The organism is Thermus sp. (assembly GCF_040290245.1).
Classification (GTDB): domain Bacteria; phylum Deinococcota; class Deinococci; order Deinococcales; family Thermaceae; genus Thermus_A.
This window is the reverse complement of the sequence record NZ_PSMQ01000007.1, coordinates 1-41,657: the sequence shown is the minus strand read 5'-3', so window position 1 is coordinate 41,657 and position 41,657 is coordinate 1. Positions and strand designations below refer to the sequence as shown.

The 41,657-nt window shown below is 64.5% G+C and carries 45 protein-coding genes and 1 pseudogene; 26 read left to right on the top strand and 20 right to left on the bottom strand.

Annotation, left to right across the window (positions count from 1 at the left end; genetic code table 11):
• Positions 1-70 precede the first annotated feature (70 nt).
• A pseudogene (locus C4301_RS02075) lies at positions 71-754 on the bottom strand (transposase); the annotation flags it as partial.
• 1,090 nt (positions 755-1,844) lie between these two features.
• Here C4301_RS02075 and C4301_RS02070 point away from each other — a divergent pair.
• Genes C4301_RS02070 through C4301_RS02045 form a run of 6 tightly spaced genes read left to right on the top strand, consistent with a single transcriptional unit; the run spans position 1,845 to position 6,641 of the window.
• A complete protein-coding gene (locus C4301_RS02070) occupies positions 1,845-2,318 on the top strand; it encodes a hypothetical protein (protein ID WP_352413459.1) in 474 nt (157 codons plus the stop codon).
• Between the two features lie 26 nt (positions 2,319-2,344).
• On the top strand, positions 2,345-3,259 hold the full coding sequence (locus C4301_RS02065; RefSeq protein ID WP_352413458.1) for an NHL repeat-containing protein: 915 nt from the start codon (positions 2,345-2,347) through the stop codon (positions 3,257-3,259).
• A 10-nt stretch (positions 3,260-3,269) separates the two neighbouring features.
• Positions 3,270-4,403 (top strand): polysaccharide deacetylase family protein, encoded by a 1,134-nt coding sequence (locus C4301_RS02060; protein WP_352413457.1) that lies wholly within the window; start codon positions 3,270-3,272, stop codon positions 4,401-4,403.
• Positions 4,400-5,437 carry a heparan-alpha-glucosaminide N-acetyltransferase domain-containing protein gene (locus C4301_RS02055; protein WP_352413456.1) on the top strand — a complete coding sequence of 346 codons (1,038 nt, stop codon included), beginning with the start codon at positions 4,400-4,402 and terminating at the stop codon, positions 5,435-5,437. Before C4301_RS02060 ends, C4301_RS02055 begins: the two co-directional genes overlap by 4 nt.
• Positions 5,438-5,465: 28 nt before the next feature.
• Entirely contained in the window at positions 5,466-6,428 is a 963-nt protein-coding gene (locus tag C4301_RS02050; protein ID WP_352413455.1) for a hypothetical protein, read from the top strand.
• Positions 6,429-6,437: 9 nt separating this feature from the next.
• On the top strand, positions 6,438-6,641 hold the full coding sequence (locus tag C4301_RS02045; protein WP_352413454.1) for a hypothetical protein: 204 nt from the start codon (positions 6,438-6,440) through the stop codon (positions 6,639-6,641).
• Between the two features lie 66 nt (positions 6,642-6,707).
• Here the strand turns inward: C4301_RS02045 and C4301_RS02040 are convergent, their stop codons facing one another.
• From C4301_RS02040 to C4301_RS02030, 3 genes are all read right to left on the bottom strand, one after another.
• Entirely contained in the window at positions 6,708-7,883 is a 1,176-nt protein-coding gene (locus C4301_RS02040; protein WP_352413462.1) for an Nramp family divalent metal transporter, read from the bottom strand.
• 127 nt (positions 7,884-8,010) lie between these two features.
• On the bottom strand, positions 8,011-9,267 hold the full coding sequence (locus tag C4301_RS02035) for an ABC transporter ATP-binding protein (protein WP_352413453.1): 1,257 nt from the start codon (positions 9,265-9,267) through the stop codon (positions 8,011-8,013).
• Between the two features lie 10 nt (positions 9,268-9,277).
• The gene (locus C4301_RS02030; protein ID WP_352413452.1) at positions 9,278-10,951 is read right to left on the bottom strand and encodes an ABC transporter permease; all 1,674 of its coding nucleotides are present in this window, start codon (positions 10,949-10,951) and stop codon (positions 9,278-9,280) included.
• Positions 10,952-11,121: 170 nt separating this feature from the next.
• Between C4301_RS02030 and C4301_RS02025 the strand changes: the two genes are divergently transcribed.
• The 4 genes from C4301_RS02025 (at position 11,122) to C4301_RS02010 (ending at position 13,970) form a co-directional block, all read left to right on the top strand.
• The gene (locus tag C4301_RS02025; protein ID WP_352413451.1) at positions 11,122-11,562 is read left to right on the top strand and encodes a c-type cytochrome; all 441 of its coding nucleotides are present in this window, start codon (positions 11,122-11,124) and stop codon (positions 11,560-11,562) included.
• Positions 11,563-11,571: 9 nt separating this feature from the next.
• A complete protein-coding gene (locus C4301_RS02020; RefSeq protein WP_352413450.1) occupies positions 11,572-12,249 on the top strand; it encodes a response regulator transcription factor in 678 nt (225 codons plus the stop codon).
• An 11-nt stretch (positions 12,250-12,260) separates the two neighbouring features.
• Positions 12,261-13,508, top strand: coding sequence for a histidine kinase dimerization/phospho-acceptor domain-containing protein (locus tag C4301_RS02015; RefSeq protein ID WP_352413449.1), 1,248 nt, complete (start codon positions 12,261-12,263; stop codon positions 13,506-13,508).
• 84 nt (positions 13,509-13,592) lie between these two features.
• The gene (locus C4301_RS02010) at positions 13,593-13,970 is read left to right on the top strand and encodes a hypothetical protein (protein ID WP_352413448.1); all 378 of its coding nucleotides are present in this window, start codon (positions 13,593-13,595) and stop codon (positions 13,968-13,970) included.
• 69 nt (positions 13,971-14,039) lie between these two features.
• Here C4301_RS02010 and C4301_RS02005 read toward each other — a convergent pair whose 3' ends face one another.
• Positions 14,040-14,282 (bottom strand): Sec-independent protein translocase subunit TatA/TatB, encoded by a 243-nt coding sequence (locus C4301_RS02005; RefSeq protein WP_352413447.1) that lies wholly within the window; start codon positions 14,280-14,282, stop codon positions 14,040-14,042.
• 77 nt (positions 14,283-14,359) lie between these two features.
• Here C4301_RS02005 and C4301_RS02000 point away from each other — a divergent pair, with 77 nt between their 5' ends.
• Positions 14,360-14,887, top strand: a complete 528-nt coding sequence (locus C4301_RS02000; RefSeq protein WP_352413446.1) for a DUF421 domain-containing protein — start codon at positions 14,360-14,362, stop codon at positions 14,885-14,887.
• Here C4301_RS02000 and C4301_RS01995 read toward each other — a convergent pair.
• Genes C4301_RS01995 through C4301_RS01970 form a run of 6 tightly spaced genes read right to left on the bottom strand, consistent with a single transcriptional unit; the run spans position 14,884 to position 19,369 of the window.
• The gene (locus C4301_RS01995; RefSeq protein ID WP_352413445.1) at positions 14,884-15,825 is read right to left on the bottom strand and encodes a PIG-L deacetylase family protein; all 942 of its coding nucleotides are present in this window, start codon (positions 15,823-15,825) and stop codon (positions 14,884-14,886) included. The genes C4301_RS02000 and C4301_RS01995 overlap by 4 nt on opposite strands.
• Positions 15,822-17,090, bottom strand: a complete 1,269-nt coding sequence (locus C4301_RS01990) for a sensor histidine kinase (RefSeq protein ID WP_352413444.1) — start codon at positions 17,088-17,090, stop codon at positions 15,822-15,824. The genes C4301_RS01995 and C4301_RS01990 overlap by 4 nt, the downstream gene beginning before the upstream one ends.
• A complete protein-coding gene (locus C4301_RS01985) occupies positions 17,087-17,734 on the bottom strand; it encodes a response regulator transcription factor (RefSeq protein ID WP_352413443.1) in 648 nt (215 codons plus the stop codon). Before C4301_RS01985 ends, C4301_RS01990 begins: the two co-directional genes overlap by 4 nt.
• The gene (locus C4301_RS01980) at positions 17,731-18,297 is read right to left on the bottom strand and encodes a DedA family protein (RefSeq protein WP_352413442.1); all 567 of its coding nucleotides are present in this window, start codon (positions 18,295-18,297) and stop codon (positions 17,731-17,733) included. The genes C4301_RS01985 and C4301_RS01980 overlap by 4 nt, the downstream gene beginning before the upstream one ends.
• The gene (locus tag C4301_RS01975) at positions 18,279-18,893 is read right to left on the bottom strand and encodes a phosphatase PAP2 family protein (RefSeq protein ID WP_352413441.1); all 615 of its coding nucleotides are present in this window, start codon (positions 18,891-18,893) and stop codon (positions 18,279-18,281) included. Before C4301_RS01975 ends, C4301_RS01980 begins: the two co-directional genes overlap by 19 nt.
• Positions 18,894-18,949: 56 nt before the next feature.
• Complete coding sequence (locus tag C4301_RS01970) at positions 18,950-19,369, bottom strand: PepSY domain-containing protein (RefSeq protein ID WP_352413440.1); 420 nt, start codon at positions 19,367-19,369, stop codon at positions 18,950-18,952.
• A 451-nt stretch (positions 19,370-19,820) separates the two neighbouring features.
• On the opposite strand from C4301_RS01970, the gene C4301_RS01965 reads away from it, so the two are divergent.
• Positions 19,821-21,362 (top strand): APC family permease, encoded by a 1,542-nt coding sequence (locus tag C4301_RS01965; RefSeq protein ID WP_352413439.1) that lies wholly within the window; start codon positions 19,821-19,823, stop codon positions 21,360-21,362.
• A 108-nt stretch (positions 21,363-21,470) separates the two neighbouring features.
• Complete coding sequence (locus tag C4301_RS01960) at positions 21,471-22,421, top strand: dipeptidase (RefSeq protein WP_352413438.1); 951 nt, start codon at positions 21,471-21,473, stop codon at positions 22,419-22,421.
• Here the strand turns inward: C4301_RS01960 and C4301_RS01955 are convergent.
• Positions 22,406-23,065 (bottom strand): gamma-glutamyl-gamma-aminobutyrate hydrolase family protein, encoded by a 660-nt coding sequence (locus C4301_RS01955; protein ID WP_352413437.1) that lies wholly within the window; start codon positions 23,063-23,065, stop codon positions 22,406-22,408. The two genes, C4301_RS01960 and C4301_RS01955, sit on opposite strands and share 16 nt — an antisense overlap.
• On the opposite strand from C4301_RS01955, the gene C4301_RS01950 reads away from it, so the two are divergent.
• Together C4301_RS01950 and C4301_RS01945 are read left to right on the top strand one after the other, a co-directional pair.
• Positions 23,058-24,188 (top strand): diaminopimelate decarboxylase family protein, encoded by a 1,131-nt coding sequence (locus C4301_RS01950; RefSeq protein ID WP_352413436.1) that lies wholly within the window; start codon positions 23,058-23,060, stop codon positions 24,186-24,188. The two genes, C4301_RS01955 and C4301_RS01950, sit on opposite strands and share 8 nt — an antisense overlap.
• A 105-nt stretch (positions 24,189-24,293) precedes the next feature.
• Entirely contained in the window at positions 24,294-25,220 is a 927-nt protein-coding gene (locus C4301_RS01945; protein WP_352413435.1) for a YbgA family protein, read from the top strand.
• A gap of 2 nt (positions 25,221-25,222) precedes the next feature.
• Here the strand turns inward: C4301_RS01945 and C4301_RS01940 are convergent, their stop codons facing one another.
• Genes C4301_RS01940 through C4301_RS01930 form a run of 3 tightly spaced genes read right to left on the bottom strand, consistent with a single transcriptional unit; the run spans position 25,223 to position 27,469 of the window.
• Positions 25,223-26,074, bottom strand: coding sequence for an NAD(P)H-binding protein (locus C4301_RS01940; RefSeq protein ID WP_352413434.1), 852 nt, complete (start codon positions 26,072-26,074; stop codon positions 25,223-25,225).
• Positions 26,071-26,655 (bottom strand): transcriptional regulator LdrP, encoded by a 585-nt coding sequence (gene ldrP / locus C4301_RS01935; protein WP_352413433.1) that lies wholly within the window; start codon positions 26,653-26,655, stop codon positions 26,071-26,073. The genes C4301_RS01940 and ldrP overlap by 4 nt, the downstream gene beginning before the upstream one ends.
• A complete protein-coding gene (locus tag C4301_RS01930) occupies positions 26,639-27,469 on the bottom strand; it encodes a MerR family transcriptional regulator (RefSeq protein ID WP_352413432.1) in 831 nt (276 codons plus the stop codon). The genes ldrP and C4301_RS01930 overlap by 17 nt, the downstream gene beginning before the upstream one ends.
• 115 nt (positions 27,470-27,584) lie before the next feature.
• Between C4301_RS01930 and C4301_RS01925 the strand changes: the two genes are divergently transcribed.
• The 9 genes from C4301_RS01925 to C4301_RS01885 are packed head-to-tail and all read left to right on the top strand — an operon-like array spanning position 27,585 to position 36,118.
• Positions 27,585-28,409 (top strand): phytoene/squalene synthase family protein, encoded by an 825-nt coding sequence (locus C4301_RS01925; RefSeq protein WP_352413461.1) that lies wholly within the window; start codon positions 27,585-27,587, stop codon positions 28,407-28,409.
• A gap of 4 nt (positions 28,410-28,413) precedes the next feature.
• A complete protein-coding gene (locus C4301_RS01920; protein ID WP_352413431.1) occupies positions 28,414-28,548 on the top strand; it encodes a hypothetical protein in 135 nt (44 codons plus the stop codon).
• Entirely contained in the window at positions 28,545-29,696 is a 1,152-nt protein-coding gene (locus C4301_RS01915; RefSeq protein WP_352413430.1) for a cytochrome P450, read from the top strand. The genes C4301_RS01920 and C4301_RS01915 overlap by 4 nt, the downstream gene beginning before the upstream one ends.
• Positions 29,693-30,409: a lycopene cyclase domain-containing protein gene (locus C4301_RS01910; protein ID WP_352413429.1), complete on the top strand. Its 717-nt coding sequence runs from the start codon at positions 29,693-29,695 to the stop codon at positions 30,407-30,409. Before C4301_RS01915 ends, C4301_RS01910 begins: the two co-directional genes overlap by 4 nt.
• A 12-nt stretch (positions 30,410-30,421) precedes the next feature.
• Entirely contained in the window at positions 30,422-31,078 is a 657-nt protein-coding gene (locus tag C4301_RS01905; RefSeq protein WP_352413428.1) for a lysophospholipid acyltransferase family protein, read from the top strand.
• Complete coding sequence (locus C4301_RS01900) at positions 31,065-32,087, top strand: glycosyltransferase family 2 protein (protein ID WP_352413427.1); 1,023 nt, start codon at positions 31,065-31,067, stop codon at positions 32,085-32,087. The genes C4301_RS01905 and C4301_RS01900 overlap by 14 nt, the downstream gene beginning before the upstream one ends.
• Before the next feature lie 55 nt (positions 32,088-32,142).
• Positions 32,143-33,714: a phytoene desaturase family protein gene (gene crtI, locus C4301_RS01895; RefSeq protein WP_352413426.1), complete on the top strand. Its 1,572-nt coding sequence runs from the start codon at positions 32,143-32,145 to the stop codon at positions 33,712-33,714.
• Positions 33,666-34,673 carry a type 2 isopentenyl-diphosphate Delta-isomerase gene (fni, locus tag C4301_RS01890; protein WP_352413425.1) on the top strand — a complete coding sequence of 336 codons (1,008 nt, stop codon included), beginning with the start codon at positions 33,666-33,668 and terminating at the stop codon, positions 34,671-34,673. The genes crtI and fni overlap by 49 nt, the downstream gene beginning before the upstream one ends.
• The gene (locus C4301_RS01885) at positions 34,670-36,118 is read left to right on the top strand and encodes an SDR family oxidoreductase (RefSeq protein WP_352413424.1); all 1,449 of its coding nucleotides are present in this window, start codon (positions 34,670-34,672) and stop codon (positions 36,116-36,118) included. The genes fni and C4301_RS01885 overlap by 4 nt, the downstream gene beginning before the upstream one ends.
• Positions 36,119-36,350: 232 nt before the next feature.
• On the opposite strand, the gene uvsE is transcribed toward C4301_RS01885, so the two are convergent.
• The 5 genes from uvsE to C4301_RS01860 are packed head-to-tail and all read right to left on the bottom strand — an operon-like array spanning position 36,351 to position 40,057.
• Positions 36,351-37,211 (bottom strand): UV DNA damage repair endonuclease UvsE, encoded by an 861-nt coding sequence (uvsE, locus tag C4301_RS01880; protein WP_352413423.1) that lies wholly within the window; start codon positions 37,209-37,211, stop codon positions 36,351-36,353.
• The gene (locus C4301_RS01875; protein WP_352413422.1) at positions 37,208-37,720 is read right to left on the bottom strand and encodes a YceI family protein; all 513 of its coding nucleotides are present in this window, start codon (positions 37,718-37,720) and stop codon (positions 37,208-37,210) included. Before C4301_RS01875 ends, uvsE begins: the two co-directional genes overlap by 4 nt.
• Positions 37,717-38,178, bottom strand: a complete 462-nt coding sequence (locus tag C4301_RS01870) for a flavin reductase family protein (protein ID WP_352413460.1) — start codon at positions 38,176-38,178, stop codon at positions 37,717-37,719. The genes C4301_RS01875 and C4301_RS01870 overlap by 4 nt, the downstream gene beginning before the upstream one ends.
• A 23-nt stretch (positions 38,179-38,201) precedes the next feature.
• Entirely contained in the window at positions 38,202-38,807 is a 606-nt protein-coding gene (locus tag C4301_RS01865; RefSeq protein ID WP_352413421.1) for an SDR family NAD(P)-dependent oxidoreductase, read from the bottom strand.
• Positions 38,804-40,057, bottom strand: coding sequence for a cryptochrome/photolyase family protein (locus C4301_RS01860; RefSeq protein ID WP_352413420.1), 1,254 nt, complete (start codon positions 40,055-40,057; stop codon positions 38,804-38,806). The genes C4301_RS01865 and C4301_RS01860 overlap by 4 nt, the downstream gene beginning before the upstream one ends.
• Positions 40,058-40,138: 81 nt before the next feature.
• Here C4301_RS01860 and C4301_RS01855 point away from each other — a divergent pair, with 81 nt between their 5' ends.
• Entirely contained in the window at positions 40,139-40,621 is a 483-nt protein-coding gene (locus C4301_RS01855) for a peroxiredoxin (RefSeq protein WP_352413419.1), read from the top strand.
• The coding region (locus tag C4301_RS01850; RefSeq protein WP_352413418.1) for a phytoene desaturase family protein at positions 40,618-41,657 on the top strand (1,040 nt) is incomplete at its 3' end. The genes C4301_RS01855 and C4301_RS01850, both read left to right, overlap by 4 nt.

Below are 41,657 nucleotides of genomic sequence, written 5' to 3'. Positions count from 1 at the left end.
ACGCGAAGCGTACCTTGGTCACGCGAAGCGTACCTTGGTCACGCGAAGCGTACCTTGGTCACGCGAAGCGTACCTTGAGGAGGACCCGGTGCACCCCCCTGGCGATCAGGTCTTGCAGGACCTGGACCCAGGAGGCCTTGTTCTCCCGCCCTTCCAGGGTCCAGAATCCCAGGACCTCCTTATGCCCTTCCAGATCAATCCCCACGGCCACGAACAGGGAAAGGTCCACGAGCTTGCCCTTTTCGGTCCCGAGCTTGGCCCAGTAGGCATCCACAAAGATGGCGAACCAGTCGGACCTGAGGGGCTGGGACTTGTAGAAGTCCAGCTGGTCTTGGATGAGGGCCTTGGCCGCCCGGTGTTTCGCTTCGCGAAAGCAACTCGGTGTTTCGCTTCGCGAAAGCAGCCTGCAGGGCCTGCTCTGAGAAGGGGAGGCCCAGGGACGCCGGAGCCCTTTGCATCTGGGCCTGGAGGTGTCCCTGACGGGAGCACAGGAGGTGTCCCTGACGGGAGCACGGGAGGTGTCTGAGGGGAGCACAGGGAGTAGCCGTCCGTTTCCACCTGGGTGGGAGGGGGGCGGGACGGAAGGACTTGGCGTGGCGGACCCTGGGGACCTTGAGGTTGAGCTTCCGGGGGTAGAAGCCGCCCGCCTGCTCCCCCTGGCCGTCCAGGGAGGCCAGGAAGCGGGCCCGTTCCCGTTCCATGGGTGCTCCCCTTTGGCCATGCGGCTGTAGAGTTCGTCCACCAGGCCGTCCAGCCGGTCGGTGGCCCGGGTCTAGCAAGGCTTGCCCTCTCCGCTTTCCCTTGCCCTTGGCATCTTCCTCACCCCCTATCCAATTCCAGAGCGCTTTACACAATTTTCCCCTTTACTCCCGGCACTCGCGTTCTGACCGTACCTATAAGGGTTTGAAACTTCTCCCGAAATCTCCGCTAAGTGGGATTGTGGGGGGTGCGAGGTGTTCGAATCCGGACACGTCATCGTTGACCGTGGAATCGACCCGGCGCCGGTGGTGTGTGGGAGGTGGGGAATTCCCCACTTGATGTGGCAGGTGTTGGAAATCCGACGCCAGCGCCGACAGCTATATTTGCGAACTACTTTCGCAAATATTTCCCCGACCGAATCCTGAAGAATCTCAGCACCAGGGCCTGCCCACACGAAGCTGAGGTACCCAGGACCTCCTGGTAGACCTTGGTCACTCGCCTGTGTCCTTCTCGGTCGGGTCAAGATAGCGGCTCAGTGTCTGTCGTGGTCTATCGTGTAGAGCACAACACCTTTTCCGCTCCCGTTCCCAGAACGGAGGACAAACTGCTTCCCCATACACCTGCTAGAGGGCCTCGGAGGTAGGGATTTCCCCTGGAAAGGTGAAGATCAGGAACAAACGCACCCGCAAGACCCGATCGCGGCTCCACGCAAGCTTGCATCCCGAAAGGCAGAGAAGTGGGACACCCGAAGCGTCCGCAGACTTCTCAAACGGCTTGGACGCAAGCAGCGCAACCGGACGAGAACGTTCGCGACAGACCGCCAAACGACTCGTTCAGTGGGCCCCGCCGGGAGCCGTACTGGTCTTCGAAGACCTGCACGTAGGCCAGCCCAGGAAGGGCAGGATCAAGCGGACGTCAACGCTGTGCGGAACATCCGCAACCGCTATGCCGTCCTTCGGGACGGTAGGGTGTATGCCATGGAAGGGCTCCAGCCGCGCTGGGGGCGTAGACCAGGCCCTCTGAAGCTGCGCGGCCCCTGGTTTAGGGAGGCCGGGGCCCCCGTTCCCGGCGGCAGAGGAATTTCATCTTGGGTTCAGCCGGCCCGGTATATTCCCGGTATATTCGAGGAAGGAGGAGGTGGTGCTATGTTGAGACGTGCGCTAGCCCTGTTCGCAACCCTTACGGCCCTGGCCCTGGCGGGTGGCTCCTTTCCCCAGGGCACCCGGTTTGCCCTGCTTGACCCTTCGGGAAAGGTCCTCTGGACCTACACGGAAGGACAGACGCCTTCCCAGACCGCCCCCGGCCCCCTGGCCCAGGCGGCCATCCTGCGCATCGTTCTTCCGGACGGAAAGGCGGTGAACCTGCCGGTCACGGTCAAAGGGGAAGGACGGGGCCTGGGCGAGGTCAAGCTCCTGGTGGACGGAAGGCTCGTCCCCCTTCCTGAGCTTCTCCACGCCCCGGGGTTTGCCCTGAAGGACGGCCAGCTGGTGCTCAGCCGGGGCAAAAGCGAGCAGGAGGAGCAGAAGGGCAAGCCGGAGGAGGCGGTTGCTTCCCGAAGGGAACACCTCGAGGACAGGACCCCATCCGCCAAGCACCAGGGGGCGCGCAAGGAGCGCTGAGACCGGTCCCCCGTGGCCCAATCGCAATGCCCTGGATCCTTCTTGTTTCCCTTCTGAGCCTGGCCTTGGGTCAAACCCCCACCCCGCCCCTTGGGCGGGGGTTGGTCATCGCGGACGCGGGAAACCACAGGCTGGTGGAGCTTGACGGCTGGGGCCGGTTCGTGCGGGCCCTTGTCCTGCCCCCGCCTTTCCGGTACACGGACGATGTCTTCTTCGCCCCCGGGGAAGCCGCGGTCTACGTCACCGACCCGGAGGCCGACCTCGTGGGCAAGGTCACCTATCCGGAAGGCCGTCCGCTTTGGACCTACGGCCGGCCCTTCAAACCGGGGCCTGAGGCCTTGGACAACCCGGACGATCTGGTTCCCCTCCCCTCCGGCCTTCTGGCCTTGGCCGATATCCGAAACTGCCGGGTCCTCCTCTTCTCTCCCCAAGGGCGGCTGGTCCGCACGCTGGGCAAGACCCGGGTCTGCCGGAATCGGGACGGCTTCTTCAACAAACCCAATGGGGCCTTCCCCCTGGGGAAGGATCGGCTGATCGTTACGGAAATTCAAGGGCATGACCTGGCCATCACCGACCTTTACGGCCGCCGGCTCAAGACCCTTCCCCTTCCCCTGCACTACCCCTCGGATGCCAACCTAACCCCCTGGGGGACGATTCTCGTCGTGGACTGGTGGAGGCCTGGAGCGGTGGTGGAGCTGGACCTCCAGGGCCGCATCCTTTGGCGCTACGCCCCAAAGGACCCCGCCCACCGGCTTGACCACCCCTCGGTGGCCCTGGGGCTTCCCAACGGCCTGGTGGCCCTCACCGACGACTGGAGGCACCGGGTTCTGGTCCTGGACCGAAAAACCAACCGCGTAGTGCTCCAGTACGGCCAGACCGACCGACCGGGCAGTGGTGTGGGGCAGCTCCGCTTCCCGGATGGGATGGACCGAGTCCCTTAGAATGGGAGGCGTGCTTCCCTTTCTGCTCACCCTGGCCCTGGCGCCCCTTCCTTCCATAGAGGCGGGGCCTGTACAAAAGGTTTTTCCGGCTTACCCCCTACCTTCGCTGAACCTTCCCCTTCCGGGAGTCCGGCGGGCGGTCTACCTAAGCAACGGCCACATCACGGTGGCCCACGTGGTCATGGAGGTCGCACCCGCCCCCGCTGAGCGGCTTCTGGAGACAGCCCGGAAGGGGGTCCGCCAGGCCTTTGAAGAAAAAAGGAACCTGACCGAGGTGGACATAAGCCTCTACCCGGCCCCTTACCAAGGGCCCGAAGGTCCTCTTCCCCTGCTCACCGCAAGCGTGCCCAAAGACCGCCTCGAGGACTTCCTTAAAGAAGGCCTCAAATACGAGCGCCTCTGGCTCAACCCGAGCCCAGGCCCCCCGAATCGCGAACCGGACCTCGAGCCCGAGGCGGGATTGGTCTTCCAAGGCTCCAAACCGCTTCTGGTCCGGGAACAGGTAGAGCAGACCCGGGCCAGCCGGGCTGGTCCGAGAGGCAGGGTCATCTACCACGGGGATCCGGCGACCAACCGGGTGGCCCTCACGTTTGACGATGCCCCTCACCCCCTTTTTACCCCCCTCCTCCTAGACACCCTAGCCCGGCTCCACCTGAAGGCCACCTTCTTCGTCATCGGACGGAACGCGGTGGCCTATCCGTACTTCGTGCGGGACCTGGTGCAGGCGGGGCACGAGCTGGGCAACCACACCTTCCACCATCTCCGCCTACCCAAGCTGCCCCCGGACGAGATCCGAGAGGAGATCTCGGCCTGCTCCGAGGTCCTCTATGCCCTGACCCAGGAACGCGTCCGCTACTTCCGCCCCCCGGGAGGCCGGTACTCGCGGGAGGTCCTACGCATCGGCCGGGAACTCGGCCTGACCACGGTGTTCTGGACGGACGACCCCGGCGACTACCAGAACCTCCCCGAGGATACGCTGAAAAAGCGCCTCTTCAGCCGCCTGCGGCCCGGGGGGATCGTCCTCCTACACGACAACGTAGTGGGGAGCCTCCACCTCCTTCCCAGCCTGGCCCACCTCGCCCAGGAGAAGGGGCTGGCCCTGGGCACGGTCACCCACCTGGTCAGCCTCCAGGCCCAACGATGAGCGCCCGCCTTCTCGCCTTGGATGTCTTCCGAGGGCTGACCGTCCTCCTCATGCTCTTTGTGAACAACCAAACCCTTTACAACCCCCCTTCCTGGCTTGGCCACGCCCCCTTCGCCAGCGGGGTCTACCTGGCGGACTGGGTCTTTCCCTGGTTCCTTTTGGCCATGGGGGTGGCGATCCCCTTCTCCCGAAGACGCTTCCTCGCCTCGGGGAGGCCGGAATGGCTCTATGAGGTGCGGATCCTCCGCCGGGTGGCCCTCCTCTTCCTTTTGGGCCTCGGCCTCAGCAGCCTTTCCGCAGGGCATCTCGTCTTTACCCTGGATGTTTTACAGCTCATCGCCCTCGCCTACTGGCTTGGGGCCTGGTTGTACGACCTTCCCCCCCTCAGGCGGGGGGTTCTGGCCCTCCTCCTCCTCCTTGTCTACGAGGCCGCCCTCCTCCTCGTGCCCGTCCCCGGGGTGGGCCAGGGGGTCTACAGGGAAGAGGCCAACCTGATGCGCCACCTGAACGCCACCTACCTCGCCCCCTTGGGCCTCAGGGGGGTTTTCTCCGCCATCCCCACGGGGGCTTTGGTCCTTTTTGGCACCCTGGTGGGGGAGGCCCTGGGGCGCGGGGGCCGGGGCGTCTACCCCTTGGCCTGGGCCGCCTTGGTCCTGGGGCTCGCCCTCCGCCTCGGCCTTCCCTACGACAAGACCTACTGGACCCCCCCGTACATCCTGGTCACCGCTGGGGTGGGGGCTTTGCTCCTAGGCCTTTTGCAGTTTTTAGACGCCAAGCCCCCGCGTGGCCTCGAGGCGGTCCGGGCCCTGGGGGCCAACCCCCTTCTGGCCTACGTCCTCCCGGTGGCCTTCAAGCTCGGGATCCTCATGCGCTTGAGGCTCGGAGAGGAGTCCCTCCAGGACAGGCTCCTCTCCCTCCTGGCCCAGACCATGGGGCCCCTTTGGGCGGGCTGGGCTTTCACTCTGGGGTATATTGGCCTCTGGTGGGGGGTGATGTACCTCTTTTACCGGAGGGGGATCTTCCTCAAGGTCTGAGGGGGGATCTGGGTGTAGGCTGACCTTCATGAAACGCGCCCTTTGGATTTTGGCCTTCCTCGGGAGCATAGAGGGTCTAGGGCAGAGCCTCGTCTGGGACGGGGAAGGCCTTAAGACGCTGATTAGGGACTCTTACCGGGAGGTCGCTGGTGCCCCGCCCTTCATCCCCTGGTTCCGGAGCGCCTTTCTCCGCGAGTCCCGCCTTGCCTTAGAGGCAGCCCTCCTCCGCTGGCAGAAGGAGGGGCCGGTCAAAGCGGCTTTGGAGGTCCACCGGATGGTCAAGCGCCTCCTGCCCCACTTCAGCCTGGAACGGGGGTACGAGTTCGCCTATGCCGCCTCCCGTGGGGAGAGGCAGTGCCTCCTCCAGTCCGTGCTTATCGCCGCCCTCCTGGAAAAGATGGGGTTTTCCACCGGGGTCTACATGGTCTACCAGAACCCTGAGGGGAAGGAAAGCAACCTGGGGCATGCGGTAGCGGTCTTAAAGCTGGGCAAGGAGGACCTTTTGGTGGACGCCTCCGATCCCACCCCGTTTGTAGAGCACCGGGGGGTTTTCGCCCAAGCGGGTGGGGTTTACCGTTTTCTGAAGCCAGTTTATAGCGAGGACCATGCCATCCTCCGCTACGTGGACGTGGGCAGGGGCCAGACCCTGAAGCCCGAGGAGGTCACACCCCTTCCCTTTTCCTTCGTGCGGAGCCAGTTCTACTACTACCGGGGCGAACAAACCCCCGGGGGCTTCCTCGGCCCGGCCACCCCCCAAGGCCTCGCCCGGTCCGAGGCTTTCCTACGGCGGGCTGTGGCCCTCGAGCCGAAAAACCCTCTGGCCACCTACCTCCTGGGTCTAGTGCTCAAAAAGGAGGGGCGGGAGGAGGAGGCCAAAGCGCTTCTGAGAAAAGCCCTGGACCTCTACGGGCAGGCGGGCTATATCCCTCCCGGGCCCCGGAACGCTTCAGCCTCGCTTCAGCTAGCCCCTCTACCCTTTTCTTGGAGGTGAAGGATGCGGATGAACAGGTTCCTCCTCGCGGCGCTTCTGGCTGGCAGTCTGGCCCTGGCCCATGGGCACGCCCAGGCCCCCGCCCCCGCCAAGCCCAAGGCCCAGGTGCACGCCACCGCCAAGTCCAAAGTGCATAAGTGGCACAAGAAGGCGCACAAAAAGGCGCACAAGGGGGTCCGGAACACCAAGGGGATGAGGAAGTCTAAGCCCTAACGCCCGGACCCCGCTTCAGGAGGGCACCCGGGGGCCACACCTTGGCCCCCGGGTGCCCTTTGGGTCCTACCCCTTCAAGCTGAAAAGCAGCCACAGGTTAAGCCCCACGAGGAGAAGGGCCACCCCCCAGGCGATGACCCTGAGCCAGGGGGGGTTGGCCATCTCCCCCATCACCCGCGGGTCGGAGGTGAGGCCCACCAGGGGCAAGACCGCAAAGGGGAGGGCTAGGGAGAGAAAGACCTGGCTGAAGACCAAAAGGTCCATGGGCTTGGCGGAAAGGGCGATGGCCACCACGGCTGGCAGCATGGTCAAAAGCCGGAGGCCAAGCCGGCCAAGAAACGGGTTCCACCGTCCCAGGAAGCCTTCGAAGACCACCTGGCCCGCGAGGGTGGCCGTGGTGGAGCTGGAAAGGCCGGAGGCCAGAAGGGCCAAGGCGAAGACCGTTCCCGCCAGGGGGCCGAGGAGGGGCGAAAGCGTCCGATAGGCCTCATTCAGGTCCTGGATGACCAGGCCCCGGTCGTGAAACAAGGTGCCGGCCACCACCAGGATGGCCGCGTTCACCATCCAGGCCGCCCCCAGGGCGATGAGGGTGTCCCAAAGGGCATACCGGTAAATCGCAGACGCGGCCTGACGGGGTCTCCCGCTTGGCGGCAAAGCCCCTTGATCCGGGAGCCGGGTCTTCACCTGGGCGGAGTGCAAAAAGAGGTTGTGGGGCATGACCGTGGCTCCGAGGATGCCTAGAGCCACGTAGAGGGCATGCCCGGAAAACGGCCCCGGCTCCGGAACGAACAGGCGGAGGGCCACCTCCGAAAGCCTAGGGTGGACCAGAAGGACCTCGTACGCGTAGGAAAGGCCCACCGCGGCCACGAAGAGGGTGATGATCCCCTCGATGGCGCGGTGGCCGAAGCGCTCAAGCCAGAGGATGAAAAGGACGTCCAAAACGGTTAGGAATGCGCTTAGAAGCAGGGGTATACCGAAAAGGAGGTTGAGCGCCACCGCCACCCCCATGAACTCCGCCAGATCGGTGGCGGCCATGGCCAAGGCGGCCACCAGGAAGAAGAGGGGCCAGGCGCGAAAGCCCCTGAGGTGTTGGGCCAGGTCCTTCCCCGTAACCACCCCAAGCTTGGCGGAAAGGGCCTGCATCAGGATGGCCACCCCGCTGGAAAAGGTGACCACAAAAAGCAAGGCGAGGCCGTACCGGCTACCCGCCTCGAGGTCCGTGGCCCAGTTGCCCGGGTCCATGTACCCCACACCGCCACAAGGAACGCGGGCCCGAGGTAGTACCAAAGGGGCTTGGGGTGGGGAAGGGCGGAATCGGGCATGGCGAGCCCTCCTCTCGCCTGGATTTTAGGATAGCCTAAATTCCTTGTCAAGGCCGGTAGAGCACCCCCGCCTGGTCATCGTAGGCGAAAAGCTCCGCGTACCGTCCCCACTCGATAAGGGTGTCCAGGACCTGACGGGCCTCCTCAGGGGTGAGGTGAAGGGTCAGGGCCTCTAAGAACCGTTCCTCGCCCAGCCGGTGGCCAGGGGCTAGGTCCAGGCTCCGGCGGATATGCTCGGCCAAAGGGATGTGCCTTAGCAGGTGTTCGGCGAAGATCTCCCTTTTGCGCCCAGCCTCCGCCCGGGCCAGGGCCCGGCCGTGCTCGGTCAGCTCGACGTCTCCCGCGGCGAGCCGCACGAAGTCCAAAAGCTCGAGGGCGTCCAGAAGGGGGAAAAGATCGTCCACCTCGAGGGCCAGCTCCTCGGCCAGCTCCGGCAGGTCCGCCCGGCCCCCCATCCGGTCCAAGGTCTCCAAAAGCCCCAGCATGGCGCTCACCGAGGCGGAGGGGAGCTTTTGGGCCAGGGTCCTTTCCGCCTTCGCCTCCTCCTCGGGGCGCTGGGTGAGGACCTCGTACACCGCCTCCACCAGGCTCCGGAAGCCCTCGCTCTCCGGGTCCCGGGGATGGGGAAGGGCCACCGGGTGCTCCGTCAGGATACGCCCCGGGCTGCCCAGGACCAGAAGCCGGTCCGCCAGGTAGACCGCCTCCTCGATGTTGTGGGTCACCAGCAAGATGGCCTTGGTGGGCATCGCCCCTTCCAGCCAGAGGTCCAGTAGGTCGTTCCGAAGGGTCTCCGCGGTGAGCACATCCAAAGCGGAGAAGGCTTCGTCCAAAAAAAGCGCATCCGGCTGGGTCACCAAGGCCCGGGCAAACCCCACCCGCTGCCGCATCCCTCCCGAAAGCTCCTTGGGATAGGCGGTCTCAAACCCCTCGAGGCCGATGAGGGCAATGGCCTCCTGAACGCGCCTTCTGCGTTCCGCCTTGGGAACGCCCCTGGCCTCGAGGCCGAGCTCCACGTTCTCAAACACCGTAAGCCAGGGAAAGAGGGCAAAGCTTTGGAAGACCATCCCCACCCCGGGGACCGGCCCCCTGACGGGATGCCCCCGGTAGCGGACCTCCCCCTCGTCAGGGGGGATGAGGCCGGCCAGGATGCGCAAAAGCGTGCTCTTCCCGCTTCCCGACCGGCCCAAAAGGGCCACGATCTCCCCTTCCCTCAAAACCAGGCTCACCCCGTTTAAAACGGGGTGAGCCTGGCCCTTGGGGCCTTTGAAGGCCTTCTTGAGGTTGGCCGCCTCCAGGATCCTCATCCTTCCCACCTTACCCAAGGCGGAACCGCTCCGCGGCCCAAAAGTAGAGGGGGCGCCAGACAAGCCGGTTCAACGCCACCACGTAAAGGCTCATCACCAGGATGCCCAAAAGCACATGCGAGGGACTTCCTTGGCCTGTCCACTCCGCGATGTAGGCCCCCAGGCCCGTGGCCTTGAAGGTGAGGCCGCCCCAGCTCACCATCTCGGCCACGATAGAGGCATTCCATGTTCCTCCGCTCGCGGTGATGAAGCCCGTGACCAGGTAGGGAAAAGCTCCGGGGATGAGAACCTTGCGCCAGAGGAGGGGTCCCTTGAGGCCCAAATTGGCCGCCGCTTCCCGAAGGTCCCCCGGGAGGGCCATGCCACCGGCCAGGGCGTTGAAAAGGATGTACCACTGGGTGCCCAAAACCATGAGGGGTGCGGTGAAGACCTCAGGGGAAAGGGTGTAGCGGGCCATAAGGTAAGCGAAAATGGGGTAGAGGAGGTTGGCGGGAAACGCGGCCAGGAACTGGGCCAGAGCCTGGAGGCGGCCTGCCAGGTCCGGCCTTAGGCCCAAGGCGATCCCCACGGGCACCCAGACCAGCCCCGCCAGGACGAGGAGGACGAGGACGCGCGCCAAGGTGATCAGGCCCAGGAGGAGGACCCGCCCCACTTCGAAAAACCCCAGCGGCCTCAAGAAGAGGTAAAAGGCGTGGGCACCGGCCAAGAAAACCAGGGCCAAGGTCCCGTAAAAGGCGTACGTCCAGGCGCGTCCAATCCGTATAGACCGGGCGTGAAACAGGGGCTCCAGGCGGGTCGCGGCCTCCCAGAGGGCCTCGGCCAGCCAGGCGGAAACCCTGCGCAAAAACCGGGTCCTCCGGAAGAGGTCCAAGACCCAGCTTTCCGCCTCCTCGGAGGGCCTATCCTCGTACTTGAACTTCTCGCTCCAGGCCACCAAAGGCCGGAAGACCAGCTGATCGTAAAGGAAGATGACCAGGAGCATGGTCAAAAGAGCGTACAAAACGGCTGGAAGATCGGCCTCCTGGATGGCCTTGGCCACGTATGAACCCAGGCCCGGCAGGGCCACCTCGGTCCGGCCCACGCTGATGGCCTCCGAAGCCACCACAAAGAACCACCCCCCAGAGACGGACATCATGGTGTTCCAGACCAGGCCGGGGATGGCGAAGGGAACCTCGAGGCGCCAGAACCTCCGCCAAGGGGAAAGGCCGAAGAGCCGGGCCGCCTCGTCCAGATCCCGGGGCACGGTTTTAAGGGACTGGTAGAAGCTGAAGGCCATGTTCCAGGCCTGGGAGGTAAAGACGGCAAAGATGCTGGCCAGCTCAAACCCCAGCACCCGGCCTGGGAAAAGCCCCACGAAAAAGGTTACCGTGAAGGACAAAAACCCCAAGATGGGCACGGACTGGAGGATGTCCAAGAGGGCAACCAGGAGGGGCTCCAGACGGGACTTGGCCGCCAGGGTTGCGTACGTGAGGGTGAAAAGAAGCGAAAGCCCCAAGGCGGCGAACATTCGGAAGGTGCTCCGCAGCGCATACTCCGGAAGGTGACGGGGGTCCAGCGAAATGGGGATCTTCCCGGCAGGGGGAAGGGGGGCGGAAAGCTCGTGCCCGATCCGGGCCAGGAGGGCGAGAAGGGCAAAAAAAGAGAGAAGGACCAGAAAATCAAACCGGTTGGGACGGTAGACCACGGGCGGCCTCCTTTCCCCGGGGCCGCCCGAGGGCGGCCCTCAGGTCCTATGACTCGAGGGCAGACCCTCCATAACCTTCTCCAGAATAGCCCTTCCCCAGCGAAAAGCAAGGGGTTCACGCTTCAGCTCCCGTTCAGGGTTTAGAATATCCTAGGCCTAGGAGGTGCAGGATGAAGCAAGCGCTCGGAGCGGTTTTGGCCCTTTCCCTGGCCTTGGCTCAGTCCGGTTCAGGCCTCTTTTCCCAGTACTGCCAGGTCTGCCACCAAGCGGGCGGCCAGGGCCTGGCCGGGTCCTTCCCGCCCCTGGCGGGGCATGTTCAGGAGATCCTGGCCAAAAAGGATGGACGAACCTACCTGGTGAACGTCCTCCTCTACGGGCTCCAGGGCGAGATCGTGGTCAAGGGAAAGAAGTACAACGGGGCGATGCCGGCCTGGGGTTCCCAGTTAAAGGACGCGGAGATCGCGGCCATCTTGAACTACATCTCCACCAGTTTTGGGAACAAACTCCCACCCGGGCAGAAGCCCTTCACCGACCAGGAGGTCAAGGCCCAGCGGTCCAAACCCCTTACCCCCCAGCAGGTCTATGCGTGGCGCAAAAAGCTAGGGCTTTGAAGGGGGCGGATGAAAACCCCCCTGCTCCTCCTCGAGGATGATGAGGCGTTGGGGCTTGCCCTGGAGGAGGCCCTTTTGGCCTTTGGGTTTGAGGTGTTTTGGGCTAAAAGCACGGAACAGGCCTGGGAGCTTCTTTTTTCCTCGAACCCCCGCCTCCTCATCCTGGATGTCCGGCTCCCCGAGGGGGAGGAGGCGGGGTTTGAACTGGCCCAGGGCATCCGCGAGGCGGGGTTCCTCCAGCCCATTCTCTTCCTTACCGCTAAAGACCAGCTGCCAGACCGTCTGAGAGGCCTGGAATGGGGTGAGGACTACCTGACCAAACCGTTTGCCCTCCCGGAACTGGTGGCCCGGCTCAGAGCCCTTTTGCGCCGGGGGGAGGTGCGGCCGAAGCGGGTAGAGCACCAGGACCTGGTCTTGGAGGTGGAAGGCCGCCGTGTCCTTAAGTCGGGGCGGCCCGTCCCCCTTACGGCCAAGGAGTTCCAGGTGCTGGAGCTTCTTCTTTTAAACAAGGGACGCCTCTTCAGCAAGGAGGAGATCCTGGAGCGCATCTGGGGCCCCGGGTACGAGAGCGAGACCAACCTGGTGGAGGTATACGTCAAAAATCTGCGCAAAAAGCTGGGGGATGGGGTGATCGAAACCGTAAGGGGTCTTGGCTACCGGGTCCCCGAACCCACGATCACAGGCTGAGGCCATCCCCTATGAGCTTGCGGCTTCGCCTCGCCCTCCTTTCTGGGGCCATTGCCCTTTCAGGCCTTGTCCTGGGGGTCGGGATCTCCTACCTCCTCCTGGTCCGGGTGGTCCTGAGGGAGGTGGACCAAGACCTCCGGCTCCAGGCTACGGCGCTCCTGGAAGCAGCCCGCACCCAGGGGGAGATCCCCCCGGAGGTTGCGGAGGAGATCCTGGGGGGGGATACCCCCTCGGCGGCCCGGGTGTACCGGGGGGGGCATTTGGTCTTCGAGGGGGGGGCCCCCGGGGCGCCCTGGAGGCTTTTGTCGACGGTCAAGGGGTTTGCCAGCCTGGAAGGCTGGAGGGTCTACCGCGGGGGAGGAGGGGGATGGGAGGTGCTGGTGGCCCAGTCCCTTACAGCCTACCAGAGCCTTCTCTCCTGGTATCTGAAGCTCTCCCTGCCTGTGGTGCTCGCCCTTGGGGGGCTTGCCTTCCTGGGGGCTTACCTCCTCATGGGCCGCGCTCTCCTCCCCCTGGTCACCTTAGCCCAGGCTGCGGAACGCTTTGAGGAGGCCCCCCTTTCTCCCCGTCCGGACGAAGTGGGCGCGCTCGCCCAGGCCTTTGGCAGCCTCCTCCAGCGGCTAAAGGCGGAACGGAAGCGGGAGCAGGTCTTCTTGGCCTTGGCCAGCCACGAGCTCAAAACCCCCATCGCCGCCTTAAGGGCAGCCCTGGAGGGGCTTCTTCAAAGGGGGCAGGCGGACCGCGAGGCCTTATTCCGCCTTAGGAACCAGGCCCTTCGGATGGAGGTTCTGGCGGAAAACCTCCTCACCCTTTCCCGAGCCCAAGCCGGGGAGGCCCGCTGGGAGGCAGTGGACCTGGGGGAGGCGGCGGGAGCGGCCTTTGACCGCTTCCAACCCCTGGCCCTCAGGATGGGCCGGGAGCTCGCCCTCGAGGCCCAACCCATCCGGGTTCAGGCCGATCCCCGCCTCTTGGAGCAGGCTTTGAACAACCTGGTCTACAACGCTCTTCTCCATGGTAAAGGGACTGTATGGATCCGGGCTTTCCATCAGGGTTCTTCCGCGGTCTTGGAGGTGGAGGACGAGGGGCCGGGCCTGCTCGAACCCAGGCGGGAAGGCCTCGGGCTTAGGGTGGTCCGGGCGGTGGCCAAGGCCTTGGGGGCCGAGCTCCACTTGGAAAACCTAAAGGGGCTTAGGGCGCGTCTGGTCTTCGGCCAGGGGAAACCGCCGCGCGAAGGCTTTTTAGAGGCGGGGGATGCCTAGCCCCAAGGGCCGATGGGCCTTCAGATCGGGTTCAGGAATAGGGGGTGTACTGGGTCTGGAGCCGAAGGCTCCAGGAGGTGAAGGATGAGGAAAGCTCTGGCGGTTTTGGCTTTGGTCTCTTTGGCGTTGGCGGCAGGCCTTCGGTTTACAGCGGTCTTCCCCCCCAGCAAGCTGCCCAAGGGAACGGTTCTGGTCCTTTTGGACGAGACCGGGAAGGCCCTGTGGAAAAGCGGGGAGGTGGTTTCCCAGGAGGCTTTAAGCAAGGCGGCGGCCCTGGCGTTTGAACTCCCCAAGGGCAGCGCGAGGATCACCACCTATACCTACAAGATCGTCAAAAAGGGCAAGGGGCTCGCGGACCTCGAGGTGCGGATAGGGAAGAAGACCTACCTCCTCTCCACCCTGCTTAAGAACCGGCACGTGAGCCTGGACGAGAAGGGCAACCTAGTGGAGGGCATGAAGTGACCCAAAGCCCCCGGGGTCCATTTCCCAAGCCCCGGGGGCTTTTTCCCCCAGGCCGAACCTCCAGGCCCCCTAACGCCGGTGCTCAGAGGTTTTCTGCCCCTCCCCTTGCGAGGGCTGAGCGGCCTCCTCCTTTTTTACCGCCTTTTCCTCCGAGGCGGCCTCCTTGAAGCTCTCCCCCACCCCTTCTACGCTTCTTTTAAACTCCCGCACCGACTGACCGAGCCCCCGGGCCAACTCGGGCAGCTTCCTAGGGCCAAAGAGGAGAAGGGCGACCACCAAAATGGCGATGATCTGAGCCGGGCTATCGATCATACTAAACCATCCTCCCCCTCTAAGCTGAATGGAGACTGAAACCGCGTCTTCCGGGGCTTCCCGCTTATCCTAAGGCCATGCAGCACCTTCTTCCTCACCTTCAGGCCCTCTTAGGAGACCCCCTCACCGTTCTTTTCACAGGGGTTAGGGTGGTTCTGGTCTACGGGACCCTTCTCTTCTTCCTAAAGGCCTCGGGCAAGCGGGTTCTGGGCCAGATGACCCCTTTGGACCTCCTCACCCTCCTCCTCCTCTCCAACGCGGTCCAGAACGCCATGATCGGCCCGGACACCAGCCTCTTGGGAGGCCTGCTGGGGGCTGGCCTCCTCCTCGGCCTGGACCGAGCCCTTGCGGGAAGCCTCTTAAGGCGCTACCTCGAGGGCGAGCCCACCCTTCTGATCCACGAAGGGCGGATCCTCGAAGAACACCTTCACAAAGAAGGCGTAGACAAGGGGGAGCTGATGGCAGCCCTTCGAGAGCACGGCGTAGCCCGGGTGGAGGATGTCCTTATGGCGGTTTTGGAGGTGGACGGCACCATTTCCGTTGTCGCCAAAGACCACCTCACCCCGAAGCGCATTCGAAAAGTTCGGTCCAGCCGAAACCGCTAGTGGGCCTTCGGCAAGGCCTCGGGTGAGAACAGCTCGTTCTTGCGCACGAAGGCGAGGAGAAACCGGCCCAGGATCTGCATCTGGCTCCTATGGGCCAGGAGGGCCTGACGCTTGGCCTCCTCCTCCTTCGGGGTCAGGTCCAGCCGAAGCCAAGGGAGCCCCCGGCCCCGGGGCGGGGGCTCCAGGGCGAGGGCCGGATGATACCCCTTGGGCAAGGGCCACTCCAACCCCCCGTGGACGATGTAAAAAGCCCCTTTCAACCCCGAGTGGGTCCCTAAAAGCCGCAGGGCCAGATACCCCGTGGCCCGGTGGTCCACATGGGCGTCCAGGGGGGAGGGGGCCAGAAGAAGAGTGGGGCGTACGTTTTCCACCACCCTCCCAAGGTCGGCCTCCAGCGCCTGGCCTGTGTAAGGGGCACCGGGGTGGAAACTGCCTGGGTAGGAGACGGCCTCGAGGCCGGTATAAGGGGAGCGGTAAGGCTGGGTGTAATGCTCCAGGAAAAGGTGGAGAAGCCCACGGTCCGGATACCCCAGAAAGAAGAGATGGGTTTCCGGTAAGCCCAGCCTCTCGGCCGCAGCCCGGGCCTCCCCCATCCGCCTTAGGGCCAGGTCCCGGTGGTCCTTGGGGCTGGGCCGGAGGGTCCGGCCCAAAAGGGCGGCGTCCCACTCAAATCCGTCCCCGCTGGTCAGCCAGACCACGTAGACCTCCGCCCCCTGGGAGAGGGCTCTCCGCACCAACCCGCCGCAACAGGCGCTCTCGTCGTCCGGATGGGGGGAGAGAAGAAGAACCCTCTCCCCTGCCCCGGGCCCAGGCCAGGGGGGAATCTGCCCGGTCAAACGCCGAAAATAAGCGGCATAGGCGTGCTGGAAAACCCACGGGGCGTTGATGATAAGCCCAAAGACAAGAAGAAAAAGAAGGACAACCCGGAGCCATCTCATCCTTGTTCTGCTCCCCCAGGCATTTCCACAACGAACCGGGCCCCCGTCCGGCCCCTTTCCACTCTAATCCTTCCCCCGTGCGCCTCGGCCACCGCCTTGACCAAAGCCAGGCCCAGCCCGGTTCCCCTCGAAGCCCTCCCCCGGTAAAAGGGCTCAAAAATTCGTTCCTGGGGTTCTTCAAGCCCGGGGCCGTCGTCCTCCACCTCGAGGCGAAGGCGCGGTCCGCAGAGCAAAGACACCCGGACACGGGTTCTGGCAAAACGGAGGGCGTTGTCCAAAAGATTGCGGACCATGGCGCGGAAAAGGGTAGGGTCTATGAGGGCCTCGCAAGGGGCCTCCGGAACCTGGAGGTCTAGGTCCACCCCCGGCCTTCGAAGACCCTCCACCGCCTCTAAAACCAAAGCTCCCGGATCCACCCGCTCCTTTTCCAAAAACCCCCGCTCCGCCCGGGTGAACTGAAGGAGGCGTTCCACCAGGGCCCAAAGGTCCATCGCCGCTTGATAGGCCTTTTCCATCGCCCCTCTTTCACTTCCTTCCATGGCCTGCTCCAGCCTGCCAATCAAGGCGCTCAGTGGGGTCCTAAGCTCGTGAGCCGCTGCCTTCGCGAAGCGCCGCTCTCGTTCCACCGTCCCTGAAAGCCGGGCTAGAAGGAGGTTTTGCGCCCGGGCCAGACGCCAAAGCTCGTCTTTGATCCTGGGTTCGGGAAGCTGGACCGCGTAGGCCTCGGACTCCGCTTGCTCGAGGGCCGCCTCCGTCATGCGCCCGATAGGGGCCAGGGCCTTCTGGGCGAGCAGGAATCCGAGGCCAAGCCCCAGGAGAAGGGCCAGGGGGTAAAGGATGGCAAAGGCGAGGTCAAACCGGTGGAGGCCGTCCTCGAGGGGTTCCTGGGAGCGCCCGGCCAAGAGAAACCCCTCCCCTAGGCGCACGCCGCAGAAGCGCCACTCCTTAGCGCTAAAGCACCCCTCCTTGGGGGTAACCTGCGCCTCAGGAGTGTAGCCAAGCCGCTCCACCCCTTGCGGCCTAAACAGGTAAAGCCCCGTGTCCCTGGGCAGGCCCGGGGGGAGCTCACCCTTTTGGAGCAGGGTTGGTTGGCCATCCTCTTCCTGCAAAAGGGGGCGGGCCAGGGCCAGGGTGGCCTGTAAAGTGGCGTCCAGGCCGGAGTACAGGCTCCACTTCAGGAGAAAGTGAAGGGCAAGGCCGGAAAACCCTAGCACCAGGGCCGTCAAAAGGGTGTAAAAGAGGGTTAACCTCAGGCGGAGGCTCATCCTACAAAACGGTACCCTAGGCCTCGCTCCGTCTCGATGACCCTTTCATCCAGTTTTACCCTAAGCCGTCGGATGTACACATCCACCACCTTGGGATCCACCTCCCCACCCCAGATTTTTTCTAGAAGGACTTCCCTGGGGTAGTACCCGCCGGCATTAAGAGCGAGAAACTCCAGAAGGGCGTATTCCCGGCCAGAAAGCCGGACTTCCCGCCCCTCAAACCACGCCCGTCTAGTCTCGAGATCCAGGCTTAACCGTCCTCGCCGGACGAGGTTTTTCGCCTCCCCCGAGGCGCGCCGCACAAGGGCCCGCAGGCGGGCCCGAAGCTCCCTCAGGTGAAAGGGCTTGACCAGGTAGTCGTCTGCCCCCCCTTCCAACCCCTGGACGCGGTCCTCCAGGGCATCCCGGGCGGTCAAGACCAAGACGGGCGTTCTGGCCTGTTCCCTTAAGGAGGCCAGGAAGGAAAACCCATCCAGACCGGGCAGCATCAGGTCCAAAACCACTAAGTCGTACGGGAAGAGTTCAAAAAGGCTTAGCCCTTCTTCTCCACTCCTTGCCCAATCCACCACATATCCGTCTGCTTCCAGGGCCTCTTTAATCATGGAACCCACCCGAGGGTCATCTTCCACCAGCAAAAGCCTCATTCCTTCACCCTTCTTAACCCGACCCAGCCGGGAAGGAGGGAGAGCAAAACCACTCCGGCCACAACCAGAAGAATGGACCGCTCGAGGCCCGGCACCGCGTGGCCCAAGGCATAGCCCAGGAGCGTAACCCCCTGGGTCCAGACCAGGGTGCCGAGGAGGGAAAGGACCACAAACCGCGGATAGGGAAAGCCCAAAGCCCCCAGAAGGAAAGGCATGGCAGTGCGGACCACGGGGACCAAAGGGGCCAGGACGACGGCAAGCTGGCCCCTTCGGAAAAGGAAAAGCCGGGTCTTCTCAAGGCGTTCCTTGGGGACGCGCTGGGCCAGTCCTGGCCCCAGGCGCCGACCCCAGAAGTAGCCCATCTGGTGGCCCAGGAAAGATCCGAAGAAAAGGGCCAGAAGGGCATAGGGAAGCGTGAGCCGGTCCGCCGCAGCCAGGAGACCTACTGTCACCAAAAGGCTATCCCCCGGCAAGGCAAAGCCCACCAGGAGTCCGGTCTCAGCCAAAACGAGGAGGAAAAGCCCCGGATAAGAAAGAAGAAGGACTAGTTTTTGCGCATCCATAGGTAGAGTCCAAAGACCCACCCCATCGCAACCAGGAAGCCGGCAAGGACATCCGACGGGTAGTGGACCTGGAGGTAAAGCCGGGAAAGGCCCACCATCAGACTCCAGAAGGCGCCTAACGCCAGGACAAGGCGCCCTACGCTGGGGTGGGTATCCAAAACCGCGAACCCCAGGGCCAAGGCAAGGGCCATACTCCCCAGGGCGTGGCCGCTGGGAAAGCTATAGTCTTTTTCCGGCATCAAAGCAGGGAAAAGGTGGGGGCGGCCTCGAGCGAAGACCTCCTTCATCAACAGACTGAGGACAGAGGCACCCCCTACCCCGAGGAGGAAAAAGGTCCACCGTCCCTTCCGGTACCAAAGCCAGAGCAAAAGGGCAAGGCTAAGGGGGGCGAGGACCTTGGCCGAGGCGGAAAGGGTAAGAAGGCGCGCCGTCTGGTCTAGGGCCGAGGACCGATGAGCGTAAAGCCAGGCCAGAATAGGGGCATCAAAGGCAAACCCCTCATGCCGAAAGACCCCTGTGGCGAGCACAATAAACCCCGCCAAAGCCCCACCCAAAAGCGCCCGCATGAGGAAGAGGGTCCGCGAGGAAAGACGCACAGCGATATCTTGACACACCTAGCCCCCAGGCAGGGCCCGGGGGCTAGGGCTAAGGTTCACTCTCCCGCCTCATCCTCCGCGTTTTTGCCGTCCTCCTCGTTCTGCGCCTCCTGGCCTAGGGGTTCTCGGTGCAAAACCTGGCCCGTGCCCGCGTCCACCTTAACCTCCTCGTTCCCGATCACCACTTCCCAGACCGGGTGGCCGTTCTCGTTCCCCAGGGTTACCGTTTTGGGGGTCGCCTGGGTTTGGAGGAGCTGCTGCGCGGCCTGAACCGCCTGGTCAGGGGTGATCCTGGCCAGGTTCCTATCAGCCTGGGCCTCGGCGGCCTCGTCCATCTCCTCATCCGAGACCGCCGTTGTGCCCGGGTAAGAAGGGTTCTGGGGACCGGCCTGACCCAGGCTACCCCTTTGGGCCAAAGCCAGGTAGCCTACAGCCGATAGAGCCGCCAAAAGCCCAAGCCAAAGCCATTTCCTCATCTTGGCCTCCTTTGGACCCCGGTCATCCCCAGGGTCCACCCCTAGACTCCAGCCCCTGGGTTACACCTGGGTAACGAGCTTGCTCCTTTGGTGCCCAGGGTACTAAAGTGGCCTCGGCATTGGGAGGCCTATGAAAGCTGCTACCCACCCCTCGAGCCCTAGGGAGTCCCAGCACCCCTGGTGGCAGGTGATGTGCCTCACCGGTCTGGATTACTTTTCCACCCTGGGTTACCAGCCAAGCATTGCCTTCGTGGCCGCCGGCTTGCTTTCCCCCCTCGCCACCCTCCTGCTCGTGGCTTTCACTTTTTTCGGTGCCATCCCGGTGTATTGGCGCGTGGCGGAGGAGAGCCCTCATGGGGAGGGTTCGCTGTCCCTCCTGACGCACCTTTACAGAGGCTGGAAGGGAAAGCTGATCACCTTGGTGGTTCTGGGGTTTATGGCCACCGATTTTATGATCACCATCACGCTTTCAGCGGCCGATGCGGCCACCCACTTCGTGGAAAACCCCTTCACCCCCCCCTGGCTCCAGAACCAACTCGGGGTGACCTTGTTCTTTCTCCTTCTCCTGGGCTTCGTCTTCTACCTGGGGTTTCGGGAAGCGATTACGGTGGCCGTGGGGATTGTCTTGGCCTACCTTCTCCTCAACGCCGTTGTGGTCGCTGCCACGCTCCCTTACGCCTTGACGCTCCCGAAGTGGGAAGCCTGGTGGACAGGGATCCGGGAAACCTACCTCACCCCCCAAAGCCTGGCCTTGGCCGTGGTCCTTGCTTTTCCCAAACTGGCCCTGGGCCTGAGCGGCTTCGAAACCGGGGTGGCCGTGATGCCGCTCATCAAGGGCTGCCCGGATGATCCGCCGGAAAAGCCCCGGTGCCGCATTCGCAACACCCGCAAGCTCCTGTTAACGGCGGCGAGCATAATGGGGGTCCTGCTTCTTTCCAGCGCCTGGGTCACCACGGTTTTGATCCCCCCGGAGGCCTTCAAAGAAGGTGGGCCTGCAAGCGGGCGTGCGTTGGCCTACCTGGCCCACCGCTACTTGGGGGAAGGGTTTGGCACCCTGTACGACCTGTGCACCATCCTGATCCTCTGGTTTGGCGGGGGGAGCGCGATGGCCGGGCTTTTGAACATCGTCCCGAGATACCTGCCTCGGTACGGGATGGCTCCGGAATGGGCGAAGGCTACCCGCGTTTTGACCATCTTTTTTACCTTGGTGGCCATCGGCGTCACCCTTCTTTTTAAGGCCAACGTGAACGCCCAGGCTGCAGCCTACGCCACGGGGGTTCTGGTGGTTATGACCTCAGCGGCCTGGGCCGCGTACCTGCTGGCCAAGCCCCGCCATAAACCCTACTCTGGGGTGATCCTCGCTCTTTTCCTTTACACCTTGTTTGCCAACACCCTGGAGCGGCCCGATGGGGTCAAGATCGCCTCGTTTTTCATCTCCGTAACCCTTTTGGTCTCGTTGGTCTCCCGGACGCTACGGGCCTACGAGCTGCGTGTGGATCGGGTGGTTTTGGACGAACTGGCCCAGTCGTTTCTCCAAGGCCTGCGCACCCAAGAGACTCCCCTTCGCCTTATCGCCCACCACCGCAGGCTGGGCACCTTTGCCGAATACGTGGAGAAGGAAACCCGCATCCGGGACCTGCTCCGCTTTCCCCTTCAGGACCCGTTCCTTTTTGTAGAGGTGGGGGTCCTGGACCCCTCCGAGTTCAGCCGGGAACTCCGGGTCCGAGGGGTAGAGCTTGGACACTACCGTATCCTCCGGACCGAAGGGACCAGCGTACCCAATGCCCTGGCCGCCCTCCTCCTCTACATCCGGGACGAGACCGGTACCATCCCGCGCATCTACTTTGAGTGGCCGGAGATCTCCCCCATGCAGGCAGCGGTGGACTTCCTTCTCTTCGGTGAGGGGGATGTTCCCACCCTCACCCGGGAGGTCCTCCGTCGGGCGGAACCCCACCCAGGCCAGCGCCCCTTGGTCTATGTGGGGGGACCCTAAGCCTTTAGGGCCTTTTTGCCCAGGTTCAACGGACAAGGCCCCACCCTTATGGGGCCCTTCCGACTGCTCGGAGCAGGCCTGACCGGCGGGCTCGATTAGGATGGGAGCATGCGGGTGGATGCCCATCTGGACCTGGCCTACAACGCCTTGAACCTGGGCCGGAACCTCACCCTTCCCCTCGAGGCCCTCCGGCGCCAGGAGGGTCTTTCCGAGACACCCCTCGTGAGCCTCCCCTCCCTTAGGGAAGCGGGGTTTGGCCTGGTCTTTGCCACGGTCTTTGTAGACCCTCGAGGGCACGAAGGGCACCTGTTTGAAGAGGCTCTGCGCCAGGTGGCCCTTTATCTGGAATGGGAGAGGCAAAACCTGGTAAGGATCCTGCGTTCCGGCCGGGACCTGAAGACCCACGCCCTGGCTTACCCCAAAGACGGGGTTCTGGGCCTTCTTCTTCTTTTGGAAGGGGCCCATGTCCTTCCAGAACCGGAGGCGCTGGACGAACTCCACGCCCGAGGGGTAAGGATGGTGGGCCTAACCTGGGCCACGAAAAACGCCTACGCGGGCGGAAACGCCGAGCCCGCCCCCCTTTCCGCTTTGGGAGAGGCGCTCCTGGCGCGGATGGAGAGGTTGGGCATGGCGTTGGACGTCTCCCACCTGGCGGATACCGCCTTCTTTCCGGTTATGGCCCGTTTTAAGGGGCCGGTGGCCGCCTCGCATGCGAACGCCCGGGCCCTCACCCCCACCCCCCGCCATCTTTCGGACGAGATGCTTCTGGCCCTCCGGGTGCGGGATGGGGTGGTGGGAGTCGTCCCGTTCAACGCCTTTCTGGATGTGAGTTGGACACGAGGCATGCCCAGGCTTCCCATCAGCGCCTGTCTGGCCCATAAGGCCTACCTCGAGGCCCGCCTGGGCCCGGATCGGGTGGGGCTGGGTAGCGACTGGGATGGGGGGTTTGGCCTGGAAAGCCTCCCGCTGGGTTTAGAGGCCCACAAGGACCTCGTCCGCCTAGGAGACGAGGCGTTTTTGGGAGGAAACTGGATCCGTTGGCTTCAAACCTGGCTGTAAAGCCTAAAAATTCCCCAGTGCTCCTTCAAAAGCTCGGGGTGCCACTGGAGGCCCAAAAAGAGCGGATGGCCCTCCAGGATGACCGCCTCCACCAGCCCGTCCGGGGCGAGGGCCACCGCTTTGAGCCCTGGGGCTAAGCGTTTTAAGCCCTGATGGTGGTAGGAGTTGACCCGGAAGGTCTCAGGAAAAAGCCGTCCCAATGGGCTTTCTCCCACCTGGGTGAGGGAGTGGGCCAGGCCCCGCCCCTTTTGCTGGTGCTGAACCTCCCGAAATCCAAAGGAAGAAAGGTCCTGGTAAAGGCTTCCCCCCAGGGCCACGTTCATCGCCTGGATTCCCCGGCAGATGCCGAGGATGGGCAGGCCGTTTTCCACCGCGTACTTGATCAGGAACAACTCCAACTGATCCCGCTCAGCCTGGACCTCTCCTAAGGCGGGGTGGGGTTCCTCATGGTACAAAGCGGGGTCCAGATCCACCCCCCCTGGGAGGAGGAGGCCGTCTAGGTGGGGGAGGATCCTCTCCAGCCGCTTTGGGTCCTGGGGAGGGAGAAGGACGGGGGAAAGCCCCGCATGGGCAAGGGCCTCGAGGTAAGCTGTCCGCAGACCCCAGAGTTCCGCGCTAAACTGGGTGGCCACACCGATGAACACGCCCCATCTTAACCCAAGGTTTCTCGAGGCGCTTAAGCAGGCCCTAGACGGCTTTCCCACCCCCTTTTACGCCTATGACCTCACCGTGCTCGAGGAAGAGGCCGAGGCCCTTCGGAAGGCCTTTCCTAAGGCTCGATTTTTCTTTGCCCTAAAGGCGAACCCCGCCCTTCTTCCCCAGATCAAGGCCCTGGGGTTCGGCGCGGAGGCGGTCTCGGCCGGCGAGGTGGAACGGGCCCTTGGGGTAGGGCTTTCCCCGGAGGAAATCGTCTGGAATGGTCCCGTGAAGACCCCCTGGGCCCTCCAGCGTTTCCAGGACCGTCCACCGGTGACGGTCCTGGACTCGGAGGCGGATCTCCTTAGGGTAAGCCGCCATCTAAAGGGGGCACAGGTCCTCCTCAGGGTCAACCCCGATCTTCCCGTGAGGACGCACGGTCACTTGGCCACGGGGAGGGGGGAAAGCCAGTTCGGCGTGTTGCCCCAAAAGCTGCCGGGCTTTTTGAGAAGGGCTGAGGGGCTGGGCCTTTTGGTTTTGGGCCTCCACCTCCACCTGGGCTCTGGTCTGGACCGGGCGGAGGATTTTCTAGAAGGGTATGCGGTCCTCCAGCGCCTCCGAACTGCGGTTGGGCCCCAGAGGGTCCTCAACCTAGGAGGCGGCTTCGGCCTGGATCTCCCGCTTGGGCCCCTTGGGCCTGCCATGGAGGACTTGGCCCGTCTGTACGGAGCCAAGATCTGGCTCGAGCCCGGCCGACGCCTGGTGGCCGGAAGCGGGGTTCTGGTGACCAGAATCTGGGGCGTGAAGCGGACCCGTAAGACCTACCTCCTCTTAGACGCAGGGATGACGAGCTTCCTCAGACCCCTCCTCTATGGGGCCAGGCACCCCGTTCTCCCCCTCTACCAAAGCGAGAAGGAAGCCGTCTTTGACCTCGCGGGCCCGGCCTGTGAGGCTGCCGACGTGCTGGCCCGGGGGGTGCGCCTCCCGGTCCCCAAGGAAGGGGAAGCCCTGGTCTTTCTCTTGGCGGGAGCCTACGGGGCGAGCATGGCCATGCCGTATCTGGACACGCCCAGGCCCCTGGAGCTGGCCTGGGATGGGAGCGGCTGGCGGGTTCTGGATTTTTGTTATTAATTTCACGATTAAAATAGCAAGGGGAAAATATCCCCGCAGAATCCAGCCTTCCAACCGTAGCCCAGACCCCATCTCCCCCAAGGGCAAGGGGCTAGGCTGAACAGCGTGTGGCCCCCACCGCGGATCGTGGTCAGCGCCTGTTTAGGCCTGGCCGCCGTCCGGTACAACGGCGGCCTCATCCCCGACCCGGTGGTGGAGGCCTTGAAAACCCATGCCCACCTCATCCCCGTCTGCCCAGAGGTGGCCATCGGCCTAAGCGTACCCCGCCCCGCCATCCGCCTCGTCCAGGAGGGGAAAAGGCTGTTTTTGATTCAGCCAGAACCCTCTCCTAGGGACTTAACGGGTGAAATGGAGGCCTTTTCCCAGACCTTCCTAGAGGGTCTCCAGGTGGAGGGGTTTATCCTGAAAAATCGCTCCCCTTCTTGCGCCCTGAAGGACGCCCGCGTTTATGGTCCGAAGGGGGAGGTGCTGGGGCGTGGGGCAGGGCTTTTCGCCCGGGAGGTCCTAAGGCGGTTCCCCCTCCTGCCCGTGGAGGAAGAAGGCCGGCTGTCCAACCCCGTCCTGAGGGCCCAGTTCTTTACCCGGGTCTTCGGCCTGGCCCGGCTTCGAAGGGTAGAAACCCTTCAGGACCTCAGGGCCTTTCACGCCCGGTACAAGCTCCTCCTCATGGCCCAAAGCCCCAAGGAAACCCTGGCCCTGGGCCGGCTGATCGCCCAAGGGCACAAGACCGCCTTTCCCCAGGTTCTTGCCCGCTACCAGGAGGGGTTTCTGAGGGCCACCCTCCACCCCCCGAGGCCCGGGGGGCTGGCCAACGCCCTTCAACACGCCTTCGGCTACTTCAAGCGGGGGCTTTCCCAAAAAGAAAAGGCGCACTTCCTCGCTCTTCTAGAGGAGGTCCGCAAGGGCCGGACGGGCCCGGAAGCCCCCCTGGCCCTGCTGCGCTCATGGTCCTTGAGGTTCGGCGAGGCCTACCTCGAGGGCCAAGCCTTGCTGGAGCCCTTTCCCCAAAGCCTTCGCCACCTCCCCACCTAGCCTCAGCAAGCGGGAAGGTACTGGGGAAGGAGGTCCTCCAAGGCGTGAAGCTGGGGCACAAGGGCGCTTAAGGCCTCGGGAATGGGGGCAGTGTTCCCTAAAAGGAGCATTTCCAACTGGTCCAGGGTGACCGGGGCAAAGGGGAGGCGGGCCACAAGGCGGAGCAGAGGGATGGGGATGGGAAGAAGGGGCTTTTGCACCCCCAGGGCCTTTTGAACCAGCAGGTAAAGCTCCTTGAGCGTGTACTCCCTGGGGCCCACCAGGTCCAGCCGGCCCAAAAACCCCACCTCCAGGCTTCGAGCCACGGCCAGAGCCACGTCCCCTGCGTACACGGGGCGAAAACGGTAGGCCCCATCCCCCACCAGAGGCATGAACGGAAGGGGAAGGCGGGCCAAGGGTTTGAGCACCCGACAGAAAAACCCATCCCCCTCCCCGAAAACCAGGCTTGGCCGCAGGATGGTCCACTCCAGGCCGCTCTTTTCCACCTTCTCCTCGGCCAGGGCTTTGGTCTCAAAGTAGAGGCTCCTCGTTCCCCGCCTTGCCCCCAATGCGGAAAGGTGGACCAGGCGGCGAACCCCTTGGACCTGCATGGCCTTTAGGGTGTTCTCTACCCCCAGGACATGGGTCCGGTGGAAGGCCTCCCGGCTTCCCCGGATGATCCCGGGAAGGTAGACCACCGCCTCCGCGCCGCTTAGATCCGGCGCCTCGGCGGTCACGTCCGACCTGCGGAAAAGGACCCCCGGGGGGAGGGGGGCCGGCCTCCGGGCCAGGACCAGAACGGCCCACCCCCTTTCCCGAAGCGCCCTCACCACATACCGACCGAGGAAGCCCGTGCCTCCGATAACGGCGATCATGCCGCTTCGAGCTCCCCTTCCGCCTCCAGGGCCAAGGCCTGGGGGTTCAGGAGGTAGACCCGGCGGTAGGCGGTCTCGATCAGGCCATCCCGCCTAAGGTCAGAAAGAATTTTGGAGACGCTCTCCCGGGTAGAAGCGGTGGCATCGGCGATTTCTTCGTGCGAGGCCAGAACGTAGACCCCGCGGAGATCCTCCTCCCGGGCGGGGGTGTGGCTCAGGAAGAGGAGATAACGGGCGATCCTGGCTCGGAGCTCCCCCAACTGGAGGTGGGCCTCATAGGCCTGGACGCGGCGCATCTGCCGGGCCAGATTCTTCGCCACCTCCCGGATCTCCTCATGGGAAAACCGCCGGGGTTCAAGGGCCTGGGCCTTCGCCTCCGTAAGGGCCTCTGCGGTGTAGCGGTGCCGCCCCCCTTCCAGGGCCTCCTCGCCGAAGTAGTCCCCAGGCAGGACGTGGCGCAGGGTAAGCTGCCGGCCGTCCGGAAGGAGTTCCACGACGCGCACCAGACCCTCCTCCAGAAGGAAGAGGTTTTCCGCAGGGTCACCAGCCAAATAAAAGGCCTCCTTACGCTGTCTTCTCATCTCGCACCTCCTCGGCGATCTCCTCAGGGGTTCTCGCGTAGCGGGCCCCAAGCCGGGCCGCCTCCTCGGGGCTTGCCCCTTGGCCGCCGAGAAACACCAGGGGGGCCAGGCCCCGCAAGCACCCCACGGGAAGGCTACGCAGGGGGTCGGAGACGAGGGCGGAAAGGACCACCGCCCGGGCCCCGAGCCGCCGGGCATAGGCCTGGAGGTCGCCCAAGGGGGTATCGGGCCCCAAGTAGACCGCCCGCACGCCCAGGCGACGGAGAAAAAAGGCTGTAAACATGGCTCCGATCTCGTGCCGCTCCCCCGGTGGGGTGGTGATCAGCACAAGGGGCCCCGCGGGATGCCCCAGGAGGTCGAGAAGCTCCTGCACCCTGGCCCGCATAAAGGTGCTCACCAGGTGCTCTTCCGCCACGCCCAGCCTGCCCTCGTGCCAGAGCCTCCCCACCTCCTGCAAAATGGGAACGGCAAAGGAAAGGAGGACCTCCTCGGGGCCCAAGGCCCTAAGGGCCTGGCGGAACAGGCGTTCCGCCCGCTCCATCTCCCCGGCCAGAAGGGCCTCCTTGAGGGGGGTGGGCTCCAAGGGGTTCTCCCTTTCCAGACGAAGGATGGCCGCCCGAGGGGAGAGGCCTGCCTCGAGCCAGGCCTTGACCCGCCTCAACGCCTCCACCTCCTCAGGGCTGTAAAGCCGGTGGCCGCCTGGGGTCCTTCTGGGGCGGGGAAACCCGTACCGGCGTTCCCACTGCCTAAGGACCTCGGCGGAAAGGCCGGTGAGGGCCTCCACCTCGGAGATGGTGTATAGGGGGCGGGTCATGCCCTCAGGGTAGCCTCTGTACAACTTTCTGTCAAGGTCTTGTACACAATTTGGGGCTGGAAGTGTGATCAAAACCCACATTCCCATGGGGGAAGACCCGGTAGACTCGGCCATCATGGAACCGGACTGGAAAAGCCTGGTGCGGATCATCCAGAGGTATTCCACCACCTTCTACCTATCCAGCCTCCTGTTCCGGTCCGAGGTGCGGAGGGCCGTCTGGAGCCTTTACGCCACCTGCCGCCTGGGGGATGATGCCGTGGACGAAAGCCCCACCCCCGGGGCCGACCTCGAGGCCTGGTGGCAGGGGGTGGAGCGGGCCTATGCGGGAAACCCCGAGTACCCCTGGGAGGCCGCCCTGACCTGGACCCTAAAGCGGTTCGAGCTTCCCTTCTGGGTTTTCCAGGACCTCAAAGCCGGCCTCCTGCGGGACCTGGGCCCCGTGCGCATCCAGGATGAGGAGGATCTCCTCCTTTACAGCTACCAGGTGGCCGGGACAGTGGGCCTCCTGATGGCCAAGGTGGCGGGGGCCAGAGGGGGGGAAAAGGAGGCCATTGCCCTCGGACAGGCCATGCAGATCACGAATATCCTCCGGGACGTGGGGGAGGATCTGAGGCGGGGAAGGGTTTACCTGCCCCTAAGCCTCCTGGAGCGGTACGGGGTAAATTTGGAAAAGATTCAGAATATGGAGGTTCCGGAGGGGTACACCGATCTGATGCGCCATCTCTCAAATCTGGCCAGAAAGCTCTATGAGCAGGGGTTTCAAGGCCTTCGCCACCTCGAGACAGGCCGGGCCGCGGTGGCTCTGGCCGCCCTGCAGTACCGGGGGATTTTGGACAAGCTGGAACGGCAGGCCTTCCCCAATCTGAAGGAACGGATCTACCTGCAGCCGTTGGAGAGGGCCCTCCTCCTCCCCCGGGCCCTGGCCCGGGTCTTATACTGAACCCATGCGCTGGCGCTACCTCTTAAGCGGCCTCTTCCTCTTCCTAGCCCTCCTTGTCCCGGAGGGGCGGACACTGTTTCTCATCCTCTCCGCTTTCCCCCTCCTCCTCAGGCCCCCCGCCTGCCCGGTCAAGCCATGACCCTAAGCCTGAGGGCCCTGGCACCAGACCTCCCCCGGTTGCGGGAAAACCCCCTGGGGTTTCTCCAAACCCTGGCGGGCAAGGGGAGCCGGTTCTTTCTCCCCAGACCCCCTGTGGCCTTCCTCTTTGACCCAGAAGGGGTGGAAAAGGTCCTTTTGCAGGCGGAGACGAGCAAAAAGACCTTCCAGTACACCGCCTTGGCCCGGGTCACGGGCAAAGGCCTCCTCACCGATGACAAGCCGGGGTGGAAGAAGGCTCGCACGGCCTTGAAGGACCCCTTCTTGCCCAAGGCCATGCCTGCCCTTAAACCCCTTCTGGAGGAGGAGGCCGAGGCGTTTTTTTCCGCGTGGCGCCCGGGGGAAAAGGACCTCGAGCACGAGATGCTTGCCCTCTCCCTCCGCCTTTTGGGCCGGGCCTACTTTGGAGGCCCCTTACCCCAGGAGGTCGCCGAGGCGAGCCTTAGGGCTCTTGATCAGGTCATGCGCGCCACCAAGACCCCCTGGCTCCTCCTCTCCCCCCTGCACCGCAGGGCCTTGGCCCGGGAAAAAAGAAGGCTGATGCGGGCGGCCGCCTCCCTCCTGGTGCGCTTCCCCCCCTTGCGAGCCCTCCCTGAGGAACGGGCGCTCTCCGAGGCCATGACCTTGCTCATCGCGGGGCATGAGACCACGGCCAGCGCCCTTTCCTGGAGCCTTTACCTGCTCATGAAGCACCCCGGTCACGTGCCGAGGCTTTTGGAAAGCGAGGCGTACGCCCTCTGGGTCTTCCAAGAGGCGCTGAGGCTTTACCCTCCCGCCTGGGTCCTCAGCCGGCGCCTGGAGGCCCCCCTGGTCCTTCCTGGGCTCAGCCTTCCTAAGGGGACCCTCCTGGTCCTTTCCCCCTTCGCCACCCAAAGGACCCAGATGGAAGACCCTTTGGCCTTCCGGCCGGAGCGGTTCAAAACCCCGCCCAGGCCCGGGGCTTACTTCCCCTTCGGCCTCGGGCAAAGGATCTGCCTGGGCAAGGACTTCGCCCTTCTGGAGGGCGTGGTGGCCCTGCGGGCCCTCTTTGCCCGCTTCAGGCTTGGCCTCCTTAAGGAACCCGGCCTCGAGGCGGGGATCACCCTAAGGCCCAAAGGGGGGCTCTGGGCGGTGGTCTCGGAGGAAGGATGACCTACCTGGAGTTTCACCTCGTCTTCCTCCTTCCTCCCCTTCTGTGGCTGGCCCTTGGGGGTGTCCCAAAAGGGTCCAGGGCGCCTGGGTACCTCCTTATGCCCCTCATCGCCCTCCTCTGGACCACCCCTTGGGACAACTACCTGGTCTACCGGGGGGTTTGGACCTACCCTCCGGAGCGGGTTTGGTTCCGGATCGGATACGTGCCCTTTGAGGAATACCTGTTTTTCGTCCTCCAGCCCCTTCTCACTGGCCTTGTGGCCCATCGCCTTTTCCAACCCGGGCCTGGGGGGCCGGCCTGGGCCCGGAGCCTCGGGGGAATGGGGTTTCTCCTGCTCAGCCTGCTGGGTGGGCTTCTGGTCCAGAACGAGAAGGGGGTTTACCTGGGGCTAATCCTCCTCTGGTTTGGCCCACCCCTGGCCCTCCAGTGGGCCTTCGGAGGAGACCTGCTTCTGGGCGCCCTAAAGCCCTATCTGCTGAGCGTCCTCCTCCCTACCCTATACCTGTGGTGCGCGGACCTCTTGGCCATTCGCATGGGCATCTGGGCGATATCCGAGCGGTATACCCTGGGAATCGCCCCATTCGGCCTTCCGCTGGAGGAGATGGTCTTCTTTCTGGTGGTCAACCTGGCCATCGTCCAAGGGCTCTTCCTCGTCTGGCATCCCGAGGCCAGACGGAGGCTTCAAAGGCTTCAAGGGGGGAAGCCTTCCTGATAGGGTAAGGGCATGCTCGGGCAGCTTCAGAAGGAGCGACCCCTCGGGCAGGCCTTTGGCCTTCTCCTTTGGGCCATCTTCCGCTTCCGGCTCCAACGCAGGCTCCATGGGGTTTACCTCAAAGGGGAGCTTCCCGAGGGCCCTTTGGTCCTGGCGGCCACCCACCAGACCTATTTTGACGGCCACTTCACCCTACTCCTCCTAGGGGCAAAGGGGCACTTCCTGATGGACGAGGCCAACCTACGCGCCTTCCCCTACTTCCGCCTTCTGGGCGGCCTTTCGGTAAAGGAGGTGCGGAAAGCCCTCAGGGTCCTCAAGGAAGGGGGACGGGTGGCGGTCTTCCCCGAAGGCCTTCTGCGCCCCCAAGGACCCATCGGACCCCTCAAGCGGGGGGCGGTTTACCTGGCGGAAAAGGCCGGTGTCCCCCTCATCCCGGCGGTCTTCCGGGTCTACGCCCGGGGGTTTGAGCTTCCCGAGGCCTATCTCCGCCTTGGCCCTCCGGTCCCCCCCAGGCTTAAGGACCTGGAGGAGGCGATGGCGGCCCTTGCAGAGGAGGTGGATGCGCTCCAGGGTCAAACCCATCCCCGCAGGCCCCTTCCCGGGTTCAGGCTGATCCTCAAAGGGGCCAGAGGACCCGACGAGTGGCTGGGAGGCCATGGGGTTCTTTGAAGGGGTTCTCCTCTTCCTCCTCTTCCGCCTGGGCATCGCCCTGACCAACCTTGTCCTCTTCCCCGTTCTAAGGCCCACCCCGACGAGACCCCCCCTGCGGGTCAGCCTGCTCATCCCCGCCAGGAATGAGGCCCACCGCCTCCAAGAGACCCTCCCCCGCTTTTTGAGGCAAGGGGCGGACGAGGTCCTCCTCTTGGACGACCAGTCGGAGGACGGGACCCTGGAGCTGGCCCTCCGCCTGGGGGGGGGAACCCCGGGCTTCCAGGCCCTCAAGGGGAGGCCCTTGCCCAGGGGCTGGGTGGGCAAGAACTGGGCCTGCCATCAACTCGCCGAAAAGGCCAAGGGGGAGGTGCTGGTCTTTGTGGACGCGGATGTAGAGATGGAAGAGGGCGCCTTATCCGCGCTGATCGCCCGCTACAGAGGAGGGCTTCTTTCCGCCTTTCCCAGGCAGAAAGCAGGCAGCCTTCTAGAGCTGGCCACCGTGCCCTTCGTGATGGACGGCCTTCTTTCCTTTTTGCCCTACCCGCTTCTGCCCCACTTTCCCGCCGCCAACGGCCAGGTGATGGTCCTTTCCCGGGAGGCCTACGAGAGGCTGGGCGGCCACCGGGCCGTTCGGTCCTCGCCCATTGAGGACGTGGCCCTGGCCCGGCTGGCGAAACGGCGGGGCCTGCCCATGGACCTGGTCTTAGGGGATGGCCTCCTTAAGGTCCGGATGTACCGAGGCTACCTCGAGGCCGTGGAGGGGTTTGGGAAGAACTTCCTTCCCCTGCACGGCCACTGGACGATCCTTCTCGCCTCGGCCTTTTTTCACCTGGCCCTCTACACCCTGCCCTGGGCCTATGGGCTTTGGGGCCTAGGGGTCCTGGGCATCCTGGAGCGGCTCCTGATCGCCTGGAAAACGGGTGGGCCCCTGGGTTCGGCCTTCCTCACCCCCCTAAGCCCCGTTCTGCTCATCCCCATCTACCTCCGGGCCCTTCTCAGGCCGCGCTGGAAGGGCAGGGTCCTATGAGGCCTCTGTAGGAAGGACCCAGGTTGCCCCCAAAGGGGAGGGTATACTCCTTTCCATGCGCGCGGTGGTCATCGGAGCAGGGGTGGGGGGGCTCTCCGCGGCCATACGGCTTCAGGCCATGGGCCTCGAGGTCCTCCTTCTGGACAAGCTTCCTGGACCGGGGGGGAGGGCCTTTGTGCACCGGGCGGAAGGCTTTACCTTCGACATGGGGCCGACGGTCATCACCGTTCCCCCCTTTATCGAGGACCTCTTCGCCACCGCCCCCGGAAACCCCAGGCTCCACCCGGACTTTCCCGAAGGCCAAGGGACCTCCTACACAGACCAATACGTCACCCTCATCCCCCTAGACCCCTTCTACCGGATCCATTTCCCGGACGGAAGCCACTTTGACTACACCAATCGCCGGGAACAGCTCCTCGAGGAGATCCGTCGGCTGGCCCCCGAGGATCTAGACGGGTACCTGGCCTTTGAGCGGCATGCGCGGGCCATCTTTGAAAAGGGTTTTCTCGAACTCGGCTTCACCCACTTCTCCAGCCTTTGGGACATGCTCCGCATTGCCCCTGAGCTCTTCCGGCTGGACGCGGTCCGGCCGCTTTACACCCTGGTGAGCCGCTACTTTAAAGACCCCCGGCTTCGCGAGGTCTTCTCCTTTGAAAGCCTGCTGATCGGCGGGAACCCCCTTAAGGTGCCCGCCCTTTACGCCATGATTCACTTCGTGGAACGGAACTGGGGGGTTCATTTCGCCCTAGGGGGGACGGGGGCCTTGGTCAGGGGTCTGGAACGGAAGTTCTTGGAGTTGGGCGGGAAGGTACGCTACCAAGCCCCAGTCCGCCGCATTCTGGTCAGAAGCCGCAAGGTCGAGGGGGTGGTGCTGGAGAGCGGGGAGAAGATCCCCGCAGAGATCGTGGTCTCCAATGCGGACTACGTCCACACCTACGCCCAGCTCCTCCCCCCCGAGGCCAGATCCCTCCTCACCGAGCTGCGGCTCAAAACGACCCGGCTTTCCATGGGGCTTTTCGTCCTCTACTTCGGGTTCAAGGCCAGGGGCGATGAGGGGGAAAGGCTCCGGCACCACAACGTCCTCCTGGCCGAGCGGTACGAGGGGCTCCTCCGGGAGATCTTCGACCGGAAGGTCCTCCCCGAGGACTTCGCCCACTACCTCCACCTTCCCACCCTCACCGACCCCAGCCTGGCCCCCCCGGGGCACCATGCGGCCTACACCCTGATCCCCGTACCCCACAACGGAAGCGGGCTAGACTGGAAAAAGCTGGGCCCCGTCTACGCGGAAAAAGCCCTGGATTACCTAGAAAAAAACTTCCTCCCGGGGCTTAGGGAGCGGCTGGCCTACGTGCACTACATCACCCCCGACTACTTTGAATGGACCCTGAATAGTCACTTGGGCAGCGGCTTCGGCCCCGAGCCCGTATTGTGGCAGTCCGCCTCCTTCCGACCCCAGAACCGGTCGAAGGAGGTGCGGGGGCTCTACCTGGTGGGGCAGAGCTACCAGCCCGGGGCGGGCCTGCCCTCGGTCATGATGTCCGCAAAGATGACCGCCCGGCTGGTCGCGGAGGATCTGGGATGGAAGGACGTACCCGCAAGCGTAAACACCTCGAGGCCTGCCTACTAGGTGAGGTGGCCTACCAGGGGGTGAGCACGGGGTTTGAACGCTACCGCCTCCGCTACGACCCCTTGGCGGGGCTTTCCTTGACCGAGGTGGACCTTACCACCTCGTTTTTAGGCAAGACCCTGAAGGCCCCCTTCCTGGTCTCCCCCATGACCGGAGGGGAGGAGCTCGGAGAGCGGATCAACCTGGCCCTGGCCGAGGCGGCGGAGGCCCTTGGGGTGGGGATGTCCTTAGGGAGCGGCCGGATCGCCCTGGAAAACCCGGAGGCCTTAAGGAGCTTCAAGGTGCGCCGGGTGGCCCCCAGGGTCCTCCTTATCGCCAACCTGGGCCTGGTCCAGCTCAACCGAGGGTATGGCCGGGAGGAAGTCTTGCGCCTGGTGGAACTCCTCGAGGCGGACGCCCTGACCCTCCACGTCAACCCTCTCCAGGAGGCGGTGCAGGGGGGGGATACGGACTTCCGGGGCCTTTTGGAAAAGCTCGCAGACCTCCTGCCCACCCTTCCCTTTCCCGTCCTCCTGAAGGAGGTGGGGCACGGGTTTAGCCGGGAGGCGGCCAAGAGGCTTAAGGGGCTTCCCCTGGCGGCTTTGGACGTGGCGGGGGCAGGGGGAACGAGCTGGGCCCGGGTGGAGGAGTGGGTGCGCTTCGGACAGGTGGTGCGCCAGGAACTTTCGGAGATCGGCATCCCCACCGCTCAGGCCATCCGGGAGTGCCGAGAGGAGCTCCCAGACCTCCCCCTTATCGCCTCCGGGGGGGTGTACACGGGAACGGACGCGGCGAAAGCCCTCGCCCTTGGAGCAGACCTGGTGGGGGTGGCCAGACCCCTTTTAAACCCGGCCCTTGCGGGACCGGAAAGGGTGGCGGAGTGGATCGCCAACTATTTGGAGGAGATGCGCATCGCCCTCTTCGCCATCGGGGCCAAAACCCCCCAGGAGGCCCGGGGACGGTGGGAGGCCGCATCATGAGAGTCCTGGTGACGGGGGCTACGGGGTACGTGGGTGGAAGGCTCATTCCCCGGCTTTTGGAGCGGGGGCATTCGGTCCGGGTCCTGGTCCGAGACCCCCGGCGGCTGGAGGGCCGGCCTTGGGCAGGGCAGGTGGAGGTGGTCCCGGGAAGCCTGGACGACTCCCCGAGCCTGCAAAGGGCGCTCGAGGGAAGGGAGGCCGCCTACTTCCTGGTTCACGGCCTGTACGAACCCCAGTTTGAACGGAAAGAACCCCTTTGGGCCCAGAACTTTGCTGAGGTGGCTCGAGCGGAGGGGGTAGGACACGTCATCTATCTGGGCGGTCTCCTACCCAAGGGTGGCCACCCTTCCCTCCACCTTCAAAGCCGGGCCCAGGTGGGGCGGATCCTCCGGGAGGCCCTACCCACCACGGAGTTCCGAGCGGGCCCGATCATCGGCTCGGGGTCGGCCAGTTTCGAAATGACCCGCTACCTCACGGAACGACTGCCCATCATGCTGGTTCCCCGCTGGGTCCTTAACCCCGTCTCCCCCATCGCGATACGGGATATCCTCAACTACCTGCTTTTGGCCTTGGACAGGGGGCCCTCGGGGATCGTGGAGGTGGGGATGGAACCCCTGAGCTTCAAGGCCATGATGCAGATCTATGCGGAGGTCCGCGGCCTTAAACGGCTCATCCTTCCCGTTCCCGTGCTAGCGCCGCGTCTGGCGGCCTTGTGGGTGGGCCTGGTCACCCCTATCCCCACCCGTCTAGCCGTCCACCTGGTGGAAGGGATCCTGCACCCCCTAGTGGCGAACACCGCCTGGGCGCGAAGGCGATTCCCCGAGGTCGAACCCCTGTCTTACCGTAGGTCCGTGGAGCTGGCCTTGGAACGGATCGCCCTCAAAGAGGTGGAAACACACTGGTCGGGTGCCCTTGGGGGCCAGGGGGTGTATTTGGAGGACCGGGAGGGCCTGATCCGGGAAGTGCGAACCCTAGTCGTGAAGGCCGATCCGGACTCGGTTTTTCGCACCTTCTCCTCTTTAGGTGGGGAGCAGGGCTGGCTCGTCTGGGGTTGGGCCTGGGCGCTGAGGGGACTTTTAGACCGGTTATTGGGTGGACCGGGGCTTCGGCGCGGACGGCGGCACCCCCTGGAGCTCCTCCCCGGAGAGGCGGTGGACTTCTGGCGGGTGGAGGAGGTGGAGCCTCCTCGGCTTCTCAGGCTGAGGGCGGAGATGCGCCTGCCGGGTAGGGCCTGGCTCGAGTGGCAGGGCCTACCGGAGGAAGGGGGTACCCGCCTAGTCCAGACGGCCTACTTCGAACCTAAGGGCCTCCTCGGTTTTCTTTACTGGTGGGCTCTCTATCCCTTTCACCGCATCATCTTCAGCGACCTCGCAGAGGCGATCGCCTCGAGGGCCCAGGGGGAGGATCCAAGGCGGGGCAGCGGCGGAGCCAAAGCTCCATGGTGAGGGTATGGGGTAGGGTTTCTACCCTATCGCCTACGCTCTCGGAACCTGGCTCCCGGGCGGAGCAGCACAGGAGCTGGCCATTCAGGTGGGCTACAGCATCGCCGACCTCGTTGCCAAGCCCATCTACGGCATACTGGTTTACCCCACCGCCCGGGCTAAAACCCTGGAGGAAGGGCCAGGGGCAGAGGCTAGGATAGCCTGAAGGGGTTTTCCGCTTTCCTGGGGGCTCACCTTAGGCTGCCAGGTCTTGCAAAAGGACCAAGGCGGCCCTTTCTTTGGTCTTGGCCTCCACCATGATGTCCAAGGGGGCTGGAAGAGCCTGGAGGAGTCGTTGGAAATCCGCCCTGGATACAAAAGCCGCATGAGCCCCAAGGCGACGGGCCGGGTCTTGACTCGCCAGATGGACCTTAGGCCGCGTCCGCCAGGTGGAAACGCAGAGGTGTAAGGCCTCCTCTAGAGAGAGGCGACCAGGGTTCAGGGCATGGTGCAGAGTGTCTAGGACAACCGGCACCCCAAGCCTCTCCGAGACGGGAAGGACCTCCTCGAGGCTCCAAAGCCGCTCGTCGTTCTCCAGGGCCAGGTAGCGGAGGACTTCCCTTTCCCCCTTCAGGTTCTCCCAAACCCTCCGAGCAGCCCCCTCCTTGTCCCCGTAAGCCCCCCCAAGGTGGAGGACCAAAACCCCCTCCTCTGCCCCGAGGAGGGAGAGGAGGCGGGCAGAGTAGCGGAGCTCGGCCAAGGAGGCCTCCACCACCTTTGGGGAGGGGCTCCCAGGGTTCACATACTGGCCGGGATGCATGGAAAGCCTCTGCCCGAGGGAACGGACAACGCCTCCCAGCCGGGCCAGCTCCTTGGCGTGCACCTTCTCCCAGGGGTAAGGGAAAAGGGGATGGGAGGCCAGGGGGATAAGGTGTTGGCCAATGCGGAACAGGTGGAAGCCGTTTTGCCTATTCCATAGGAGGATCCGTTCCAGGTCCTTCAGGTTCTCCTCCACCTTGGCCAAAGCCCGCTCCTCCGCCAAGGAGGCCAAGCGAAGGGTCCGATTGGTGGTGGCCCCTAGGGTCAGGTTCTCACAGGGATAGCCCAGCCGGATCATTTCAGATGGAGGGTGGCCCTAAGGCGGACCTCCACGGGGTCGTCCACCTGGAGAAAGAGGAGGCTTGGCCGCTCGAGGCCCCAATCGGAAAAGCGGGTCCGGAACCGGCCCTCAAACCTCAAGGGAAAGCCCTCAAAAAGCCGCCCCTCAATGCGCACAGGCCGCTTTTGGCCCACCATCTCTAGCCGGCCCTCCACCCAGAAGACCTCGCCATCCCGATAAGCCCGTTCCAGATGCAGACAGGCCTCGGGATAGGCTTCAACCTTAAGGATCTTCCGGGCCTTCTCGTCCCGCTCCTCGTTGCCCGAGTCCCAGGCCCTCTGGTCTAGACAAACCTTTCCGCCCGCCTTCTCCTTCCCATCCCAAAAGACCTCTCCCCGGGCGGTGGGGTTTTTCCCCTCCCAGGCTCCCAAAAGAAACGTCCCCCGGTAGACCGCCGACCCCTCCACCGAGTAGGGCGCCTGCGCCAGGCCCAGAAGGGGAAGGAAAAGGAGCAAAAGCTTCCTCATCGGTGCCTCCAGGTCTCCCCCAGTGTAGCGAAGTCCCGAAACCCGAGGAAGAGGATAGGCCTCCTGCGGGCCTCCGGACTTCCCTCCACGTGGAGGACCTCCCCAAGGAAAAGGGCGTGGTCCCCATCTGAAGGCCACTCCTCCACCTTCAGCTCAAAGACCGCCAGGGCCTTTTCGGGCACCAGGGTCTTCTGAAGCTTCTGGGCGGGCCGCAAGGCCACCCCCAACTTCTCGGCCTTATCCACCCTCCGGCCAGACAGGTAACCGGAGCGGACCACCCAGGCCCTCTCCTCCCAAGGGAGGAAGGAGAGGGCGGCTTCCCCGAGCTCCCGCAGGAGGAAAAGGGTATGGTTTTTGCGGTCTATGGCCAGGAGAAAGCGGAAGGGCTCCTTGGAGACGGGGGTCCACCAGGCCAGGGGCATGAAGTTCCGCCCCACGGAAAGGAGGGCGAGGTGCATGGGGTAGAAGTAGCTCCGGTAGCTCAAATTTCCACCACCTCCGGCGGAGGGTCCTTCAGGGCTTCAGAAAGGAGCCTCGAGGCCGCTTCCTCCGGGGAAAGGGCCCCTTTGGGAGGCCCGCCCAGAGGGGTCCAGAGGCCGGTGGCCACCGCAGGGAGCCGGACCAGGATCAAGTGGACCCCCTCGCGGCGGAACTCCTTGCGGGCCACGTCCAAAAGCGCCTCGAGGCCCGCCTTCGCCGCCGCATAGGCCGCAAAGCCAGGCACCCGCACATACCCCGGGTAGGCCCCGAGGAAAACCCCCCTTCCCCCAGGGGTAAACCGGGCGTGCTTGAGAACCAGGTAGGCCCCGGTGAGGTTGGCCCCCAGCACCGTCTCAAAGGCGGAGCGGGGAAGGTCTCTTAAAGGCGAGCGTTCCACCGCCCCCACGGCATAGACCAGGAGGTCCAAAGGGGGAAGGGACTGGAAGAAGGCGTGGACCTCGAGCTCGTCCGTCACCTCCAGCCGGACCGCCCCCGGCGGGGCTTTTTCCATCCGCCTTGCGGCCAGGAAGACCTCCCCTCGCCCAAAGAGGAGCCGGGCGATGGCCCCACCGATCCCGCCGCTTGCCCCGATGACCAAGCTCCTCACGCCCCACCCCCTTTCAGGCCCTGAACCAGGTCCAAATACCGTCTCCGCATCCCCTCCAGGTCCACCCCCACGGGCTCGTACCCGGGATACTCCGGGGCCCAGCGCCTAAGCCAGGCCAGACCGGGGTCGTGGAGGTAGCCCTGCTTGACCAGGTTAAACATCCGGAAGTAGGGGGCCCGGTCCACCCCCAGCCCCCCCGCCCACTGCCAGCCCTGCAGATTGTTGGCCGTATCCCCGTCCAAGAGGAGATGGCGGAAAGCTTCCTCGCATCTCTTCCAAGGAAGAAGGGCATACTTTACGGCGTACTGGGCCACGAGCATCCGGGCCCGGTTGGAAACGAAGCCCGTGGCGCGAAGTTCCCGCATCGCCGCATCCACCACCGGCACCCCCGTACGCCCCTCTAAAAAGGCCTGGAAGCCCTCCTCATCCTCCCGCCAGGGGAAGCGGGCAAACCGGGGGTCCAAGGGGGTATGGAGCATCTCTGGGCGGTGGTAAAGGAGGTGGGCAGAGTACTCTCTCCAGACCAGCTCTGAAGCCCACTTCCTGGGGCCTTCCCCCTCCAGGGCCAAAGCCCGGCTGAGGGCCAGCCTGGGGGAGAGGACCCCCAGGGTGAAGTAGGGGGAAAGCCGGCTCGTCCTTGCCTCGAGGGCATCCCGCACCAGAAGGTAGCGGTGGACGGGCCCGGAGAGAAACCTCTCCAAGGCCCTTAAAGCCGCCCTCTCCCCGGGCTCGGGAAGGTCGGGGAAGATCTCCTGGGGGACCTCCCCCAGGGGAAGGTCCAGGGAGACTGGGGGGAAGCGCAGGGGGGCCTCGAGGGGGGGAGGCAGGGGGCCCAGGGCCCGCTCAAAGGCGCGGAAGGAGGGACGAAAGGGAAGGGCCTCGGGAGAGAAGGCGTACTGGCCGGGAAAAAGTTTGAGCGGAACCGCCCGGCCCACCCGTTCGTCCCGCATCCGGCCGTAGGGGGTGTAGGCCAAGGAGGCGTGGACCGCTTCCGCCCCCACCGCCCGGGCCACCCAGGGCACCACCTCCCAAGGAGGCCCTTCCCGAATCAAAAGGAGGCCACCCCTTTGGGCATACGCAAGCCTTAAGGCGCGCAGGTTGGCGAAAAACCAGGCCCGGCGCCGGGGATGGGTCTTGAGAAGAAGGGGGTCCAGGACCACAAGACCCAAGGCGGGGCCCCGCTTGAGGGCCTCGAGGAGGGCAGGAAGGTCGTGTAGGCGTAGGTCTGCCCGGTGCCAGACCAGAACCACAGGGCAAGCCTAAGGGATCCTCAGGGGCAAAAGTGTGCCCTGAGCCCAAAATCCCGCCCAAAAGGGCGCTAAGGTGAAAGGATGAAACGCGCCTTTCTCCTCTTCCTGGGCCTTTTGGGCTTAGGGAAGGCGGTGAGCCCGGGGGACCCCGCACCCATCCTGGAGGCTGTGGACAGCTACGGCCGGAAGGTGGACTTCCGAGGGAAGTGGGTGGTCTTGTGGTTCTACCCCAAGGCCAAAAGCCCTGGGTGCACCGCCCAGGCCAAGCGGTACGCCGAGCTGTACGAGGCGTTCAAAGCCTTGGGCGCGGAGGTCTTCGGGGTGAGCCACGACCCCGCGCAGGAGCAGTGCGAGTTCGTGGAAAGGCTGGCCCTCAAAGGGGGTATGATCCCCGATCCCCAGGGCACTCTGGCCCGAGCGTACGGGGTGAAAAGCCTCTTCGGCTTCTACAGCCGGGACACCTTCTTGATCTCCCCAGAGGGCCGGGTGGAGAAGGTCTGGCGGAACGTGAACCCGTTCAAAGACGCGGACACCGTATTGGCCTACCTCAGGGCCCGACGATGAGGGCAGTGGTCATCGGGGCTGGGGTCGGAGGCCTTTCCGCCGCCTTGGCTTTGGCCCGTTCGGGCCTCGAGGTCACGGTCCTGGAGGCTCAGGCCTACCCCGGTGGGCTCGCGGGCACCTTCTTCCACCGGGGCTTCCTCTTCGACGCGGGGGCCACCCTCCTCGGAGGGCTCGAGCTCATGGAGGCTGTGGGAATCCCTCTCCCCTTTCCCCGTCTACCCGAAGGAAGCCCCCTAATCCGGGTCCAATCCCCCTATGGGGAGGTGGTGAGGCCTGTAGGGAGGAAAGCGGAGAGGGAAGCCTTAGGGGCAGGCTTCGGACGGGACGTCCTCCCCTTCCTCCTTTGGCAGGAGGGGAGGGCGGAAAGGCTCTGGCGGCTTGCCCCCCACCTTCCCTTCCCCCCAGCCCACCCTAAGGAGTGGAAGGCCCTCCTCGGGGCCCTGCCCTCCCTTCTCCCCTTGCTACCCGAGGCCTTCCTTCCCCTTTCCCGCTACACCCCAAGGGCAGGGTGGTTTCCCCTCTTCCTCCAGGGCCAAGCCCTCATCAGCGCCCAGACGGTGGACCCCTATGCCCTTTACGGGGCCGCGGCCCTTGACCTGCCCCACCGCGGGGTGGCCCTGCCTCAAGGGGGGATGGGCGAAGTGAGCCAAACCCTGGAAAGGGCCCTACGCGCCCTTGGGGGACGGGTTCTCTACCGGCACCGGGCGGTGGGCCTCGAGGTGGAGGGGCGGCGCGTCAAGGGGGTGGTGGCCCTCCACCGGAAGGAAAAGGTCCGGCTGGCCGGAGAGGTCTTCCTGGCCAACCTTCCCCCCTGGGACTTAGCCCGGCTCAGGGTCCTTCCCGAGGACCGGCCCTTGGGGAGGCGTCAGGCCCCTCCGGGGGATGCCTGGGGGGCCTTCGCCGTCTACGCAGGGGTGGAAGAGGGGGTGCTCGCCCACCCCGCCCCTTATCACCAGTGGCTCGGGGAGGGGGGTTGGGTCTTCCTCTCCATCGCTCCGGCCGGACGGGGACCAAGGGGCTTCCGGGCGGTCACCCT

Coding starts and splice junctions, on each gene's coding strand:
- C4301_RS01965 (WP_352413439.1), top strand. CDS start 19,821: ATGATCACCATCACGCTTTCAGCGGCCGATGCGGCCACCCACTTCGTG.
- C4301_RS01985 (WP_352413443.1), bottom strand. CDS start 17,734: ATGAGGCTTTTGCTGGTGGAAGATGACCCTCGGGTGGGTTCCATGATT.
- C4301_RS02040 (WP_352413462.1), bottom strand. CDS start 7,883: ATGGACCCGGGCAACTGGGCCACGGACCTCGAGGCGGGTAGCCGGTAC.
- C4301_RS01885 (WP_352413424.1), top strand. CDS start 34,670: ATGAGAGTCCTGGTGACGGGGGCTACGGGGTACGTGGGTGGAAGGCTC.
- C4301_RS02055 (WP_352413456.1), top strand. CDS start 4,400: ATGAGCGCCCGCCTTCTCGCCTTGGATGTCTTCCGAGGGCTGACCGTC.
- uvsE (WP_352413423.1), bottom strand. CDS start 37,211: ATGATCCGGCTGGGCTATCCCTGTGAGAACCTGACCCTAGGGGCCACC.
- C4301_RS01970 (WP_352413440.1), bottom strand. CDS start 19,369: ATGAGGAAATGGCTTTGGCTTGGGCTTTTGGCGGCTCTATCGGCTGTA.
- C4301_RS01905 (WP_352413428.1), top strand. CDS start 30,422: ATGCTCGGGCAGCTTCAGAAGGAGCGACCCCTCGGGCAGGCCTTTGGC.
- C4301_RS01995 (WP_352413445.1), bottom strand. CDS start 15,825: ATGAGATGGCTCCGGGTTGTCCTTCTTTTTCTTCTTGTCTTTGGGCTT.
- C4301_RS01855 (WP_352413419.1), top strand. CDS start 40,139: ATGAAACGCGCCTTTCTCCTCTTCCTGGGCCTTTTGGGCTTAGGGAAG.
- C4301_RS01960 (WP_352413438.1), top strand. CDS start 21,471: ATGCGGGTGGATGCCCATCTGGACCTGGCCTACAACGCCTTGAACCTG.
- C4301_RS02005 (WP_352413447.1), bottom strand. CDS start 14,282: ATGATCGATAGCCCGGCTCAGATCATCGCCATTTTGGTGGTCGCCCTT.
- C4301_RS01930 (WP_352413432.1), bottom strand. CDS start 27,469: ATGACCCGCCCCCTATACACCATCTCCGAGGTGGAGGCCCTCACCGGC.
- C4301_RS02045 (WP_352413454.1), top strand. CDS start 6,438: ATGAACAGGTTCCTCCTCGCGGCGCTTCTGGCTGGCAGTCTGGCCCTG.
- C4301_RS01910 (WP_352413429.1), top strand. CDS start 29,693: ATGACCTACCTGGAGTTTCACCTCGTCTTCCTCCTTCCTCCCCTTCTG.
- C4301_RS01980 (WP_352413442.1), bottom strand. CDS start 18,297: ATGGATGCGCAAAAACTAGTCCTTCTTCTTTCTTATCCGGGGCTTTTC.
- ldrP (WP_352413433.1), bottom strand. CDS start 26,655: ATGAGAAGACAGCGTAAGGAGGCCTTTTATTTGGCTGGTGACCCTGCG.
- C4301_RS02050 (WP_352413455.1), top strand. CDS start 5,466: ATGAAACGCGCCCTTTGGATTTTGGCCTTCCTCGGGAGCATAGAGGGT.
- C4301_RS01875 (WP_352413422.1), bottom strand. CDS start 37,720: ATGAGGAAGCTTTTGCTCCTTTTCCTTCCCCTTCTGGGCCTGGCGCAG.
- C4301_RS01940 (WP_352413434.1), bottom strand. CDS start 26,074: ATGATCGCCGTTATCGGAGGCACGGGCTTCCTCGGTCGGTATGTGGTG.
- C4301_RS02000 (WP_352413446.1), top strand. CDS start 14,360: ATGCAGCACCTTCTTCCTCACCTTCAGGCCCTCTTAGGAGACCCCCTC.
- C4301_RS02020 (WP_352413450.1), top strand. CDS start 11,572: ATGAAAACCCCCCTGCTCCTCCTCGAGGATGATGAGGCGTTGGGGCTT.
- fni (WP_352413425.1), top strand. CDS start 33,666: ATGGAAGGACGTACCCGCAAGCGTAAACACCTCGAGGCCTGCCTACTA.
- C4301_RS01990 (WP_352413444.1), bottom strand. CDS start 17,090: ATGAGCCTCCGCCTGAGGTTAACCCTCTTTTACACCCTTTTGACGGCC.
- C4301_RS02065 (WP_352413458.1), top strand. CDS start 2,345: ATGCCCTGGATCCTTCTTGTTTCCCTTCTGAGCCTGGCCTTGGGTCAA.
- C4301_RS01900 (WP_352413427.1), top strand. CDS start 31,065: ATGGGGTTCTTTGAAGGGGTTCTCCTCTTCCTCCTCTTCCGCCTGGGC.
- C4301_RS01870 (WP_352413460.1), bottom strand. CDS start 38,178: ATGCACCTCGCCCTCCTTTCCGTGGGGCGGAACTTCATGCCCCTGGCC.
- C4301_RS02035 (WP_352413453.1), bottom strand. CDS start 9,267: ATGAGGATCCTGGAGGCGGCCAACCTCAAGAAGGCCTTCAAAGGCCCC.
- C4301_RS01915 (WP_352413430.1), top strand. CDS start 28,545: ATGACCCTAAGCCTGAGGGCCCTGGCACCAGACCTCCCCCGGTTGCGG.
- C4301_RS02070 (WP_352413459.1), top strand. CDS start 1,845: ATGTTGAGACGTGCGCTAGCCCTGTTCGCAACCCTTACGGCCCTGGCC.
- C4301_RS01950 (WP_352413436.1), top strand. CDS start 23,058: ATGAACACGCCCCATCTTAACCCAAGGTTTCTCGAGGCGCTTAAGCAG.
- C4301_RS01925 (WP_352413461.1), top strand. CDS start 27,585: ATGGAACCGGACTGGAAAAGCCTGGTGCGGATCATCCAGAGGTATTCC.
- C4301_RS02025 (WP_352413451.1), top strand. CDS start 11,122: ATGAAGCAAGCGCTCGGAGCGGTTTTGGCCCTTTCCCTGGCCTTGGCT.
- C4301_RS01920 (WP_352413431.1), top strand. CDS start 28,414: ATGCGCTGGCGCTACCTCTTAAGCGGCCTCTTCCTCTTCCTAGCCCTC.
- crtI (WP_352413426.1), top strand. CDS start 32,143: ATGCGCGCGGTGGTCATCGGAGCAGGGGTGGGGGGGCTCTCCGCGGCC.
- C4301_RS02015 (WP_352413449.1), top strand. CDS start 12,261: ATGAGCTTGCGGCTTCGCCTCGCCCTCCTTTCTGGGGCCATTGCCCTT.
- C4301_RS02010 (WP_352413448.1), top strand. CDS start 13,593: ATGAGGAAAGCTCTGGCGGTTTTGGCTTTGGTCTCTTTGGCGTTGGCG.